Source organism: Sedimentisphaera salicampi (genome assembly GCF_002117005.1).
GTDB classification, from domain to species: domain Bacteria; phylum Planctomycetota; class Phycisphaerae; order Sedimentisphaerales; family Sedimentisphaeraceae; genus Sedimentisphaera; species Sedimentisphaera salicampi.
This window is the reverse complement of the sequence record NZ_CP021023.1, coordinates 3,114,256-3,171,926: the sequence shown is the minus strand read 5'-3', so window position 1 is coordinate 3,171,926 and position 57,671 is coordinate 3,114,256. Positions and strand designations below refer to the sequence as shown.

The following is a 57,671-nucleotide window of genomic DNA, read 5'->3' as shown; positions in this document are numbered from 1 at the left end:
CACCGGCTCCTCGACAATGCGTCTGTCAATCATTACCCAATCCGGATGTTTGCGTATAAGCTCGGAATTCTTGCTGATACATTCCATAGACACCCATACGCCGAATTTCATACCCATATCTCTTACGGCCTCAGCCACAGGCTCGAGACCGTTGGGGAGCTTATCTTTATTGACGAACCAGTCCCCAATGGAATTTCTCCAAGGGTGATTGCTGCCGTACCAGCCTGCATCAATCACAAACAGCTCGCAACCAAGACTTGCCGCTATCTCGGCCTTTTCGAGCAGATTCTGCTCATTGAAATTGCCTTTGTTGTCGAAATATTCATTATACTGAACGACAGGCCAATTATCGCCTAAATCTCTGAGAAGATTCTTTCTGATAAATCTTCTTATTGGGAGCGTGCCGTAATCCCAATGCCCTTTGAACTCGCTTATCAGAGCTCCGGGGATGGGTAGGCCGGAAACGCTGGCCAGTTCAGGAAGACAACCCGGCGAGGATTCGACAGTAAGCTTAACAGGGCTGTCTGTAGGCTGCTTTATTTCCATAGACCAGTTTCCGCTGTAAGCAAGGAATACAGCGAAGCCTTCTTTAGTCTTCGTGTTAAGAAGCATAACAAAAGGTTTCATCGTACCGCAGCTCTGGCCGCTCTTTTCCAGATGGCTGAAACCCTGCTCAGAAAGCCTTTCTGTTTGAATACGATATTCATCCCCCCAAGTGCTTGTGAAGGTAAGGATTACGTAATCGGTAATATCCCCTTCAAACGGTTTTACAAAGGGGAGCTTAACCGGCTTGGCAATTTTATAATCTGAACTTCCTTCCCAGCCGCTTATTCCATACAACCGGTCAGCACGGTAGGGTATCATCTCGGGCTTCTGGGTTTTATATTCAATCCATGCATCTGCCCAGTCGGCATGGTCGTTATAAAACTCATCTCCTCCATCAGTAACATGGAGAGTTAGAGTGTTGATTCCTTCAACATCAATATTTAGTTCTTCAGCTTTTTCTCCGCCTTTAATTACACCGCTTTTGTAGAGAGTTCTTCCATCACCTTTAACAACAAATGCGCTGCTTCCTTTATCACCGGAACTGTCATCAATCCCCACAAAAGCATGAAATCTGCGTGCATCTTTTTTCAGGTCTATGCTGATATAGCTTACTGCATGAGTTGCTATGCCCTTTTCAAATTCCCTGCCTTTTATTGAGAGCGGGGAATCATCTTGAAGAGACTGATCGACTCCAGGATTGCCCCAGCCCTGAACAACGAATTCAGTGTTTAAATCAGAGAGGTAGGTTTTATTCATTTCTTCTGCATAAGCAGACAAACCAACACACAGATAAGTAATCAGAAGTGCTGCTGAAAATTGATTGATAAATCTCATACAAAAAGCCTTTCTATAAACTAAGCAAAAAATATTCTTAAGCTGTTTCAATTATTAATAATATAACAAATATCCGGCATACCAATGCCTTATTACGCAATAATCTTGTCAATATGCGACAATCCAATTCAGTTTAAAGCAAAAACATATGGACTTGAAGATAAGTTTCTATATCCGCATAAGATTTGGTTATTATTCATTGTTCAGCGAAGAGCAGCTAACAGGCTCACCGTTAATCCCGAAATAACGGGCTCGCTTCTTATCATTTTCAACGTTCTTAATAAATCTCTGGATAATCCGATCAAGCAAATCCTGCGGCATTTGATGAGGGCCTTTATTGTTGCCTGCACCATTTGAGACCCCTTGAGGGAAGCCTAATTCCGCTGAATGCCGGTTGTAGTCCGGAGATGTAACCGGATACCAAAGGCAGCTCCAGAGGCAGTTTCTGTAGTTGATGAACATACTCGGCCCCCAGATGTATGGCCGCATTGCGCTGTCTTGAAATGTTCCATGAGTCGCAAGAGCGTTAAAATTTCTTCCATTATCAGAAACCAAAAACGCAAGATCAGGATTTTCTCTGTTATCCTGGACTATCTTGGTAAGCTCGGCTGTAAGAGTGATCATCTCACGGTCAGAATAAGTAGGCACATCCTGAGCGTAGGAGATAGTGTTGGGGAGAATATAGTAAGTTTCATCCCATACAAATGCATCTACCTCTTGGCCGTACTCTTTAATCAGGGCCTTGAGATAGCCCTTAAACCATTCCCTCACTTCAGGGACAGCAGGGTCCATCCGCAGAGGCTGCCCTTTAGAATCCGGTCCTTTCCAGCCTGGAACCGAAATGCCTTTCTTGTTTCTCCATAGATAATCCGGACTGAATTCCGGTGCGCCCGAATCGCTGTTTGTCCCGTCTGCGAAGTAAAGCAGAGTATGGAAGCCGAGGTCATTTGAAAATTTTATACGCTTGTGCATCTGCTCCAAAGACATACTAATCTTTCCAGTGCCCTGCATTGCAGTCCATTGATCAATAAGCTCACCTTTGGAATGGTCGTAAGCGTACTGCTGAAAATAATCGTACCATCCATGAATACACACTGCTGCTCTGTCTCTGTATTTTTCGGGAATTTTGTCTGCTAAATGACGGAGCCCCTTGTACCAGCCCTCGCCGCCGTCAGAAAGAAAGTCGTAGTAAACCAGATGTATCTGATCTGTCCATTCAGGGCCGGGCTGAATTTCAGGGATTGTTTTGTAAAAGCTATTCAGCATTGCATCAACGCATTCAGGCTCTGTTAATTCTTTCCCGTTTTCAGGGAGGAATTCAAGCAAAACAGTGCGGTCTTCTTTCTTCAAAGGAACTGTTTGGCCATGATAAGTGGTGGAAACTGTAATTGAGGTGCTTTGTTTTTTGGGAACAGACTGCAAATATGCCCCGCAGTACGGATCAACAGAAACTGCCAAGTGCTGTTTCTTATCTTCCTTTTCAAATTCGAGACCAAACACCGGAATTCCCAGCTCATTGCGAGTTAAACGGAATTGCTCATGGACTACAGGAATCTGCATCATCGGGCCAAGGACAGGAGTCCCCGAGAATTCTTTTGGGATATCCTCATCCCAGCCGTAAAGATGCTGCGTGGGATCGACGGTAGATTCCAGAGAAATCTCCCTGCTGCTCAGTCCTGATGCTGCTTTAGCTCCCATCTCGTAGCGAAGTGCTCCGTAAGTGCCGTACTTACCGGGATTGAGCTCATAAACTCTCAGTTGGCCATCCCGTTCAGGACATACCATTTTGCTTGCCGAGGAATCTTTAACCTCGAATTCATTCATGACTTCCAAATCAGCCCTTACAGGAAAATCGAGGTCAAGCTCGGCTTCATAATAAATTGCATCGGAGTCTGAAGCAGACGAAAGACTAACATGGTACTGACCTTCAATATTAACCGGCCAATCGCTGGAAACATCATAAGTTAAAAGGATGCTTTCAGCCTTAGCAGTATGCGATTTCAGTTTAACTTCAACAGGCAATAGGCTTTCGTCGGTTTCTTCTTCTATGATGAGCGGCAGGCCGTAGGTAGATTCTTCCGGTTTATCAATATTAAACTTAGATCGCTCGTTTTTGCAGGTTAAAACCGGCTTTTGAACTTCTACCTTCAATTCTGAAGAAGCAGACCATAGAACCCTGCCGTTTTTTTCTAAAGATAAATTGCTCCTTTCTGCGGCGAAAACTGCCGCAGAAAGAAGGCAAATTGACACAACACACATCGCTCTTATAAATTTGACCATAATTTTGGTTCCTGAGTTTTAACGATTACTTATCACACTTAAAATATCTGACAGGGTCTCTGTTTTCATTGAAATACCTCGGCCTTTTATTGTCATTTTCAACGTTGTGAATGAATCTTTCAATAACGTTATTCAAGATATCCTGCGGCATTTCATGAGGCCCCTCATCATCGCGCCATCCGTTTGAAAGACCCTGCGGAAAACCTAACTGAGCGGCATATTTATTATGCACAGCTTTTGAAACCGGAAGCCACAGATTGCTCCATAAGGTGTTGCGGTAATTGCTGAACATACTATTGTACCAGCGGTCGGGGTGCATTACCGTGTCTTCCCAAGTGCCTGAAGAAACCAAAGCATTTGTATTATTCCCCCAATCTGATACAAGGAAAGCCAAATCAGGATTCGGCTTATAAGACTGCACGATCTGAGTTAATTCAGAAACCAGACTCAGCATAGCTCTGTCTGAATATGCGGGTGTCTTCTGCGAGTAGGAAATAGTATGAACTGGGATATAGAAAGTTTCATCCCATACAAAACCATCCAGATCTTTTCCGAATTCATCAAGCAAAGTCTTCGTATAACCTTTAAACCATTCCCTGAGATCATCCACTGCAGGGTCCATCCTGACAGGACGCCCGATAGAGTCCGGTCCTTTCCAGCCACGCCTTGAATTGCCGTTTTTATCCCTCAATACGAAATCCGGGTTGAATTTTTTGAAGCCTGAATCACTGTTGGTCCCATCGGCAAAATATATTAGCGTCTTAAATCCAAGATCCTTGGCAAATTTGAATCTCTTATGCATTTTATCAAGGCTCATAGGGATTTTTCTTGTACCGGGGAAAGCTGTCCAATGCTCTTTCATCTCACCTTTGGCATGGTCGTATGCGTAGCTTTGGAAATGATCATACCAGCCGTGCTGACATAATGCGACGCAGTCTCTGTATTCTTCGGGTATTTTTTCAGCCAAATGCTTGAGACCTTCGTACCAGCCTTCGCCGCCGTCTGAGAGATAATCGTAATACACCAGCTCTACTTCATGCAGCCAATCCGGGCCGGGTTCAATCTCTGGTATAGTATTATAGAAGCTCATAAGAATGGGGTGCATATTTTCTGGTGCAGATAGTTTACCCTCAGGGTCTTCCATAAACTCTATAGCTATAGTTCGTGATTCTGAATTCATCGGCACAACAGTTCCGTTGTAAGTAGTAGAAACTGTAACTTCTGTGCTACCATTATCAGAGCCTGCTTTAATATATCCGCCGCAATAAGGATCTATCGAGACAGCCAAATCTGTCCGTCCTGAATCAACGCTATTAAGCTCAACGCCAACAACAGGAATCCCTATTTCACTGCAGTTTACACCTTGGGCAGCCTTTGCTCCCAATTCGTAGCGACCTGCACCGGCTTTCCCAGACCTGAGATTATAAGAACGCAAAATTCCATCTCTTTCAGGCAGCGCCATTGTTTTAACTGTATTGCCTTGAATTTGGAATATATTCTTTACTGTAACGTCTGTACGCACAGGCGAATCAAATTCCAGCTTACTCTTGCAAAGAATCAGATTATTATCTTCAGCAGGCTTAAGCTTGAGGTGGTATTCCCCAATTATGTCGTAATAACTGTCTGCAGAGTCTACGCTGTATTTCAGTACAACAAAATCTCTCTTCACCTGCTTGCCTTCAAGATTTACAGCAAGATGCATTTTGCTGTTTTTTCCCTGCACCCAGTCTTTAATAATCAGCTCAGGGGCGGGGATTATTACTTCTTTACCTCCAGCGGTTTTCCACACAGCTTTATCCTTCTCAAAATCCAATTTCCCTTTCTCAGCCCCTTGAACCGAAAAAGCCATAAAAAGCATTGAAAGCAATAAAACTAAATTTCTTCTAACCATTCTTGAAACCTTTCAAATAAAGTTAATTTTAATATTTCTGGTAAATCAAATTAAAGCAATTTCAGCTTACAATAAAAATACGAAAACTATTCACAGCAGCCTTCCTTAAAAAACATAATTTACTTTATGCCGACCAGCTCTTCTTCAATCTCTTCAAGCGATTTGCCTTTTGTTTCCGGGATGTAATAGAGCACAAAGAAGAATATGATTACGCAAATTACTGTGTAAGCTATGAACGGAGTTTGTATTCCGTATTTTTCTTCAAGTATGGGGAATGTAAGGGTAAGTAAAGTGTTGGCAGACCAAAGGCAAAGATTAGCAACAGCCATTGCTTCTGCTCTGATACGGTTTGGAAATATCTCGGATAAAACAATCCATGTTACGCTTGCAATAGAGCCGGCGTAAGCGGCCACATAGCAAAGAACTGCTATCAATATTCCAAAACTGTTAGTCTTATCCATCACGAAAAAGGTACTTATCACTGCCAGCGATCCTGCCATGCATGCCATACCTATAAGCAGTATTTTTTTGCGGCCTGCTTTATCAACCAGCAGAAGAGGAATAAATGAGAAAATTATAAATACCAAACCGATGAATGTTGACTGAAGCAAAGAAGCGCTGAATTCAATGCCTGTGGCTTCGAAAATTTGAGGTGCATAAAACAATACAGCATTCACGCCTGAAATCTGCGAAAAAACGCCTAAAAGAGCTCCGATAATAACTATCCTGAGCAAACGTGGCTCTAAGAGGTCTTTCAAGCTTCCCTTTCTTACGTGAGCGAGGGTCTTCTTGATATTTTCAATTTCCTTAGAGGCGTATTGCTCGTTTTCAATTTTGCATAAAACACTGCCTGCCTTTGCAGTTTTGCCGATTTTAACGAGAAAACGAGGCGTTTCAGGTATGAAGAAAAGCGTTGCCAGAAAGAGGCCGCCTGGCACTGCTTCTGCTGTAAACATCCAACGCCATGAATCCTCTGCTGTATTCAATTCTATAAAATAGTTTGATACATACGCCGCTGAAAGGCCCACCACAATTGCAAGCTGATAAAAGGCCACAAGCCCGCCTCGAATCTTTGTAGGCGCTACTTCGGCAATATAAATCGGGGCTACGCCGGAGGCAGCTCCGACACCTACACCGCCTATAAACCGGTAGAAAACAAACCAGCTGATGCTGTTCGACCAGCCGGAACCGATTGCAGAGATTATAAGAAGCAGACACGCCAAAAAGAGAGACTTTTTACGTCCGATTGTATCGGATATTTTTCCTATCCCACCTGCTCCAAATACACATCCAAATATAGCACTCGCAACTACTAAGCCCTTAGAAGTGCCTGAAAGATCAAACATGCCCTCCAGATAAGACAAAGTGCCTGAAATTACAGAAATGTCAAAACCGAAAAGAAATCCGCCCAAGGAAGCCACTATGCAGATAAGCATAACATATTTGAAATTATAGTTTCTTTCTTCCATTCTCTAATATACGCTTCCCTAATTCATTAACATAAAACTTTAGGCCATGTAAAAGTTACGATTACCCGCTGCTTAATCCCATTGGTTTGTGATGGCAAAAATTATGCAATATATGAATTATTTTATGCCGACCAGCTCTTCTTCAATCTCTTCAAGCGATTTGCCTTTTGTTTCCGGGATGTAATAGAGCACAAAGAAGAATATGATTACGCAAATTACTGTGTAAGCTATGAACGGAGTTTGTATTCCGTATTTTTCTTCAAGTATGGGGAATGTAAGGGTAAGTAAAGTGTTGGCAGACCAAAGGCAAAGATTAGCAACAGCCATTGCCTCTGCTCTGATACGGTTTGGAAATATCTCGGATAAAACAATCCATGTTACGCTTGCAATAGAGCCGGCGTAAGCGGCCACATAGCAAAGAACTGCTATCAATATTCCAAAACTGTTAGTCTTATCCATCACGAAAAAGGTACTTATCACTGCCAGCGATCCTGCCATGCATGCCATACCTATAAGCAGTATTTTTTTGCGGCCTGCTTTATCAACCAGCAGAAGAGGAATAAATGAGAAAACTATAAATACCAAACCGATGAATGTTGACTGAAGCAAAGAAGCGCTGAATTCAACGCCTGTGGCTTCGAAAATTTGAGGTGCGTAAAACAATACTGCATTCACGCCTGAAATCTGCTGAAAAATGCCTAAGAGAGCTCCAATAATAACTATCCTGAGCAAACGTGGCTCTAAGAGATCTTTCAAGCTTCCCTTTCTTACGTGGGCAAGGGTCTTCTTGATATTTTCAATTTCCTTAGAGGCATATTGCTCATTTTCAATCTTGGACAAAACACTGCCTGCCTTTGCAGTTTTGCCGATTTTTACGAGAAAACGGGGCGTTTCAGGTATCAGAAAAATAGCTGCAAAAAAGAGTACACCCGGCGCTGCTTCAGCAGTAAACATCCAACGCCATGAATCCTCTGCTGTATTCAATTCTATAAAATAGTTTGATACATACGCCGCTGAAAGCCCCACCACAATTGCAAGCTGATAAAAGGCCACAAGTCCGCCTCGAATCTTTGTAGGCGCTACTTCGGCAATATAAATCGGGGCTACGCCGGAGGCAGCTCCGACACCTACACCGCCTATAAACCTATAGAAAACAAACAAACCGATGCTGTTCGACCATCCGGATCCAATTGCAGAGATTATAAGAAGCAGACATGCCAAAAAGAGAGACTTTTTACGTCCGATTGTATCGGATATTTTTCCTATCCCACCTGCTCCAAATACACATCCAAATATAGCACTCGCAACTACTAAGCCCTTAGAAGTGCCTGAAAGATCAAACATGCCCTCCAGATAAGACAAAGTGCCTGAAATTACAGAAATGTCAAAACCGAAAAGAAATCCGCCCAGTGAAGCCACTATGCAGATTGACATTACATACTTTAAATTATAACTTCGTTCGACCATAATTATTATGATTTCCGTAATTCACTTAATATCAATAAACACATAAACTGCATCTCGTGCCTTGCATAAAATCTTTAGAGCCGGCTGTCAGCCTACCTTAAGACTGCTGGAATTCAACCAAATTCAATAATCAGCAAACTGCAATGCAGTTTGTACATAAGCCTCAAGGTTCTCCATTGGTGTACCGTATTCGAGAAAATCAGCTGACTGAAGGATAAATTTACCGCCTGGTTTTCCTATCCTTATTGTTTCTTCAGTTATTCTTTTAACATCCTCAACGCTGCCTTTCTGCAGGACATTTACCTGATCAACTCCTGCCAGCATTACATAATCCCCGTTAACGATTTCTTTTGCTTTCTTCAAATCAGCATCACCTAAAGGAGGCGGGGAGAACGGTTCAATTATTTTTGCTCCGAGGTGCTTGTAAGACTCGACCAGATTCATAATCTCACCGCAGTTGTGATACATTGCGGGGGTGCCGTTTGCCTGAACGAAGTCTATATATTTTTTCTCGAAAGGCAGGACATACTCATCATAACATTTCTTGCCAAGGAAGCCGCCTGGTACATTCCCGCCCACGCAGTGAACATCAACCCCTGCATTGTCGATAGCACGCGTGTAATCGACAATTCTGTTCATAGCGAAATTCATCAGCTTCTCATAAAATTCGTAATCAACAATAAACAAGCTGTAGAGCTGCTCATGGTTTGTAAGAAGGGAAGAATTGTTAAACGGCCCGTGAGGAGTCCAGCTTCCTAAAATGCCATCTTCGCCCAAAGCCTGCTTTATTCTGCTCACCCTTTTCTTAATCATCCGAGCCTTTTGCTCATTCATAAGCGGCGGCTCATATTTAGAGGCAATCTCTAAATCCAGCTTATTCTGAATAGGGAATTTGGTGCAGCCGTACATATAGGTCGACGCGCGAAGCCTGTTTATAGAAAAGTCCTGAGTAAGATCGCCTTCCGGAGTTTCAATTTTAGAGCGTATTACAGTTGTATCGCCCTGCTGAATCTTTTCCTTTGTAACCTTCCAGTTCTCCGTCTGCTCGGATACATTCAGCCCTCCGCAGTGAACACCTATTGGATCGTTAATCCCGAACAGCATTCTTACAAAAACATCTACCCCAAGCTGTTTTTGTATTTCAATCACTTTCAGCTGCAGCTGCTCATAATCAAAAGGGTCAACCTCGGGATAAACCTGCTCGAGGAAGTGCCCTTGGTCTAACATAAATAAAGTAACCGGAACTCTGTCTGTCTGCTCCCCTTTAAGGGCTTTCAGCAATCTTTCCCGTGAGGTCATCATCAATTATACTCCATTTATTATTGTTATTTCAACACAGCTTCAGCGTTTTTCTATTTCAACATCTCTGCGAATTTTTGTGAGCTTATTCCATTGCAAAGACCATAAATCTTCAAGCTCTACGCTTTCAACAGACAAATCAGAAAAAGCAAGGTTAATATTCATATTATGCCTGTCAATGCTGAACCGCCTCATCTGCTGATCAAAATCGCCGGAAATCTGTATCCTTCTGGTTTCGGGTTCTGTAGGGACATAATTCTCACCGTCCGGGAAAGCACCTACCCAGATACTGTCTCCTACTAACGGCACTCTTCCCTCAAGCTCACTCCATTTTCGATAGAAGCGTTCCTTCCCGAACTGCTTCTCCCACTCCTGATAATCAGAGGTGAGCCAGTTATTCAAACCGTAAGAGCCTTGATTGCCTCTCCAGTTCCAGTTTTCATCGGCTTTTATTGTACCTCCCGGCATCTCAGGATAAAAGTAATTCCTCAGCTTGCTGGGTGGAACATCTGTAGGTGCATAATGTTCTTCAGCGCTCGGACAAAGCATAACTTTAACTCTGTCCCCTTTGAATTCGCTGTCATCATCGTCGCCTATATATGAGGAAATCTTCTGGAACCAGTAATCGCCTGACTGCCAAGACATAGAAGCAAATTTATCCTCATTGTCCATTGAATACAGGTTCATTGCTGTACCAACCTGCTTTATGTTTGATTTGCATACAACTCTCTGCGCCTGTTCTCTTGCCTTACCCAAAGCGGGCATCAAGATTGCCATCAGCAGAGCTATAATTGATATCACAACCAAAAGTTCTATTAGCGTAAAACCTGATTTATGGCCTGCTTTTGTTATTAAGCCTCTTCTCATTATATAAAAACCTTTCCTAAAAAGCTTATTTCGCATCTAACCCAAAAAATCTAATTTTTTACCACGATAATTATTCTATAACCAGAGAGCTTAAAAAAAATGACAAATTGCGTAAATTAGTTGCCTATATACGACACACTTTGCTTTGCTGTTATATCTGAATCATTAGCTGAGGATACGGAGATTCTAAAACATAAAGGGGCTTGCTATATGCTTTTAGAGGTACTATAATAAAGTTTTTAAGGCTTATCTGTTGATGGAAATTAGTTCTATGGAAATTCCCAAGGTAATATTATTAGTAGAAAATTCGCGAGCTTTTGGAAGAAATATTCTGAGAGGGATAGCGAGATACTCGGCCACAAACGGCCCGTGGTCATTCTTTCGCCCCGAAGCGTTTTATCTGCATCCCGGTAAGGCAGCAATCCCTGAATTAGAGTTTATCAAGAAAGTCGGTGCGGACGGGATAATAATGAGAGAAACCCCAAACACTGAAAAAATATTATCGCTTGGAATCCCTACAATACTTTCATCCTACCTGCAAAAGGAATACACCGGAGCTGTTCAGGTGTTGAACGATAACGAAAAAATCGGGTCAATGGGAGCTGAGCATTTAATAAACAAAGGTTTCAAAAATTTTGCATTTTGCGGAAACAGAAAATTTTTCTGGTCTAACGAAAGGCGAGAAGGATTTATAAATAGGGCAGAAAAAGCAAAACTTCAAAGTGTATTCGTAAAAGAAAAATATAAAAACACAAAACGCAGCAATCAGCACGAGATTATAAGAGAGCTCAATGAATGGATAACAACCTTACCGCTTCCAATAGGGATTATGACTTGCACAGATGAGTATGCTCAATATATCGCTGAGGCAGCAAAGATCTCTGAGCTTCGAATTCCTGAAGATGTTGCTGTTTTGGGAGTTGATAATGATGATTTTATCTGCGATCTTACCTATCCAACATTATCCAGCATTGAACTAAGCGCCGAACAGGCCGGCTTTGAATGTGCTGCAAATCTGGATATTTTAATGAAAAATCCTGAATACAGCAAAGGCGAGATAATTGTAAATCCTCTTTACATAAAAGAACGCCACTCAACAAACATCTTAGCGGCCAATATCCCGGAAATAGTTGCTTCCCTGAAATTTATTGAAAATAATATTGAGGAAAGGATTTCTGTTCAGGATGTTGCCGATTATGTGTGCATTTCGAGAAGGTCTTTAGAAAGATTATTTGCCAATCAGCTTCAGAGGTCTGTTTTTGAAATGATAAAAGAAATGAGGCTTGCACGAATTATTAAGTATTTATCCAATACAGAATTGAGCGCAGGTGAAATCAGCAGAATTATAGGTTTTTCCGAAGAGGCATCTCTTTCAAAATTTTTCCGAAAAGAAAAAGGAATATCTTTGAGGAAATTCCGCAAACTTATCAATTCAAACAAATTCTAATCCCCAAACCATACTCGATCTTAGCTATTCTTTTTTGCCATATTATCACCTTTCCGATAGATCATTTATATATCTTCGCAATAAGTGCATCAGTATTTGCGGAGTAATAATACAGATTGAATTGCTGCAAGGGCTGGTTTTACTGAAAATATCTGGCTGTTAGATTGACATTATCTTGCTGAATATCTAAAATCTACCAACTATTCGTTTCGATTTTGAAGCCTTGGGAGAGAAAATAATGAATTCTGAGAAGATGTTTGAACATATATCCAGAGAAGAGCTTGAGAAGGTTAGCAAAATATTCTCTAAACATTTCGGCGAAGATATTTGGGCTTCAAATACATTTGGGGACACGGTTTTCACCCCTGAAAAGGCTTCAGCGGTAGAATTCTGCGAGATTGTCAACTGTTCGGAGCAAGGCAGGGAGAGATGCCGGAAGCAGAGGGCAGACAGCATAAGGATGTCTATGGAGATAGGGCAGCCTTATATAACAATATGCCATTCGGGCATCCTTCTGGGATGCGTTCCGGTGGTAGATGAAGACACCCAGCTTGGAGGGCTTTTCTTCGGTAAGTGCCTCTGCGAGAACGTATGCCAGAGCCTTTTGAAAGACATAACAAAACGGCTCAAGGGAATCAGTGATGATCAGGGAGAGATTTTGCACGCCCTGCTGGAGCTTCCCAACACCCCGCCTCGCAAGATACATTCAGCCAGCGAAAAGCTCTACGATATCCTTTACGGCGAAACCAGACTGAACCCCAAAATGCTTCACTGGCAGAGAGAACTTTCGCGTCAGCAGGCAGAGATAGGTGAATATATAGCAGAGCAGAAACGCCTGAAAAACGTTTCAAGCACTCCATACGAATACGAAAAGAAGCTAATGAACAAGGTTCGGATAGGTGATAAAACCCAAACCCGCGAAATCCTGAACTGTATGCTTGCCTCCATTATGCTCAAATCGCCTGGGGAGCTGAACGTCCTGAAGGCACGCCTGCTTGAGCTGATAAGCGTTTTGAGCAGAGCCGCTGCTGAAGGCGGAGTGGATATAGATATAATGCTTGAGAGAAACCTTAAAAATATCACCCAGCTTATAGATGTTTCAGACCAGAAGGAACTGTGCGCTTGGGTTGGCCGTGCAACAGACGACTTCATCGAACTCGTTCACGATACCGCTAATTCAAGAAAAATCTCGCAGATCCGCCCTGCCACTGAATACATAGACCAGCACTACAAACAGCAAATAACGCTATCAGACGTTGCAAAGGCTTCGCATTTGAGCCCATCAAGGCTCGCTCACATCTTCAAGGAGGAAACAGGGATGACAATCGTTGACTATATAACGCAAGCGAGAATCGAACAGGCGAAAAATCTGCTGCTTTCAACAAATATGAACTGCACAGAAATATGCTTTGATGTTGGCTACAACAACCAGAGCTACTTCACCAGAACATTCAAAGAGCTGGTAGGGCTTACCCCAAGACAGTTCCGCTCTGTGAACAGATCGAACAGTTAAAAAAACCAATCTGACCTATGAAAGGTTAACTCTGAGCAAAGAGCCACCGCTTATGAAAAACAGTGAGTCTGCAGTGAAATTCCTGAGCAGCCTTAGAGCTGTCAGGGTTATTCTGATTTTTTCGAACCGGACATCGCAGCAAAAATCAGGAACAATGCGGCCAGAGCCACTACGACATAAACCGCTCTGGAAATTGGCGACATATCTCCGAAAAGTGTGGCTACAAGATCGAATTTGAACAGACCTACAAGTCCCCAGTTCAGTCCACCGATAACTGTAAGAATAAGGGCTGCCCAGTTTAATGGATCCAACTTCATAATATTACTCCTTATAAAGATTTAATTTCCGAATCATTGATATATCACTTTGCAAGATACCATAATTTATTCACTGATTCAAGAAATTTCAGAAAAAAAACGGCAGTCAGCGGGCTTTTTGTCCTTTTTGAACGTTTTTTATTTGTTCAGCGGGGGTATTCGAAGGCCTTCGCAGCAACAGTGAAGGAGCGGTGCCTGCCTACATTGTTCAGGAGGCCGAGGGCTATCATATTAACAACCAAGCTTGACCCCCCATAGCTAACAAAGGGCAGAGTAAGCCCGGTAATCGGCATAAGCCCAACTGTCATAGAAACGTTAACTATAACCTGCATCATCAGCATCACCACAATCCCAACTGAGATAAGCTTGCCGAAGGGGTCTGGATTGAAACGTGATATCTCAAGCCCGCAGGCTGCAACGGTTATATAAAGTACGAACACGAAAATGCACCCTAAAAGCCCCCATTGATGGGCAATGAGAGAGAATACGAAGTCGTTGTGAGCCTCGGGAAGTTTCAGTGTTCCGTCCATATACGGGCCTTCGCCGTAGCCGTAGCCGGTTATCCCGCCGCTGGCAATTGCATTTTTTGAGTGCATAAGGTGGTAGCCTTTATCTTTCTTCCAGCGGATTAGCTCCGCAGGCCCTCCAACGAGAATCTCAGCTGCTTTCTCGTGCCTTGATGCGTAGTTGTAAACTAAATCGTTCTGCAATATCACGCTCGCCACTCGGATTCTCTGATATGAATGCATATTCATCCAGAGCACAGGGCTGAGGAAAAGTCCTATAAGTATTACAGAAATCAGATGCCTCTTTTTAGCACCTGCCGCAAAAAGCATCCCAAATAAAACGGGCAGAAGGAGAATCACTGTTCCAAGGTCCGGCTCAAGAATAATGAGCCCCATCGCAAGAAATGTTATTGCAAATGGCGGAAAAAGCCCTTTGATGGTCCTGTAGTTTTCCCGAAATCGAAGATACCAAGCGAGCGAGAGGATGAAAGCGATTTTGCAAAACTCCGACGGCTGCACCTGTACAGGGCCGATACGAATCCATCTTCTAGCCCCGTTAACCACAGGCACAATGCTGCGCCAGAAGCCGGGCATCGGGATAAATCTCTCAACAAGCAGAACAGCAAGAAGAAATAGCACGCCGCCGTACAGCCAGAAGCTGAATACACCGAGGTCTTTATAATGAACCCTGTTTACCGCTGCGAAGGCAGCAAGCCCTATTGCAAAATATACCAACTGCTTCAGCCAGCCTATTGAATCTGGTTCAGCGGCATATATGGTTGAAACGCCTGTTAAGAATAAAATAAGGACTGCAGCGAACATCGTAAGCCTCACGCCGAGCAGTCTTCCTTTTATTATGTATTCAAGCAAGGTTACTTTTTACCCTTAATCATATCAGCAAGAGTAAGGTTTTCGCGGGCATTGTTTAGCTGATTTTTTGCAGAATCATATTCACTGCTTGAGTATTGCCGGGGCATATCATTAACAACAGATGCAGTTTCGCTTAAACTCATCTTGTCTGTTGATTTTGACGGTATATACCCCACCGCCTGCTCTCCCACTTCATACAGAATTCCCTTCTTCACAAATTCGCTTAGGAGGTCTGTTATGAAATGATAGGGCACTCCAAATTCTTTGTAGATTTGATCTTCGGTAACAGGGCCTCCGCCTTGGTCAAACTTTTCGCCTACAAACGAAGCAATCTGTACAGCACAGTCTTCAGATGGGTAATAGAATTTTCCTGCTTCTTCTGAAATCTTCTCAGCAGCATCAAGCTCCCTGAAATTCTGCACGATGAAAGTAAGATGCACCCCGAAGAGAACTACGAGCCAAGAAATATTGATCCAGAGGATTGTAATGGGGATAAGGGCAAGCACGCCGTAGATCTGTTTGAAGGGCTCAAATTCGAAGACGTAATAGCCGTAGATTTTTTTTACAAAAGTCCAGATAAGCGTTGTTACAAGTGCACCCCAAAATGCTGCGTGCGGCTTTACCTTCGTGTTGGGCATAGACCAGAAAAGCAGATAGAAAGACAGAATAGTAAGAAGCCAATTCCAGCCTCCCAAGACAGTTACAAGGCTTACTATTCCGTCGAGATGTTCAGTAATCAAACCCATAGTTTTGAAATATATTCCTGCGCCTATAAGCAGCGGCCCAAGAGTTAGGATTGTCCAGTAGTAGAATACCCTGTAAATAAAAGGCCTGTTTCGGTTTACGCCCCATATATAATTGAATGCACCTTCCACAGTGCTTAGCAGCTTTATCGCTGCCCAGAAAACAATTAGCAGGCTGAAGATTGTAGCTGCGCCTCTGTGGGATTTTTTGAAAAAGCCGGAAACAATTTCCGAAAAGCGTTCTCCAAGCTTCACTTTTTCGCCGGGCTGATCGGGGTCTGAGTAGGAGAATTCATCTATCTGTACAGCCTCGAAGATCGAATCTCTTATAGTATTGCCTATATCTTCGTATCCAGGGAGGCTTTGAAACAATACAAGAACAACAATCAGAAGCGGGATAAAGCCGAAGATCGTGTTGTAGGCCAGAGCGGCAGCCTGAAGGTCTGAACGGTTTGTTTTCAGCTGTTTGAAGCACAGAGGCCAAATTCGGAACTGAAACATCAGAAAACTGCTGAAAGCTCCGATCCCTTTGGCAGGGTTTTTAATATTCTTTGAAATTGTTTCTGTAATTTTATTCATTCTAATCCAGCAGTCTCTTGAGCCCTTCCTGAAGGCCACTCTTGATTATAGACTCGGTGTTCTTCTGGAGCAGGTTTTTAGTATCAATCTCGGGATTTTTTGCGTTTCCAGTTAAGGGCAGCGTAATTCCAAATTCCCCGCTCTGAGTTTCTACAAGATCAAGCCCCTCGAAACGATAAGGGATAGCAATTTCCATATTCATTGTGCCGTCTGTTTTGATGTTTCCGTTGAACTTGAATTCCTTGCCGTCAACTTCAAGAATCATATTGTCGTAGGTAAATATACCGTCTTTGAGCTGCAAATCCACCGGATGAAGGCGGTAGTCAACCAAGGAATTGGAAGATTCGCCCATAATCTGCATAAGCTGCCTGAGGATGCCGGCAGGCTGGGCTCTGATTTGTGAAGATTCGGCAGCTGCCTTGAGCTCTGCGGTTTCTGCTGCATTCTTGCTTAGCGGAACTTCGAGCTTATCGCAGTATAAATCCACGCTCCCGCTGCAATCCATGGAATCGGAGAAGACTGGATTCCCGTAAGCAGCGAGCTGCCCGGCGAGCACCTCATTTATTTCAACTTTATCCAGCACTTTCATCCCTTCGGAAAGCTTTAGCACGACAGGGCTTTCAGTGAGATCTGCCTCAAACGCAATATTAAGGCTGCCTTTATTAACTCCGATTGAGGTTTTTGGGACAGTTAAAAAACCGTCTTCAACTTGGAACTTCACATTTGATTCTTCAAAGCTCAAGCCTTTATAGTATAAACTGTCGAAGCCAAGCTGGAATTGAGAGTTCAGATTATCCACTGCTTCTTGAGGGTTTTCTAAAGAGAAACTCGTGCTCAAAGAGGCAGGAAGAGACCTCTTGCCCGAAGCCTTAAAATCCTGCCCTGTTTTTTCAGTAAGGTAGAGCTCCATAAAATCAAGGTCATAAACGGTCTGAAGCACTGAATCAAAAACAATGTTCGATTCATCAGAATAATCAAGGAGAAGGTCGCTAAAATCTAATGTGAGCCATTCATTCTTAACTTCGAAATCCTCTGAAGCCAATTTTCTGCTTTCCGGCTGCCATAGCATATTCGAGGAAATACTGAAATCTGTGATTTCATTTTTATTGTCTTCACCGCCAAAAGCAACTTCTTGAAAAGACATATCGTCTGTGATAATACGAATCTCGTCTTCATATTTTATTATCTTGGTGGTGGTAGAGTATCGTCCTGAAAGATTGGCAGGCTTGTCCAGAGCTTCAAAAAGCGTGAGGAGGTATTCAGCCCTCTCAAAAAGATTTTTATAATTGAAAAGCATCACAAACTGTTCACTGGACTTGGGATCGTAATCAAAATAGCCCTGCAGAAGTTCATATTCACCAAGGTAATCAGATTTCAGGTAAAGACTTGTTAGCCAGAGTTTCTTCTCGATCGGCTCATTTTTAAATCCAAACGTTAGATCGATGAAAGGGTCTATCCATTTCATACCGTAGCTGTTGTCTAAGACGAAATCTTTTACCTGAACAGCTCCGTTCAGGATTTTGTTTTCCGGGAGCACATCGCCAATGATATTGGCCTCGCCGGATAAGTCATACTCCCCAAACTCTACAAACCCTGAGAGCTCATTCTGCAGATCCTTCAGATTTATTGTACCGTTGAAGGTCATATCATTATAAGGACCGGAGCACCTTATCTTCCCAAAGCCGGAAACGATCTCTATGGGGTCTATCCAAAGCCGCTGGTTTCTGGAGATGATTTCGCAATTGAGCTTAACAGGGCTCAGCGTTAGGTTTTTTCCGCCTGCGATCCCTTCAAAATCGACCATATTCAGATTCGCAAGGAGAATCTTTCCCTCGCCTAAGGATTCCGTTGAAATCCGCCCTGCTATCTTGCCGCTTTCCAAATCGAAGTTTTGATTTTTGCTCTCTTCAGGCAGCCTGCCAAAGGCCTTCGGCATATCAAGATTGAAAAAGCCCTCAAGATCGGCCTCAGACTTGCCGTTCATCATCTCGACAAGGCTGGTGAATGTTTTTGGAATCTGACCTGTAAGATTGAAATCGAAAAAGCCGGACTGGCAGCTCAAATCCATAATGTCAACAAAGCTCTCGTCCGTTTTGAAAACAAGCTTCAGGGAAGTATCGCCGAATCTCACCTCTTCAAACGACCTTCTCGGAAAAGCAGCAGTAAGCCCTTCAGATTTAAGTTTAACCTGAGACTCCTTAAACATCCCCTCTTCAGCGGATAAGGCAATCTCGGCATCAGTAACACCTTGAAGATTGAAATCCTGCCCCCCAAGCTCCATCAACGGCTTGAGGCCTTCAAGCTGAAGCCTTTGAACTGCAGCATCAATTTTTGCAGAGATGCCCTTAAGCGAGAGCAGGGAAGGCTTTCTTTTAACCAAGGCGAAGAATTTGAGCGGGGCATATGATTCACCCTGCTCCAGCCTGCCCACCAAATCAGCTCCGGAAGTTTGTCCGGGGGGATTGAGCTTGATTCTGCCCTGAAGGCTGCTGAGCTGAAGCAATTCAGACTCCTCAGCATCAATCAAACTAACGGCGCAATCATTTAAGTTAATCCTGAACCTCTTAACTGAATTTAAAGCCGTGAAGAAATCAGTCCCCAACGAAGCCGAGGCATAATCACGAGCATAAGAAATATCAGAAGAGCCAGCTCTCGCTGTTTCGCCGGCTTTCTTGAGCTCGGCCTTGTCAATTTTCAAGGTTGTCTCGCTGCCTTCAAGAAGGCATTTTTTAACATCAAGCTCTTTTCGAACAAGAGCCGTTAGAGAGGGGTGTATGAAAAATTTATCCGCCTTGAAGTCGATTTTCCCTTCAGGATCCTTGAGATGCACATCGTACATCATAATGCCTTTTGTCCAGCTAACCCTGAGCTGAGAGAGTTCAATCTCAAAGCCGGTTTTGCTCTCGGCAAAACCAACTGCCAAACTGCTTACAGGTCCGAACGAAATAATCAGAGGCGAAAGAACGATCAAAAGCAAAACAACGCCTGCTGCTATGCCCGCAATCTTGAAGAATGCGCCTTTTTTCTTATTGCCCTTGTTTTTTTTATGAGTTTTCGCCATCTAAATTAAAAGCCCTTTATAAAAATTTAATGCAGAAAAATCGAGCCTGCGGTTATACAGTCATCACTTCTTCAATCTTAGCCTTTGTATGCTCTTCAATCTCTTCGGTATATTTCTTGGTCATCTGATCCACTTCTTTCTTTGCGTGGTCTCTGTCATCTTCACTGATAACTTTGTTTTTCTCATCATCATCAAGTTTTTTGTTGGCATCCCTTCTAACATTTCTTACAGCAATCTTCTGGGCTTCTCCCATCTGCTTAACCTGCTCGGCAATCTTTTCCCTTCTCTCCTGAGAAAGCGGAGGCACAGAAATTCTTATGGCCCCGTTTTCAGCCATCGGATTAAGCCCGACATCACTGGCCTTTATGGCCTTTTCGATATTTTTCAGTGAAGACGGGTCAAAGGGTTTAATCATGATGTTGGTTGCATCAGGGGCATTAACGTTGGCCATCTGGTTTATCGGCGTCATACTGCCGTAGTATTCCACCTTTATATTATCAACCAGACCGGTAGAAGCCCTTCCGGTTCTTACACCTTTGAATTCATTATGAAGGTACTCAACGCACTTTTTCATACTTGTTTCATGTTCTTTCAGAATCTTTTTAACTGGCATACTAAGCTCCTTAGTTAATTCAAATTAAAATGCATTCTCAGGCAGAGATTTCCGTTCCTACACTCTCACCCTGAACAGCCTTTGTTATATTGCCGTCTTTAAACATATTCAGAACCCTAAGAGGGATGTTGTTTTCCCTGCAGAGTGTCATGGCTGTATGATCTATAACCTTCAGGTCATTGGCTATTATTTCTGAGAAAGATATTTTTTCAATCAGCTTTGCTTCTGAATTTTTAATCGGGTCTTCAGTGTAAACCCCGTCCACCTTAGTCGCCTTAACAATAAGACCTGCTCTAATCTGGCAGGCACGAAGAGCTGCACAGGTGTCTGTGGAGAAGAAGGGGTTGCCCGTTCCGCCTGCAAGGATCACAGCCTCGCCTGCCTCAAAATGCTTCTCTGCTGCTGCCGCGGTAAACTCTTCGTTCAATGCCTTCACAGGAAGAGCGCTCAAAACCGCAGAAGGAGCATTCACAGATTTCAACGCCTCGCACAGGGCTGATGCGTTGATTACTGTGGCAAGCATACCCATATAATCGGCAACATTTCTGGGTATCATATCGGAGCTTGAGGAAAGAGCGGCACCTCGCAAAAGATTACCCCCTCCAATTACTACTGCAATATCACTGCCTGCCTGCATCGCTTCTTTAATTTTTTCCGCTGTGAGCTTTGCCGCTGCAGGATCTATACCAGAACCGCCCTTCTCGCAGAGACTCTCGCCGGAAAGTTTTATCAGAACCCTTTTATATTTCAATACGCTCATAATACGCAAAATTTCCAAATTAATTATTTTCCAGTTTTGATTCTATCTCCGAGATATATTCCAGAGTTCTCTCGAGTTTATCTGTGAGATCTCTTATCCTGAGCATAGTTCGCACTCTTGTAATAAGCTCGAGCTTGTTTACGGGCTTGCTGAGAAAATCATCTGTCCCGGAATTGATAGCCCTTTCGATATCGCCCAGTTCGGTAAGGGCAGTAACCATAATTATCGGGATGTTTTTTGTCTCAGGCGAGGATTTAAGCCTGCTGCAGACCTCAAAACCGCTAAGACGAGGCATCATAACATCCAGTATTATAAGATCCACCGACCCGTCCTTTACTTTTTCAAGCGCATCGTAGCCGTCTGTAGAGAGCTCAGTCTGGCAGTCTATATCTTCAAGATAAGCCTGAAGAAGCTCGAGATTGGGCACGTTATCATCGACTATCAATATTTTAGGTTTATTTTCGGCTTTTGCCGTCATTTTCTTTTCTCCATCTTTTCAATTCAAAAAAACAATTAAGAATTATACTAAAAACTTGACTTTTCTTCCATAAGTTACTTATATTTTAAGGCGAAACTTTTAAGAGTTAAGCTTTTCAGGCATAAAAATTGGAAACTATTATACAACAGACTCCTCAAATTATATCTTTGATTCTTTTACTTGCAATCTCCGGCTTCTTCTCGGGCAGTGAAACGGCTTTTTTCAACTTGAGCTTCACTGACCGGAAAAAACTTAGGAAAAGCAAGACTGGGGAAACCGTTCTCCACTTGATATCAAGGCCTAAGAGCCTTCTAAACACGCTTTTATTCGGTAATATGATCATAAACGTTCTTTACTTTTCAGCAGCCGGGCAGACTGCAGTTGCCCTTGCAGGTAAGGGAAATACTATTCTTGTTACGCTTTACGGGATAGTTTCTCTTTTCCTTTTGATAATTTTCGGCGAAATAATGCCTAAATCAATAGCTTTTTCTCACTCTCAGGATTTTTGTACGCTCACAGCTTACCCTGTTTATGTATGCCAGAAGCTGCTGTCTCCAATCGCCGCAGTGTTAAATAACCTGTTTATCAAGCCGGCAGTGAGGCTTATTACCCCTGCAATCCCAAAAGCCGAAAAAATCGGTCTGGAACACTTGCGTTATCTTGTAAAAAACAGCGGCAAAAAAGGGCTTATCAATCAGGAGGAATCAGAGCTTATCAGCAGAGTGATGGAGCTGGGAAAATCGAGTGTGAAGGAGATAATGCGGCCGAGAGTGGATATAGTTATGTGCGAGAAGGCCTCATCTATAGATGATGTCTTTGAATTGATGCGCAGCAGCAGAGTTAAGAAGATTCCTGTTTACGAAGACAGCGTTGACAATATATGCGGCTATGTTCACCAGCGTGATATACTTACAAAAAATCCCGAATGCGTATCTGAAGTGCTAAGAAATACTGTATTTCTGCCCGAACAGAAAAGTGTTGAGTCGTTGCTTGAATTTTTTCTCGAAACAAAAAACGAGATGGCGATGATTGTAGATGAATACGGTGGCCTCAGCGGGCTTGCCACAATTAAGGATGTTGTAGGAAGCATAACATCGGGCTTTAAGGGCAAAAACAACTCCATCGAACAGATAAGCGAGAACAAATACCGCCTCAGCGGTTCTGCAAGCCTTTTGGAATGGCTTGAACTTATTGAACTGCCCAACATTGATACGGACTCCAGCACAGTAAGCGGGTTTATCATATCCAACACCAGAAAAATCCCTCATAAGGGAGACAGCGTTAGATATCAGAATCTTAAGTTTACTGTTGAAGATGTAGAAGACAACCGAATCAAGACCGTTTTAGTGGAGCTGGAATGATACTCACAGTGTTAATCCTATTTTGTTTGTTTATTTTTATGAGCGCCTTCTTCTCGGGCAGCGAAACAGGGCTCTACAGCGCAAGCAAGGTGCGCATCAATGTGGGGGCAGAGTCTGGTGAGAAGAAATACAAGCATTTGCTTGAGCTGATCAATGAACCCGCAGAGCTGATTTTCACAATACTCACAGGCAATAACATCGCCACCCTCGCTGTATCTTGGTGCGGCACCTTTATATTCGCCTCATACTGGCCTGAAAACGCAGAGCTGATAAATACATGTGCAGCAGCGCCTCTGCTTTTTATTTTCGGCGAGGTAGTTCCCAAAACCCTGTTTCTCTCACGTCCGGAACCGCTTATGCTCAGAAGCTCATATCCGCTTTTGCTGATACACAGATTATTCGGCAAAATCGGGGTGCGCTGTTTTTTCAAAAGGATCTCCGGCTTTTTCGAAAAACTTTTCGATATCAGCAGCGACAACGAATACTATCGAATAACCAGCAGAATGACAAAGGTTTTCGACGCAACAATTGAGGAAGGATATTTAAGCAGCATACAGCGTTCAATAATCGCACGAACTTCCGCTATAACAAGGCTTAAGGTATCACAGGTTATGATTCGCAAGGAGGATATTGTTTCGGTTCGCATAGATGCAGGCAGAGACGAACTGCTTGAGATCATGAGAAAACATCCCTTCACACGTCTGCCTGTGTATCGAATAAACCGCAATGATATGGAGGGATATGTGAACATATATGAGCTTCTCAGCAAGCCGAAAACGGATTTCAGCATAGCAGGCAGTATGCTCAAGATTCACACCTATAAAAGCAATGAGGCTGTGATATCAGTAATGAAGGATATGAACGAAAACGGAAGGCAGATAGCCCTTGTGGAAAAAGCAGGATCAAAATCGAAAAGGATTGTTGGGCTTATAACGCTGAAAGACCTCGCCGAAGAGCTCACAGGCGAACTTGAGGCATTTTAATCTCTAATTGAAGTAAAACTCGCTTCCCCTTGTGGTGCTCCCGTCAAGCAGGAGTATATTAACACCCTCAAAAGCCATAGACTGAGCGGAGTTGTTTTTATAGGCATGGGGGAATTTTATTCTGTTCATAGGCAGAAACTTCGGATACGGCTGCCCTCTTACGCCCACTTCACCCGGGAAAAGCTGCCAGTTGTCCCAAGTAAGAGCAATTTCCCGCATTTCCTCTGAAGTAAAATCCGGATACTTCTTTTCATAAAACACCTGCGAAACACTGAAGGCATAGGTTACCCCGTAGTCGCGCATCCATTTATTGTTGCCGTCGGGGCAAATCCAAACATCACTGCCTCCTTCGATTATCTGGTTTTCATCAAAAAGACAAGCAAGGCCGAAACACTCACGCCTGCCGTCTTCGGTAACGTACTGCGGGCCGACACGATAGCTCGAAACATCCAGAACATCAGCATCCGGAAATTTGTCATCATTTGAAAAAACGTATGTATAGTAGCCAACACCGATTGATTTTAGGTTTGAAGAGCATTGAAACCTCATTGCTTCATTGCGCACCCTGCCTAACACAGGCAGCATTATCACAAGGAGCAGAGAAATAATCGATATTACTACGATTACTTCAATCAAAGTGAAAGCTTTTGACGTATTTATGCTTCGCATTTAAGCTGGTATCCCTCTTTAAGCACTTAGGGAGCGATTATATGAAATCTTTTAAGAGTTCAAAACAAAAATTGAAATTTACTCACCCTTTTGGTGATTAGCAGGCGGCTAAACAATATTAAATGTTGTTGATATTAAAATTTTTTCTAAAAATACAGACAAACGTGAATATAATTTGAAACTGTCATATTTATGAGACATGGGCAAGGATATGAAACACAAATTATTGCTTATTTTTTTCATTTCAAGCTTTGCTTTCAGCGCAGTAAAAGAAACTGAGATTAGGGCAATCGCAACCCATCCAAGCTGGTACTGGAAGGGAAGCGTTAAGGAGAAACGCTCTGAGATGAGGCATTATTTCAAGCTCCTGAACGAAGCAAACATAAATATGGTTTATTTCTGGATGGAAACAGCAAATATGGCAGCCCTGCTTGGCGAGCCGAAATATGCTAAAAACGGGGATTATAACTTCTATTCCACAGAAAAATGGGACTGCATAGGTGAAATGCTCAAAGAAGCGAAAAAACATAACGTCGAGCTGCACCTGTGGTTTTCATTCACGAGATACAAAAGAAACCGCAATTATGTGCCCGAATACGACAGCAATCCTGAAATAATGCCGGAAGGCAGCCCTGCATGGGCTTCAATTACGAAGAGCGAGTATGAGGCAGGTTATACAGACCCCGCCAGCAAGAATGTTTCCGGAACGGCTCTCTGCAATAATGCCGAAGGGGCTGGAGGCTGGACTATTGAAGTGATAGACCGCATACTTCAGAAATATCCGGAGATAGCCGGAATTCACTTAGAAGAACCCGGCTATCTGTCCCTGCAAAGATGCGTTTGCAAAAGATGCCAGAAGGTTTATTCATTATTGTATGATGAGCCGGGCGAAAATCTGCTCAACCATATCTACAGCGGGAAAAACGCAAGAGAAGCTTACAGAAAAGATCCCAAGGCAATTGCCGTAAAAGTGTACGGGACTAACAGATTTGTAAGCAAATTCAGAGACTTCCTTGAAGAAAAACATCCGTATAAAATCCTTATGACAGGCGGAGGTCCTTACCCAGCTCTTGAACGGGCCCGAGGAAGAAACTGGCCTGAATGGATTCAATGGGGCTGGATACCTTATTTTGGATGCCAGGCTTACCGCCCTAACGTGAAATCATTCGTAACAGACTGCAAAAGTGCAATGGACGCTATGCAGGGAAGCGGTGCCGAATTCGCCCCAATCATAGGGATGCTGTACGGCAGCGGGAAAACACATTCAAACTCCCCCGAGATGGTAATAAAGCAGATAAAGGCGGCTCGTAAGCTTGACGGGTATAAGGGAGTGGAATATGCCGGCGTTCAGCTTTTCTCAGGAAAAGCCCTGAACAAGGAAATGGCCGAGGCACTTGGAAAAGGCCCTTTCAGCGAAACAAAGCCTCTGCCATGGGAAAACGCCAAGGGAAAGGAGGATGAAAAGAACCTCTCTAAACGCAAAGACAAGCCTGAGAGGTAATAATTTTCTAAAGGCCTTTTCCCTATCATAAAGCGTCTGATTTTATTTATCTTAAATGCAGCAAGGAAAATCTATGTTCGAAAATAGAATGTACTTGAATAATTGCTTGTGTAGTGTAAATTTCTGAGACAGGAAAATATTTATGGAAGAGAAAGAACGAAAAACATTAACAGTAATTTCACGTTGGGTTTTGGTTTTGATTGCACTAAAACTCATTCTTTACTGGCTCAGCCTTCCAGGTTTTGCAGCCGGCATCCTGGTTTTTGTGCCGGCGTATATATTTGCAAGGAAGATAACTTCGGTTAAGTTCGCAATGATTTATTCAGCAGCCTGTTTTTTTAACATCCTCTCTTTCATTTCTCTTGCCCATCTGCACGCAAGAATCACCTGCAAACTGAATGACAAGAAACCAAAGAGAGCCAAGTTTTTGGAATAGCAGCTGAACAAATGTAATAAAACCAGTTATAAAAAAAGAGCAAAATCTTTTTATTTCTTGTTATCAAGAAAAAATACGTTAGAATCCATGCTGATGGTTTGGTAATTGTATATTCAAGCTGAATAGACGAGTATATTTTGTTTGCATTTGAAAAAACTGCTTATTTCTTTAATAATTGGCTGAAGATTTCAAGTTCCAGTCTTGGCTCAGCCGCAATATCTCAGTCTTTATTTTTCTGGCTGATAATTATCCTGACAAGCGTCTTGATTGCTGCTTGCATCCTGCTGATAACTCTTCACCGGAGAAAGCTCTCTGCCCTTCGCAACAAGGTTAAATACGGCGAGCTGAGGTATCAAACTGTTCTGAGAAGCCTGAACGACGATATATTTGAGGTGGATGTTGAGAACGAACAATTTTTGCTTTATTCAGTGAGCAAAAATATGATACCGAACGAGGAAAACAAATATACCTACCGGCTCGACGATGTGGTTCAGTCTGCACATTCTTCGGACAAACAAAAGCTTGCAAACCTTTTCTCAGATATGCTCACGGGCATGATAGACGGCTGCTCAATGGAATACAGAGTGGTTAAAGAGGGCCGCGAAAAATGGGTACACATTCGAGCAAGGACAGTAAGCTACAATCACAGCGGAAAGCCCGAGCGGATACTGGGTGTATGTTCAGATATAGACAAACGCAAAAAAATTGAGGAAAAACTCAATAAGCAGCAGGAGCTCTACAAGCTCACAATGGAATCTTTGAACGATGCGGTTTTTGATTACGATTTGAGCAGAGATGAAATCACCTTCAGCAGTCAGTGGTACAAAATGCTGGGGTATAAGCCTTTCTCTTTAAAAGAAACGTTCGAGAAATGGATCGAGCTTGTCCATCCGGAAGACAAAGACTCCTTCCAGCAAACGTTCATTGAATCTGTTAATAAAGAAAAATTGTTTAACATTGAATACAGGATGCTCAAGGCAGACGGGGAATACCGCTGGCTGCTGACAAGGGGCAAGGTAGTAGAATTCGATCAGGACGATACCCCCTCAAGAGTTCTGGGAACTTGCAGAGACATCCACCAGCAGAAAATTGCCGAGCAGGAGCTCAGAGCAAGGGAGGAAAGCCTGAGAAAAAGCAAGTCTGAACTGCAGGATTTAAACGCAAGACTGATAAATTCAAACGAATCTCAAAGGCGGTATCTGGCAAGGGAAATGCACGATGAGTTCACCCAAAGGCTTGCTGTAGCGGCGATAGAAATTAATAAACTGGAAAAAATGTTAGCAGAAAATTCCAGTACTGCTATAATTGATAAGATAAGTGCTGTCAAGACGGATATACTTGAGCTTTCCGAAGATATCAGGAAGCTCTCAAGACATATCCATCCTTCTCTGCTGGACGATCTCGGTCTTGTTGCAGCAATAAGATCAGAGGTTTCGCTGGTTAAGGAAAAGAGAGAACTCGATATTGAGGTAATAGACAAAGGTTCTTTTGAAGATATAGACAGTGATAAAGCTCTTGCAGTTTTTCGTATTGTGCAGGAAGCTCTTCGAAATGTCGTACGGCATTCGAAGGCAGAATGCGTTGACGTGCTTTTAGAGAGAAAAGATGATTCTATTGAAGTTTCAGTAGAAGATGACGGAATAGGCTTTGAAATAGATTTGAGAAAAACGAAGGAATCTCTGGGATTGATTAGTATGAAAGAAAGAGCCAGACTCACTGGCGGAAAATTGGATATTAATTCTAAACCAGGCAGCGGAACAGTTATTAATTTGGAGATACCTGTAAATGACTGAGGAAAACACAAAAAGAAAAAGGATACTTTTAGCGGATGACCATTTCATTGTTGCCAGAGGGCTTGTAGAGATTCTTGAAGAGTCTTACGATTTGGTGGGCATTGCCAAAGACGGCGTAGAAATGGTGAAGATGGCTACTGAGCTCAAGCCCGAGCTTATTGTGGCAGATATCAGTATGCCAAATCTTAACGGTATCGATGCTCTGAAGGAACTTAAAAAGAAAAATTCTGAGATCAAAGTAGTGTTTCTTACGATGCACGACGAGCCGGCTTATGCAAGAAGAGCTATAGATGCAGGTGCATCAGGATTTGTGGTTAAAAGCTCAGCACCTGATGAACTTGCCCAGGCGATATCTCTTGCGTTTGCAGGAGGCATCTACATCAGCCCGTCAATACAGAAGAAGATTGATGAATCTCAGCCTTCTGCTGATGATTTTACCGCTGATGATCTGACAAAAAGGCAGAAAGAAATCCTACAGCTTCTCTCCCACGGCAAAAGCGCAAAAGAAATCGCTTCAGATTTGAACATTTCCTCGAGAACGGTAGAATTTCACAAGTATCGAATTATGAAAATGCTTGGGATAGATTCCAGCGCAGGGCTGGTAAGGTTTGCTATAAAACAAGGTATTGCTGAAGTTTAGATTGAACTTTCGAAAAGCTAATGCCTATTTGATATTTATGAAAAAACTTTTAGAAACAACAACACTTGGCGGAATAGAAGTTTCAAACAGGCTCGTGCGTTCTGCTACATGGGAGAATATGGCAGACGAGCACGGCTACCCTACCGAGAAGCTTGAAAATCTATATACAGATTTCGCCAGCGGCGGGATTGGTATGATTATAACCGGTTTTGCACGTGTTATGGAGGACGACCTTGCGGCACCTAGAATGATCGGGATGTACGACGACTGCTTTATCGACAGCTACCAGAAACTTACTGAAAAGGTTAGAGCTGAGGGGGCGAAAATTGCCGTTCAGCTTGCTGGAGGCAGCTCTCAATCTAAATTCCGTGCAAGGAAAAGAAGGGTTCTCGGGCCTTCCGCTGTGCAGGATAAGATGTATAGGGTTACGCCGGAAGAAATGACCTGCGAGGATATAAAAAAGGTTGAGAATGCTTTTGCTCAGGCATGTCTGAGGGCCAAAAAGAGCGGATTTGATGCCGTTCAGCTGCACTGCGCGCACGGGTATCTGTTCAGCAAATTCCTGAGCCCATACTACAACCGCAGAAGCGATTCATACGGGGGAGCTGTTAAAAACCGTGCAAGAATAATTTACGAAACCTACGAGCAGGCCAGAGAGCTTTGCGGAGATTTCCCAATATTCATAAAAATCAATTGCGACGACTTCAACGGCGAAGACCCCGGCCTCACTTTTGAAGAATCTCTTTCAGTATGCTCAAGACTCTCGGAAAAGGGGCTTGATGCTATTGAGGTTAGCGGAGCAATGGCGGGCTCGCCGGAAAGGCTCAGGCCCATAAGACCAATAAGAGGGAAAGAAGATGAGTCTTACTTCTTTACTGAAGCCGCAAAAACAGCGGGTGCTGTTGAAAGTGATGTAATCTCTGTAGGCGGGCACCGTGATTTTGAATGGATGCAGAAGGCTCTTAATGAAACTGAAGTGGGCTTCTTTGCTATGAGCAGGCCGTTTACCTGCGAGCACGATCTGGTGAAAAGATGGTCTAAATATCCCAACTACAGACCTATGTGCATAAGCTGCAATAAGTGCTGGTCTGCACACGGGACAAGATGCATACTTACTGAATCAGGCAGATAGCATCACTTGCAAACCGGACATTTGGAGTAAATGGTTTTTGATATTTTTCTGAAAAGTGTTAGTCTTATATTCAAAGATCATTTTTAACATAAACAGTTTTGAGATTATTCGGATTTTAAGAATTTACTATGGCCGGCGACATTTCAGCTCTGCAGAATGCAATAGGCTACCAGTTCAAAGATGAGAGCCTTCTTGATAAAGCCCTCACACACACTTCAAGTGTTTCAGAAAGATCTCTGAGCAATGAACGGCTCGAATTCTTCGGTGATGCCGTTTTAGATTTGATAATTTGCGAATTTATATACAATTCATACCCGGACTACAGCGAAGGCGAGCTTACAAAGATTAAAGGTCTGGTTGTTTCACGCAAGGTTTGCTCGAAAATAGCTGAGCCGCTTAAGCTGAACGAACATATCAAGGTGGGCAAAGGCGCTGAAAAGTTCGGGTCGCTGAGCGGTTCAATAGCTGCCGGAGTGCTGGAGGCTCTTATAGCTGCAGTTTATTTAGACAGCGGCCTCAAGCAGACAACAGAACTGGTTTTAGGGCTTTTCAAACCTTATATAATTGAAGCTGCGGAGAGCCAGCATCAGGGCAATTACAAATCGGTGCTCCAGCAGTATTTCCAGAAAAAACACGGCGAAGCGCCCGTTTATGAAATAGTTGATGAACAAGGCCCGGAGCACCACAAATGTTTTCAGGCAGAAGCCCTGTGGGATAAAAAGAGCCTCGGTAAAGGCTGGGGGATGAACAAAAAGGAAGCTGAACAAAAGGCAGCTTACAATGCTCTTGACAATTTAAACCTGATTGAAGAGGATTCTCATTCCGACGGGCAGGTAAAGAATGAAATGACAGAAAAATACACTTCAAGCAGCAAAAAACAGTGCAAAGCGGCTGAATGTGATTAGGAAATTTTTGCTATGAAAAAAATTTACGGCGGAGAAAAAGTTGAATCTGCTATTGAAAATATGGCCGAGCAGATCAAAAACCGGGGTTTTGATAAATCCAAAATCGGAATTCTCGGGATAAGAAACAAGGGCGTAATAGTTGCAAGACGTCTGGCCGATTCGCTCAACAAAAAACTGGGCGGTGATGTGGAATTTGGCTCAATCGACATAACTTTCTACAGAGATGACATCACAATCAGGGGGCCTAAGGCAGTGCCTGTGGTTGGGGTAACAGAGATAAACTTCGATATAAACCACAAGATAATAATACTTGCAGATGATGTGCTGCATACCGGACGTTCCTGCAGGGCTGCAATGGATGCAGTGGTAGAATTCGGCAGGCCTGCAAAGATTATGCTTGCCGTTCTGCTGGACAGAGGAGGAAGAGAGTTTCCGATTCAGGCGGATTTTGTCGGCGATTATTTCGACAATCTCGCAGAAGATGAACTTCTGACTGTAAAGTTCAGGGAAGTTGAAGGGAAAGACGGCATATTCATAGACAGCAAATAATTACCGAGAAAGAAAAAAATACCGGAGCGGTTTGATGGCAGAAGGAAAAATCGAGTGGACAAGGAAGCACCTTCTCGGTCTGCGGGAATTGAGCAGAGAAGAGATAGAGCTTATCCTGGATACTGCAAAATCCTTTGCAGAGGTAAATAAAAGGAGCATAAAAAAGACGCCTGTTCTGAGGGGTAAGGTAGTTGTTAATATGTTCTTTGAAGACAGCACGAGAACGAGGAACAGCTTCACCCTTGCATCCAGAAGGCTGAGCGCAGATGTTATAGAATTTACAAAAAAATCAAGCGCTCTGAGCAAGGGCGAAACCCTTCTTGATACAGCGAGAAATCTCGAGGCGATGGGTGTTGATTTAGTAGTAATAAGGCACAATGCCGGAGGCACGCCCAAGCTTTTGAGCAGAAGCATTGATGCCTGCGTAGTAAATGCAGGCGACGGCTTCCATGAACACCCCACTCAGGCCCTTCTTGATGTGTACACAATCAGGGAAAAATTCGGCAGCCTTGACGGACTGAAAATTGGGATTGTGGGCGATATTGCCAATTCGAGAGTTGCAAGGAGCAATGTCTATGCTATGACAAAGCTCGGGGCTGAGGTAACGCTGATAGGCCCTCCCACGCTGATGCCTCCGATAGGCGATCTGCCGGTGAAGGTTTCAAACAGTTTTGATGATGTTATCGAATCGCTTGATGTGGTTAATATGCTCCGGGTTCAGTTTGAAAGGCTCTCAAGCAACCCCTTCCCTTCTAAAAGGGAATACACAAGGCTCTTCGGTCTCACCGAACAGCGGATGAAAAGAGCGAAGGACAATATCGCTGTGATGCACCCCGGGCCGATGAACCGAGGGATGGAAATAGAAAGCTCTGTGGCAGACGGGGCGAACAGCCTCATCCTAAAACAGGTTACAAACGGGATTGCCGTGCGAATGGCGGTTTTGTTCCTTGTGAGCAGAGCACCGGAATAATCAAAAGCTAAACTTGCTTCAGCGGGAAAACTTATGGGCAATAAAATAAATACAAACGAGCTACTTATAAAAAACGGCAGGGTCATCGATCCGCTGAATGAGATCGATTCGGTTTGCGATGTTCTGATTGAGGCAGGCAAGATTTGCGAAGTTGGAAAACCGCATAAAGAGCTGCCTGAAGAAAAAGTGATAGACGCTTCGGGTAAAATTGTCTGCCCCGGGTTTATCGATATGCACGTACACTTCCGCGAACCGGGAGACGAAGAAGAGGAAACGATCAGAAGCGGCTCACATGCAGCTGTGGCGGGCGGTTATACGTCCGTGGTTTGTATGCCGAATACAGACCCGACCATTCAGGACGAAACGAGCATAGAGTTTGTGCACAGAATGGGACGTCAGACGAGGAAAACCCACGTTTACGCGATGGGCGCTCTCACAAAAGACCGCAAAGGAGTGGAGCTTTCAGAAATGGGGCTTATGGCAGGAGCAGGAGCAGTTGGCTTTACCGACGACGGCACTGGCTTGCAGGATGCCTCAGTAATGCGTAAAGCCCTGAAATATGCAAGTATGTTCGGACTTGTTGTGAGCCAGCACTGTCAGGACAATTCGCTTGCGGGGAATGGGGTGATAAATGCGGGCTTCAATTCAACACTGCTCGGTCTTCCCGGAATGAGCCCTCTGGCTGAAGAGCTTATGCTCTGGCGGGATATACAGCTCAATAAAAGCATTAAAACTAAATATCATGCCCAGCACATATCTACGAAAGGCTCTGTTGATATAATCAGAAGAGCCAAACAGGAAGGTATTCCGGTTACCTGCGAGGTTACCCCGCACCACCTGCTTCTGAATGAACAAACAGTGGCTGAGTACGATACTAATTACAAGATGAATCCTCCGCTCAGGACAGAAGAAGATATTGCAGCCTTAAAAGAAGCGGTTAAAGAAGGCGTAATTGATGCACTGATAACCGACCACGCCCCGCATCTGCAGAGCGAAAAGGAGCTCGAATTTTTATATGCTCCTTTCGGAATTATCGGGCTTGAGAGCGCTTTACCTTTGTTTGAGAAGGCTCTGATAGAAGATGGAATAATTGAGTGGTCTGAGCTTATTGCCATGCTCACGTGCAGGCCTGCTGAAATACTCGGGATTAACGACACCAAAGGCTCATTTACAAAAGGTAAATGGGGAGATGTAACAATATTCGACCCCGAAGAAAAATGGCAGATTGATGTAAATAAATTCATTTCGAAAGCCCGCAACTGCCCATTCCATGGATGGAATGTGAAAGGGAGGGTAAGCTGTACTATCGTTGGCGGAGAAGTTAGATACAGCTCAGAGAGGAATTGATATTGAGGTATTTGATAGACGGCCATAACCTTGTATTTGCGATGAAAAATTCCGGCGAGCAGCTGGCCGGCTTTGAGGTGCACCACGCCGCAGATTTGCTTTGCAAGGCTCTGGAGAGCTATCTTGTAAAACGAAATGAAAGGGCTGTGCTTTATTTTGACGGTACAGGCCCGATTGATAAAAGCTTCTATAACTGCCTGAGCAATGTTGAGGTTTTATTTTCGGGCGAAGATTACGAGGCAGACGATTTTCTTGTGGAGGATATAGAAGACGACTCGGGGCCATCAAGCCTTGTGGTGGTTTCTAATGACAGGCAGGTGCGAGATGCTGCAAGGCGAAGCAAGGCTTTGATAAAGCTGAGCAACGATTTCTGGCTTGATCTGGTTGAGGATATCAACCGCAAACCGCCCAAGAAAAAAGAGCCGGAAGCCAAACGCAAAGGCATAGACCCCTGCGAAGTGGATCAGTGGTTAGATTATTTTGGTATTGATGAGTAGGACTTTATGAAATATGAAAGAGCACGTTTCTGGGATCAAAAGCAAGAGAGCACTGTAAAATGTGAGCTGTGCAGCCGGGAATGCGTAATAAAACCGGGCGGAGTGGGCTTTTGCGGAGTTCGGCAGAATCAAGACGGTGAACTCAAAACCCTGAACTACCACTGCCTCTGCTCTGCAAACGCAGATAAGATTGAAAAGAAACCCCTGAACCACTTCCTCCCTTCAACCTCAAGCTTTTCCATTTGCGCTCCCGGGTGCAATTTCAGGTGCAAATTCTGCCAAAACTGGCAGATAAGCCAAATAAACCAGCAGCTTCTGGAGAGGACAAGCAAAGTTTGCCCTGAAGATATAGCCGAGTCCGCAATTAAGCACAATTGCAAAAGCATTTCATACACATACACCGAGCCAACAATTTTTTATGAGCTTGCTGAAGATACTGCTCTTGCCGCAAGAGAAAAGGGGCTGAAAAACGTTTTCGTTACTAACGGTTATATGAAGCCGCAGGTTTGGGAGAAGGCGTCAGGATGGCTGGATGCGGCAAACATTGACCTCAAAGCGAACACGGAAGATTTTTACCGTGATTTCTGCTCAGCAACGCTTGCACCAGTAAAAGAAAGCATCAAACTCGCACTCAATCTCGGCATTTGGATCGAGCTTACCACCCTGCTGATACCCGGGCTGAACGACAGCGACGAGGAAATACACTCTATAGCGGAATTCATAGCGGGCGAGGTATCTGAATTTGTTCCACTGCATCTATCGGCATTCTATCCGTGTGCAGAGATGAAGGACACGCCCGCCCAAACGCCTGAACGAATCCAAAAGGCCTGCGAGATTGCGAGAGATACGGGGCTGAAGTATGTATATCCCGGAAATGTAATGCTCGATTCTAACACCTACTGCCACAACTGCGGAAAGCTGATAATCTCCCGCTCGGGATTCTCAGCAGATCCGGATGGAGTTATTAAAGGCAAATGCGAACTCTGCGGTGCAGAAATCCCGGGAGTTTTCGAATAAACGAATTCTGTATCGCCTGCTTTACTGCTTTGGTTCAGGTTGCGTCTTGAGCTCTTCCCTGTGGGAAAGTATGCTTCGTACGGCGTAAGTTGGGCGGTTCTGCGATTCGTGATACGTTCGAACCATCAGCTCAGCGAGCAGCCCCATCATTATAAGCTGAAGGGCGGCGATAGTCAGGATCGTGCCGAGAATTAAAAGCGGGTTTCGGTTTATTGAATAGCCGCTAACAATCTTCTGGTATACCATAACGGCAAAAGAAAATCCTGCTGCAAGCCCGCTGTATATGCTGAATCTGCCGAAAACATAGAGCGGCTTGGTTGAATAGCTGTTCATGAACGAAACCGTAATCAAATCCAGCACAACTTTATATGTTCGTGAGAGGTTGTATTTCGTTTTGCCGGCTTTGCGAGGACGGTGGTTTACTACGATCTCGCCTACCTTCGCCCCGAGCCACTGAGCAACAGCGGGGATGAAGCGGTGCGTTTCGCCATAGAGCTTCGTTTGGCTTATCACCTCCCTGCGGTATGCCTTCATTGTGCAGCCGAAGTCGTGGATTCCAACGTTGGTAATCCTGCGGATAATGTAATTGGCGAGCATTGAAGGGAGCCGGCGGGTGAAAGCCCTGTCCTTGCGGGATTTTCGCCAGCCGCTCACGATATCGTAGCCTTCATCCAGCTTTTCCATAAGGGCGGGGATGTCTGCGGGGTCGTTCTGGAGATCGCCGTCCATCGGGATTATAACCTCCCCGCGGGCCCGCTCAAATCCAGCCTGCATCGCAGCTGTCTGGCCGAAATTACGGCGGAAATTCACCACCGTAACGTTTGGATCGTTTTGAAATATCCCCGCAAGAACTTCCGCTGTGCCGTCCCAGCTTCCATCGTTTACGAAGATTATCTCATAGCTGTATTCAACACTGCCGGTTTTCATGGCAGCAGCTATCTGATCATGAAGGGGCTGTATGTTATCCCGTTCATTAAATACAGGCACTATCACTGATATATCAAGACTCTCCGACATCAATATTCTCCCAAGGAATTAACCTAAATCAGCAAATAAAATAATAACTAATTCTAACAAAACTAAAGATTTTATCCATAAACCGCTTATCATATAAAAAAAAATCACAAAAATTTAAAAAAGTTATTGAAATTAGATCTAAAAGGATGTATAAAGATCATACGTATTAAGTGAAATATTTAAATTTTGGAGAATAAGATGAACGATTCAACTAATTTGCTGAGACTAGCTTCTAAACTAACAATTGACGACAACAGAAACGAGATTTATTTTCCTGCGGTCCATGACTATGACTTCGCTATCAACCCTGACGAGGCTGAGGAGGCCAAGGGGAGGGTTAAAAGCTTGATGACCATTATGATGGGAGGAAAAATCAATAAATATGAGCTTGCTGAAGTACTTCAATACATAGGCGATATGCTTGAAGAATAAAACCTACTGCTGATAAATATTTTTGGTACTTTGCTTAAGTCTGCTTATATTTTCATCAGCTCTGGGCTTCCTGAAAACGAAGAGATGCTCGTGCATTATGAGGTAAAACTTATCTCTTTTGGCTTTCCATCCCCAACGGTTAGTCATTTTGCAATTGTGCTGCACTTTAACAATATCCTCTTTCAAGATAAAGTCTTCCTTGAGGAATGCCAGCATTACATTAAAAGCTAAAGGTACATAATGCCTGCCTTTTCTTGTATCGCCAATTAACACGGCACAAAATTTATCTCCTTTTAAAACTCTGTAAAGTTCTTTAGCAACCAACCTAATCTGGGCAGTAAATTTAGGCAATGAACCAATATTTGACAAGTCCTCCGGAATATTTCCATCAGAATATTTTATTATGTTTAAGTATGGTGGATGAGTTATAACTAAATCTATGCTTTGGTTGGGAATATGAGACAAACAACGTGCGTCAGCCACCTTTAAGTCAGAATATACCTTAGCTCCTTCAAAACCCATAACATTATTAACTTTATTTATAAAATTAGGATTGATATCTGAAGCCAAAATATTTCTCGCAAGCATTTTGGCTTCAATTGCCGTAGTACCTCCGCCAACCATAGGATCTAAAATATAATCTCCCGGCTGGGAAAACATTTCCATAATATTTCTCGGAATTTGAGGGGCAAAATTTCCACGGAAATTAGAACTGTGAGTAGCCCAACTGCCTCTCTCAGGAAAAGACCATACAGTAGTAACTTCAAGATTTTTATCACTATTATAGGTCATCTTTAATAATGTAACGCCTACTTTTAATTAAATATATACTATTATAATCATTCTTATCGGCAAAACCAAATTGCCAAAGTTTATATTCATCATTTTCTTTTTCAAAAAATAAAGTTGTTACTGTCTTAGAAGTTTCTTCTGTCCACTTTTTAAACGGATAATACAACTGCCTTATGATTGTATTTGTAATACGACTATTCTTCGCCTCTATCAATACAATCTGATCCTGTCCTTCATATCCTGCATCTACTTCTGTTTGAACTCCTTTAACTTCTATAGGCTTATTATTAACTCTAAAAGTAAACCGAGGAGTATACTTTCGACCACGGATAGTTAGAACCAATGTATCGTCTTCAGCAAAAGTTCTAATAAGACTACAGGCATATGCATAATCTAAATGTTGCATTTCAGAGTTGCCAATAAGTGAGCTTTCAAGCTTAAAATCTAGTTTAGAGATATATTCATTTTTTTCTTCTGAAATTTCAGGTATATCAATATACCCTTCCCCCTTCATTATAGCATATTCCCCATTTTTTATAGGAAGCAAAAAAAGTCCTAAATCCTTAAAACATTGCGGCCTCAATTCTCTGGAGTCTTGCTTACATAAAATTCGAACTTCTTTATCAGTCGTTCGAGTAAAATCTTGACAGGCTGTCTTTATTTCTGTTGCGTTAATTATAAACGGAGATTTATCGAAATCATGGGAGAATATATTATACTTTTCAAAAATTTTATTCCAAGCAGCACTGCTAGCCATTTTCATTCCTCAATATTTGTAATTATCAGCTCATTAATAGCTCCTCTTTTAGAGCCCTTACAATTGATAGCTCTATTTGCCTTAACCCTTTCAATCTTAAAAAGATCAAAATATTTTTCAAAGAAATTATCGTTTGGCTCTTCATTTTTGGGATCAGAATTGCTTAAAATGAATTTGACACCTTTTTGGTCTAATTCTCTGCAGAAATCAGCAAGTCTAACCTGATCTTTTTCTGCAAATGAACCTTTAGAATAAGAGGTAAAAGAAGCGGTATTGCTAATAGGCCTGTAGGGAGGATCCAAATAAACCAAAGTCTCCTCGTCAAGATAGCTGATACAATCTTGAAAATCTCCTAAAATCAACTCAGCATTCTGCAACAAATTGGAAACTAACATATAATTCTCTTTATCATAAATGCTTGGGGATTTATATTTACCGTGCGGGACATTAAATTCACCTTTTTTATTAAGCCTGTAGAGACCGTTAAAGCATGTCCTGTTCAAAAAAAGCATTTGAGCTGCGGTTAGAGTAGAATGACTATTTAATTTAGCTTTGTTATACTCAGACCTAATTTTCAAAAAATAATGTCGCCTACCCTCTTCATCTGATGAAAGATACTCATTTTTCATTGATTCTAAATATTCAATCAACTTGTTAAAATCTGTTTTTATCGCTTCAAAACAATTTATAAGGTCAGGATTCGAATCAACCAAGATTGATTTTTCTATGAAATCATATTCTTGAACTAGATGAAAAAAAAATGCTCCTCCACCCAAAAATGGTTCAGCATACTTTGAAAAATTCAGAGAATTAAAATTACTTGGGAGTCTGGCTTCAATTTCAGGAACAAGTTTCCTTTTTCCTCCAGCCCACTTCAAAAAAGGCTTAGCTTTTTTTTTAATAATTTCTAAATTAGAATTTTCAACGGCTAAATGTCCCATATATTCTCCTAAGCTTAGTTATTCTAAGGTATGCAAAAAAAACAAGCATACAACCCCCTTCTCCTACAAACTATAGTAAGAACTATAAATAAGGCTGCAAGCGTCAGTTTATGAATGTTTCTATTTCAGGGCTTTCATTGCGATGTCGTTTCGGAAGTATGCCCCTTCAAAATTGATCTGTTCAGCAGCGGCGTAGGCCTTTTCTCTTGCGGCTTCGATATTCTCGCCGAGAGCTGTAACACCGAGCACTCTTCCGCCAGCGGTAACGAGGTCTCCGTCCTGAATCTTAGTGCCCGCATGGAAAACTTTTACATCCTCCATCGCCTCTGCCCTGCTGATACCAGTAATCTTTTTGCCCTTCTCGTATTCGCCCGGGTAGCCGCCGGAAGAGATCACCACGCACACGCTCGGCCTCTTATCCCATTGTAGATTCACGTTTTCGAGCCTTCCCTCGCATACAGCGAGCATAACCTCCAGCAGGTCTGTTTTGAGCCTCATCAGGATCGGCTGAGTTTCGGGGTCTCCCATTCTCACGTTATATTCAAGCACCTTCGGGCCGACCTTCGTGAGCATCAGCCCTGCATACAAAACGCCCCTGAACGGGGCGCCGGCCATATTCAAACCGTTCACCGTAGGCACGAGTATTTCGCCTATGATTCTATCCATAAGCTTTTCATCCACGATATTCGCCGGGCTGTATGCCCCCATACCTCCGGTGTTTGGGCCGGTATCGCCTTCACCTATCGGTTTATGGTCTTGGCTGGTTTCCAAAACGTAAATATTCCTTCCGTCAACAATCGCAAGGATAGAAACCTCCGGACCGGAGAGCCTTTCCTCTACGATAATCTTTTCGCCCGCCTCGCCGAAAATCTTATTCTCCATAATTTCTTCGGCGGCGTTTATCGCCTCGGAAGGCTCATCACAGACGTAAACTCCTTTGCCTTTGGCAAGGCCGCACGCCTTGACCACAAGGCCGGTATCCCTTGTGGCGATATAATCTTTGGCATCTTCAAAGTTTTCAAATGAATGGAATTCTGCAGTGGGGATGGAATTCGCACGCATCATTTTTTTTGAAAAATCTTTATCCGCCTCAAGCCTTGCTGCATCTTTCGAAGGCCCGAAAGCCTTGATTCCCGCAGCTTCCAAGGCATCCACGAGGCCTGCAGCGAGCGGGTCTTCCGGTCCAACAACCACAAGCCCGATGTTTTTATCCACGGCAAATTTTACCACAGCTTCATTGTCGCTTATATCAATCGCGGCTGTAGGGCCGAGCTTTGCCATTCCCGGGTTGCCCGGGGCTGAATAAAGCTTTGTAAGCTTTTTGCTCTGTGATAATTTCCAAGCGATTGCGTGTTCGCGTCCGCCGCTGCCGATAATAAGTACGTTCATCTCAAGTTCCTTTACTTCACCACTACTTTCGCAAACTTGCGCTTGCCCACTTTAATCACCATCCCGCTTTCGGGAGCAATTTGGGCAGTCGGGTCGCTCATTTTCTCCCCGTTCACGCTCACGCCGCCCTGCTTCACGAGCCGCTTTGCCTCTCCGCCCGAGCCTGCGAGCCCTGCTGAAACAATCATTCTGCTAAGGGGCGTTGGCTCTGCAGCCATCACAGTCTCAGGCATATCATCCGGCAGCTCTCTTCGGGCAAACACCTGCTCAAAAGCCGCCTCAGCCTGCTGCGCTGCTTCGCTGTCGTAAAACTGGGCAATGATATCCTTGGCGAGCAAAGCCTTCGCCTTTTTGGGGTGCGTTTTTTCGGAATCGATAAGCTCAGCGATTTTGTCCTCGGGCACATCTGTAAGCAGAGTGAAATAATTCTCCATCATCTCATCGCTTATGCTCATAATCTTGCCGAACATATCAGCTGGCTCATCGGTAACGCCGATATAGTTGTTCTTGCTCTTGCTCATCTTCTCAATGCCGTCAAGGCCTGCGAGAATCGGCATCGTCATCACAATCTGCGGCTGCTGGGCGTTAATCCTCTGGAGGTCTCTGCCGGCAAGGTTATTGAAGGTCTGGTCTGTTCCGCCCAGCTCCACATCGCTCTCAATCATCACAGAATCATACCCCTGCATCAAAGGATACAGGAATTCGTGTATGCTTATGGGATCGCCCTTCTTGTATCTCTGCTCGAAGGTGTCCCGCTCAAGCATACGCGCAACAGTCATTGAGCTGCACAGCTTAATTATAGCTGCCAAGTCTAAATCCCTGAGCCATTCGCCGTTGGGGCGAATCTCAAGCTTTTCCTTGGAAGTATCAAGGATCTTCTCTGCCTGCTTGAAATAAGTCTGGGCGTTTTTATCTATATCCTCGCCGCTGAGCACCGGACGGGTGGTGTTTTGCCCTGTAGGGTCTCCTATTCTTGCGGTGTAGTCGCCGATAATCAAAACAGCCTTGTGCCCGAGATCCTGAAACTGCCTGAGCTTGCGCATAACCACAGTATGCCCCAGATGAAGATCGGGGGCAGTAGGATCCATGCCAAGCTTTATTCTAAGCTGCCTGCCCTTTTTTTGGGCATCAATTAACTTTTCCTTGAGCTCCTTTTCGGAGTATATCTCAACCGTACCTCTTTTGAGAGTCTCAAAAGCCTGCTCAATATCCTGCGTCATTTATTAAGTTGTCCTGTAAAGAGATTCTTTCAAGTAACGTTTACGATGTATGTTATAAAACCAGCAGCAGCAATTACTGAAATCACCAAAATTGCAATCCAGAGCATTGAAATATACTTGCCCTGCTTGGCAATCTGCACATTCAGCTTTGCAAACTCAGCACACATAGACTCTTCAAACCCGCAGCTCTTATCCACAGAGCTCTTCACCTCAGCAATCTTTTCCTGCTGAAGCCTTGCCTGCTCGGGAATCTCCTTGGCAACCTCAGAGAACTGCTCTGTTACCTCGGACTGCTCTTCGAGATGCTTGTGAGTTTTTTCCATGAGCTCAGTCTGCTTTTCGGTGAGCTCCGGAATCACCTCAAAACGCCTTAAAAGCTCGCTCTGCTGAGAAACGTGCTTCTCCAGATGGCCGTTTATATTCTCGAGCTTGTCAACCATACCATCGAATGAGGAATTCAGCTTATCGATATTCTCCTGCTGAGTTTTCCTAAGCTGGAGCTCTTTCTCTTCCATAAGCTCGGCTTTTTTGGTAAACTTCTCGAAGAAATCGGTTTTGCTCTGCTGCTCGCCAGCATCTGCTGATTGAGCCTTCTTTTTTTTGGGCTTGAAAAGTTCTTTGATTTTCTTCATTTAATTAAGCTCTCCTATTTAGCTCACTTTCTTATTTTTCTCGCTGACAGGCGCCTTCTTCTTCCTGCTTCCGAACAAATCTTTTGTCCCGTCAACTACGTTTTTATCAATCTTGAGCACGCCGCCTTCTTTCTTCTCGTCCGGCAGGCGATACATTATATCAATCATAAGCTCTTCCACTACCCCGCGAAGCGCCCTTGCGCCGGTATCACGTTTGAGAGCCCTTTCGGCAAGCTCCTCAAGCGCGCCGTCGGTGAATTCGAGCTTTGTATCCTCCATCTCAAAAAGCTTGACATACTGACGCACAATAGCGTTCTTGGGCTTTGTCATAATATTCACGAGCGTTTTCTTATCGAGATTTTCGAGGGAGGCGATAAGCGGGAGCCTTCCCACAAGCTCAGGAATGATCCCGTAATGGATGATATCCTCCGAGGCCACCTGCTTCATTATCTCTGCCCGTTCGAGGTTTCTGTCGCTGCTCTGATTGGAATCTTCCGCACCGAAGCCAATCGCCTTCTTGCCGAGCCTTCTTCTAACGATATCTTCAAGGCCAACGAACGTTCCCCCGCAGATAAACAGGATCTGGCTTGTATCTACCTGTATGTAAGACTGCTCTGGGTGTTTGCGGCCTCCCTGCGGCGGGACATTCACCACAGTTCCCTCAAGCATCTTCAAGAGGGATTGCTGCACGCCCTCGCCCGAAACATCCCTTGTAATAGAAACGTTTGCGGAAGTTTTGCCAACTTTGTCTATCTCATCTATATATACTATGCCCCTCTGGGCTTTCTCAACATCAAAATCAGCGCTCTGGAGCAGCTTAAGGACGAAATTCTCAACATCCTCCCCTACATACCCCGCCTCGGTTACCGTTGTGGCATCGCATATCGCAAACGGAACTTCAAGCTCTCTTGCAAGCGTTTTGGCGAGAAGGGTTTTCCCTGAGCCGGTAGGCCCTATCAGAAGCACGTTAGACTTATCCAGCTCCACATCCGGCGAGTCGTTCTGGAAGTGAATCAGGCGTTTGTAGTGGTTGTGAACTGCAACGGCCAGGAAGCGCTTTGCATCATCCTGCCCGATTACATACTGATCCAGATATTCCTTTATCTCACGCGGAGTGGGGAGTTTCTCCGGTTCGAAAGTGCTTTTTGGCGCTGCCGTCTGCTCGGAAACAATTTTGCTGCATATTTCGATACATTCCCCGCAGATGCAAACATCCTCAGGCCCCTGAACGATTGGCCTTTCATCGCTTGCATAACGCCCGCAGAAACTGCACATTTGGGCTGGCTTATTCTTTCCTGTTTTAGCCATATATTCCTCTAATAATTATCTTTTCGTAAATTTCGGCAGGGCTATTCTATAACATCTACCCCCTGCCTGCAAGTAAACTTTACATTCAAAATACCTTATATGTGCGGGAAATTCAAAATTCAATTATCGGAAAACCAAATCAACGCCCCTGCCTTCGGCAAAATTCTCTTTGAGGTTGTCAAATTTGCCCTTCTGCTGTCAAATTGGCACATAACGCAAGCCTTTTAACCTGCAGAAATCGCCCTGCCGGGCTTTCTGCGGGGGGCTAAGTTTGGCACGGCGATTGCATATATAAAAACGAAAATGAAGCCGGCCGGCTTTAAGGGTGTTAAGAAAATTGAAAATGTTAACGAGTTAAATCGAAAGGAGAATTACCATGAGGAACGTACTTTCTAAAAGAAACAATAATCAGACTCCAAATGCACCTATGAGTATGGCCGATAAGATCGACAGGATGTTCGATGATATGTTCAGCGGATTTCCTGCTTTCGGAGCAGGCGAAGGATTTATGAGCAGATTTGTACCGAGCGTGGATGTTTCCGAGGATGAGAAGAAATACGAGATTACTGCTGAGCTGGCAGGAATGGACAAGGACGACATTAACGTTACGATGAACGACAATACCCTTATCTTAGAGGGAGAAAAGAAAAACACTAACGAAGAGAAGGATTCAAACTACTACCACGTAGAGAGGACTTTCGGCTCATTCAGAAGAGCTGTGCCGTTTGCTCACAACGTGGATGAGGAAAACATCGACGCAAGCTTCAAGGACGGACTGCTCAAGATTACTGTTCCAAAGACTGAAGAAGGAGCTGGAAGAAAGAAAATTGAGATCAACTGATTGATTGAAACTACGCCCCGGCAGCCGCCGGGGTTTTTTATTGCGCCGGGGGAATATCAGAGATGATAGTTTAATCTAATTTTTTCAACAAAACCATTTCTGAATGTGAACGCCAAATTATTTCTCGAAAAATCAGCTTCAACATTATGCAGTATTCTGTGATGATTAGGACATAAGATTATTTGATTTTCAGGGTTATTATTCAGTGATTTTACAAACGGAATTATATGATGCGACTCTACGATTTTAGCTCCGTATCTTTCCCCAAAATTTGAACCGCAAATTTGGCATTTGAAACCATATAGTTCTTTAAGACGAATTGCAATTCTCCTGTCAACTCTCCTTATTTTGGTTTTAACTTGCTTCTCTATTAAATCTGCGTTCTTGTCTAATGAAGGGAAGAGTTCGCTTTCATATTCCAGTTCATTTGCTGAATTTAAACAGCCAATCTCAGTTTCAGAGTCTTTGTTGCTGACAAAATCAAACAAAAAAGTGTCCGGCTTTACTGTGTCATAAACAACAAGATATTCATTTCTGGTCAACAATTGACTGCTTCCTTCTGGTTTTGGCTTAGTCTCTCTGGAATGTTTCAATAACCTGTAAGAATAATCAAAGATTTCTCTTAGCAAGCGTACCAATTCGGAAGAAAACCTTACTTGAATAATATCCGAATGGTTAGGATATTTCTTTTGGTCAAAATACTGATTTACTATTTTGGCTGAAAAAATCTGGCCATCAATTATCACTTTTATATCGGTCTTCTGACCTCTTTTCAAATTGAATCCGACTGAGCCTAAGAAGCCTTTCTTAACGCTGAGAGGAATAGAAAAGCCATAATTCAATAAAGACCAATCTACATTTTTCTTGTATATGTAATTAACTTTTTTCAAATCATTAAACCAAAGCAATTAATGCACATATCTCACTGACAAGCTTAATTATAAGCAATTATATTCAACCAAATTTTGGTCTAACTCATTCCCCTATAATTTTCACGAGTACTCTTTTTTTTCTGTTTCCATCGAATTCGCCGTAGAAGATCTGTTCCCATGGGTAACTGGCCGATTGCAACTTACCGCATAAGACATATATAACAGGAAGGACGTTATGATGCACAATCATCATTAAAACCCCTTCGTGAGTTTCACGGCGAAAGAACACATTAAATCTGAGCAGTAGGCGTAATCTGCGGATTAACTTCTCGCCTCGACAATCGCCTTTTTTTTATTGCGCAGAAACGATCTTGGTACAGCCCCCTTTTCTTGGGACATATTGCTTATAATGACTAACTAAAAATCAATAGCTTATATAATCATAAAATTAGGTAACTGTCCCTATTTATCGAAATTAGTTTTAGAAACATCAGTAGATTTTTTTCAAAAGAGCATGATGATATTTTACAATAGATTCGCAAGCAGGATTGGAGGCAATATTCACATTTTCGTGCGGGTCAGCAATATGATCATATAGCATTTTGCTACCATTTTTCCATTCTGTATATAAATATCGGTCGGTTTTAACTGCCCTGCCTGTGCCCCATTCACTGTAAGCGGCCTGCTTCCATTTCAATTCAGGGTTTTTAATAAGAGGGGCAAAACTTAAGCCCTCAAGCTGATGGGTTTTAGGATAGGGCAAACCGGCCAGCTCACATAAGGAAGGATATATATCAACAAATTCCACGAGTGCGTCGGTAGAATGTTTTTCCAGCTTATCCGGCGTGCGGATAATTAAAGGAGAATGCAGGGCGTTATTGAGAGTATTATGCTTGCCCCAGAAATTGTGTTCGCCTAAATGCCATCCATGGTCGCCAAGAACCATAACAATGGTGTTCTTATCCTGCCCTTGCGCTTTGAGTTCATCAAGAATTCGGCCAATCAGAGCGTCAACATAGCTAACGCAAGCATAGTAGCCATGCAAAGCCTTACGATGGAATTCTTCCTTCTCAGCCCAACCTTGAGTTTGGCTGTAACTTAAGACTTCCCCTGAATTTCTGCATTCATTAGGTTTATTTTTTATAGAAAAGCGGTTTTCCGCTAATTTAATTTTCTGCGGGTCATACAAATCATAATATTTTTTAGGTGCATTAAATGGCAAGTGCGGCCTTGAAAAACCGCATGCAAGGAAAAATGGCTTGTCAGACTTGGAAAGCCGTTTCAAATCTTTTATGGTTTTATCTGCAACTTTCCCATCCTCATAGGCCTCATCCGGCACATCAGCCGCTTCATAAAATGGGCCTCTTCCCTTTTTGGAAATATGCTTTCGAGATTTTGGATCGAGCCAAATCTTATCAAAATTATATGCTGCCCAGTCCTCACCTTCAGGATTTTGATAATCATAAACCCTCCAAGGGGGTTTGCTCCAACTCTCAGCACTGTCTTGCTGGTGATGAAAAATCTTGCCGTTAGAGATAGTTTCATAGCCGTTTGAAAGAAAATGCTTAGCTACAGAATCTGCTTTGGGTACATCTTTTTCAGCCCATGTATGGTAACTTCTAAACTGACCGTGTGCATTGTCGGGACGAATGCCGGTAAGCAAACTTGCACGGGATGCCCCACAAACCGGCACCTGACAATAAGCCCGGTTGAACATAAATCCTTGAGCAGCAAGGCGGTCTATATTGGGGGAAATAATTTGGGAGCGGTCGTAACAGTTCAACTGAGTTCGTAAATCATCAACGATAATAAACAGCACGTTCTTACGTGTATGATTGGAGTTTTCGGCAAAAGTCATGGTGCTTTCGGCAAGCAGCGTGGAAGCAGCAATAGAAGCCTGCTTTAGAAATGTTCTACGTGAAAAGCTGGAATGACTCATCATAATTCTCTATTAAAAAACTAAAATTATTTATTGCTTCTTGAATTTTAATCTGAAGCGCAACATTTTTTTCTCATTCCCCGATAATTTTCACGAGTACTCTTTTTTTTCTGTTTCCGTCGAATTCCCCATAGAAGATCTGTTCCCATGGTCCGAAGTCGAGGCGGCCTTGGGTAATTGCAACTACGACTTCCCTGCCCATGACAGTTCTCTTTAGGTGTGCGTCAGCGTTGTCTTCCATGCCGTTATGCTTGTATTGAGAGTGTGGCTTTTCGGGGGCGAGCTTTTCGAGCCATTTTTCATAGTCTTGATGGAGGCCGGATTCGTCGTCGTTTATAAACACGCTTGCAGTGATGTGCATAGCGTTGCATAGCAGGAGCCCTTCCTGCACGCCGCTCTCGGCGAGGCACTGGTCCACCTGCGGGGTGATGTTGATAAGTTCTCTTCTCTTTTTAATATCGAACCAGAGCTGTTTTCTGTAAGACTTCATAATTATCCCTTCTCGTTTTTAGATTCAAATTTTCTTCAAATTTCCCTTCCTGCGGCTAAAAGGATAACACTTATTCGGCGGTGTTTAAAGCTAATTCAGCAGGATGTATATAAACGAAACTGCTGAAATGAATATGCAGTATATGCTGAAGTATTTTAGCTGTCGATTTCTGCTTGCTTTTATCAGGAGCCTGAGTGCGATAATGCCGGTAAGGAAGGATGCGAGCATACCTGATATAATCACGCCGGGAGTTAGTATGCCGGCGCCGAAAAGCTCCTTGTGCTTAAGAGCGGTGAGAAGTGCGCCGCCGAGTATGGCGGGCATTGCAATCAGAAAGCTGTATTCTACCGCCCATTTGCGGTGGAGGCCGTAGAGGATTGCTGCGCAGATCGTGGCGCCGCTGCGTGAGATTCCCGGGATAATGGCTCCGGACTGGGCTAAGCCAATCACCACCGCGCCTATAATCCCGAATTCGCGGAGCTTAAGCGAGGAGCGTGTTTTTTTGTCTGTGATGTATAGCAGGGCTGCGGTTATGAGCCACATAACACACACCACCCAGAGCTTTCGCGATGCCTCAAAGGGCTCTTCGAAGAGCTTGTAAATGAGCATTGTAGTGGCGGTTGTGATTATTGCGCAGAAAGCGAAGTGCCAAGCGAAATTCTTTTTGTAGAGCTGTATTGGGTTGTGTCCAGAATGGTCAAATTTGAAGAAATGGCGGGCGAACAATACGATTTGTTTGCGGAATACAACGAGAATCGAAAACACTGTTCCCACGTGTACGGCGAGATCGAAAAGGAGCATATCTTTGCTCTCAGGGTCGAGGCTGGGGATGAATGTTTCGAACATCACCAGATGGCCTGAAGAGGAAACAGGGAGGAATTCTGTTAGTCCCTGCACGACGCCCAGGCCAATAGACCCGCACAGGCCGGAGAGGTAGCTGCAGATGGGCAGAAGGTATGGGTTTAGAAGCTCGCCCACAGGCTGCACCCAGCCGAAAAGCGAGGCCGCAGCGAAAACGATGCCGGCGTAGAGCCCTGCCATAATGTCATCAAGGAGGATGCCCTGCCCGCCCGGAAGCCTCTCGAGGCGGTTTGCAGGCGAGATTTTCGTTATATCGAAAAAGCGAAACAGTACGAACAGAATGCCTATGCTCACCAATGGGTATGCTGAGAATGCAGGGAGAAAAGAGCCAATCAGCAGAGCGAGCCCCTGCCCTGCGACTTCATCCGATACCACCTCGGACGGGTCTTCCCTGCCGGCGAACTCGATTGCATATTTGGAGAATGCTATAGTCCCCCATGCAAAAAAGACAGTAAGGCCGGCGACTGCAAGCTGGCTCTGCCAAAGCTGGCGCGTGAAAGCTGCTATTATGATAAATAAGGCGCAGGGGAAAAGGGAGCCGACTGTGCCCGGGACGAAAGGTGAAAAGCCCAGCCCGAAGCATGAGGTGAGAAGCCTTTTTGTATTCATAGATAGATTGCTCTTGTGTTTAATTTTTTATTTAAGACTCAAAACGACGGGGCAGATTATAACAAAAACTGAAAAAAATTAAGCGAAAAATTGCAAGTATTACCCTGCAAAGCAAAAAATAAGTGTAATAAAAAGGTAGAAAGGTTTTAGAGTGTCTTAGTTTTTGAGCTGGGATTTCCAGTCTGAGTTTTCGAAATAATGCACCACATCAAAGAAGGCGTTTTTAAGCTCTTCGTGATAGTCTGAAAGCTCACCGCATGGGGATTGCTCGGAGGCATTTTCCAGCTTGCTGGCGGCTTCAGAAAGCTTTTCAGCAGCGATATATCTTGCCGAACCTTTGATGCGGTGCGCATAGAGACGCACTTGAGGGCAGTCTTTGCGTCTTAGGCCTTCTGCAATCTTCTGGAGGCAGTACTTGCCGTCTTCAACAAAAACCTCCACCAACTCTTCTACTATGTCCGGAGATGAGCAGTATTCAGAGAGAGAGTCGAGGGAAAGAAGTGAATTTTCAGTATAACCCATTTTCGAATCTCCTGTCAGCATTTTTCCCGTAAAATTATACGGGGATAAAATTATATAAAACAAAATTGCACCGATTGCAAGTGATAATACTTTACGCCATAAAGGTTTGTTTTGTTTTAATTTAGAAAAATTTCTTGTTTGATTTTAGAATTAAAATAGGGGCTTGTCAAGAATGAAAGCCAATTAAATAAGAAATTTCTGGCGAAAAAGATAAAAACCGCAAAAATATTCGTTCAGAATAATAAGAAATTGTTTTTCTTGAGCAGAACCCTTTATGAAAGAAGAAATCAGAAAATACGCCATGGAGCAGGGATTTTTGAAAGCCGGCTTCACCAGTGCAGAAGATTTGCCTGAGCAAAGCCGGCACCGTTTTGTGAAGTGGCTTGAAGCGGATATGCACGAGAAAACAGGCTATCTTGAAAGAAACATAGACAAGCGTTTCTCGCCCAGAATACTCTTCAAAGATGCAAAAAGCGTGATCGTGTTTGCGGCAGGCTATAACAAAGCGGAAGGTGAAAAACCGTGTTTCGATTTGGAGGGGAAAATCTGCGATTATGCCTGCTTTGAAGACTACCACAGGAAAATAAAGAGCAAAATATTAAATATCGCAGGATTTATTCGTGATAACTGGAAATCGGATCTCAAAATCAAGGCGTGCGTGGATTCAGTGCCGATAAACGAAAGATCAGAGGCTGTTCGAGCGGGGCTTGGTTTTATCGGGAAAAATGGAATGCTGATAGTGCCCCGTGCGGGGTGCCGAATTCTGCTGGGGGTTCTTATAAGCAATCTGGAAATAGAGGCGGATGAAGGAATCATTGAGCACAGCTGCGGAAGCTGCAGGCGGTGCATAGAGGCCTGCCCTTCCGGAGCACTCGGAGAGGATGGGCTGCTTGACTGCAGGAAATGTATCTCGTTCCAAACGATAGAAAAGCAAGCTCAAATGAATCCTGAAGCCGAGGCGGCTGTAAGCGATGAGCTTTTCGGCTGCGATAAGTGCATTGATGTATGCCCTTTCAACGTAAAAGGGCAAAACAGCTTTCTGAACCAAAGGCTTAACAAATGGCTTCGGATTGATGATGTTCTGGGAATGAGCAGCGAAACATTCTCTGCTTCTTTCGGCGGTACTGCCATCGAAAGAACCGGCCTTGAAAAACTAAAGAGGAATGCTGAGGTAATCGCAGGTAAGAAACGTCAAAACTGAGCGTTATCTTACATTGAAACCTTCGGACAGTCCTTTTTTGAGGTTTTCGAGGCTCTTCTTCTGTTTGGGGGTCATGGAGGCCTCTTTCTTGCCGATCACGCAAACCCTTACGGTGCTTTTCTCGCCGGCCCAGCTGTGGTCCGGAAGGCAAGGCTTCTGGTTTTTCCATCTGTGGGTAGGCTGGATGAGCCCGTCGGGCGTATCGCCGAGATTATTGCAGATTACGAAATGATAATTCAGCTGCTCATCTGAAGCGCAGCCGTTCATTTCGGCAACCAGCGACAAATCACCAGAACGCGTTGCTGTGAATTCGACATCAACCTCCGACCATCTTGCCGGCTTTACTCCTCTGGCCAAACTCAAAACATCCCCGCTTTTAATAGCAGATACACCGGAAGTGTGGGCTTTGAGGCTGTAGCCTGAGAATTCGATAGGCTTATCGCTGCTGGTATCCATAAAAAGCAGCGCCAGCGTACCGATTGTGAGTGATACAACAAGAAGGAAACTGACCCTCATCATCCTGACTCGGTCGTTCATTTAAATAAACCCTCCGTGATTAAGTTACATCTAATTCGGACGGTTATATATTAGCAAATAAAAAACTGTATTCAAGAATATTTACCGGAAAATCAAATATTTTTTAAAAATTTTCTTGAAAAGGGCCGCAAAATTTCTCAATTTGAGTATGATTTCGAAGAGTAAAATGCGACAGGCGTTTGAATTTCGGCAAAAGGGGCGGGTCTTTGCAAGACAAAAGAGAGCCGCTCAATGGGTGCTTCCCTAATCAAGCGGCTCCAAATCTTCAAATGGTATGGCTCTTTAAGCTAAGCCATGGCTTAGAACAGCCCTTCCACTTTCCCTGTCTGCGTATCAACATCGATTCTTCTGAAGGCTGGGTCTGAGCCTGTGCCGGGCATAAGCTTTATAGTGCCAGCAAGGGGTACAATCAGCCCAGCTCCTTTATAGATCATTATATCCCTTACCGGCAAGATAAAATCTTTCGGTCTGCCTTTAATTGCAGGGTCGTGCGAGAGGCTCAGGTGCGTTTTTACCATACACGTTGCCATCTTGGAGCTGTCCGGATCTTTCTCAATCTGCTGAATCCTCTCTTCTGCCTCCGGTGCGAATTCCACACCTTCAGCCCCGTACACCTCTTTGGCAATGAGCTCAATTCTTTTCTTCACCGGCATATTGAAATCGTAAAGGAATTTAAAGTTGGAGGGTTCATCAGCCGCTCTAATCACAGCCTCCGCCAGCTCTTTCGCTCCCTCTCCGCCTTTGAGCCAGTGCTCAGACACTGCACAGTAAGCACCTGCGTTTTCGGCGGCGCTGCGAATTGCTTCAATCTCTGCAGGAGAATCTGTATAGAAGCTGTTTATGCAAACCACTGGGGTTACGCCGCTCTTAATTACCGTTTCGATATGGGCTTCAAGATTTGAACAGCCCTTCTGAACGAGCTCTACGTTTTCTTCTGTGTATTCCTTCGGGAGGGGCTTGCCGGGTTTAACTTCCGGACCTCCGCCGTGCATTTTAAGGGCTCGCACCGTTGCTACCAGCACTACCGCATCGGGCTTGAGGCCGGAATATCTGCACTTTATGTTCCAGAACTTCTCGAAGCCGATATCTGCCCCGAAGCCGCTTTCTGTAACGTGAAAATCTACGAGATTTGAGCCGAGGCGATCTGCAATTACAGAGCTCTGGCCAATAGCGATATTGGCAAACGGACCTGCGTGCACGAAAACTGGATTGTTTTCCATTGTCTGCATAAGTGTTGGGTTTATCGCCTCAACGAGCCAAGCTGTCATCGCTCCTGCCACTTCGAGATCCTCTGCTGTGATCTCTTCGCCTGCTTTGCTGTATGCAACAACTATTCTGCCGATTCTTTCGCGGAGGTCTTTAAGGTCTCTGGCTACAGCGAGAATCGCCATAATCTCGCTTGATACGCTAATCGCAAAGCCCGAATCTATCTCAAAGCCGTCCATCTTTCCGCCCATACCCATACGGATATTTCTCAGTCCCTGAGCGCAGAAATCGATCACCCATTTTAGCTGGACTTTCTGCGGGTCTATATCAAGCCTTTTGAGATTTCTCTGAGCGAGCTTTTCATCATCGTAATTGTTTTCATGCTGCATTCTCGCATTCAGAGCAACCATACAGAGATTGTGGGCGTTTGTAATTTTATCAATATCGCCAGTGAGGCCAAGCGAGAAGGGAGTTAGCGGAATGCACTGGGCAAGCCCGCCGCCAGCTGCTGAGCCCTTTATATTAAACGTTGGGCCGCCTGAAGGCTGCCTAATAGCCCCTGCTACGCTTTTACCGAGCTTTCCGAGCCCATCCACAAGGCCGATAGTGGTTGTGGTTTTCCCTTCGCCGAGGGGCGTAGGGGTTATTGCTGTTACGTCAATATATCGGGCTTTTTTCCGCCCTTCTGTTCTGTCCAGCACTTTTCGATAGTCCACTTTGGCAAGATTTTTGCCGTAGTAGATGAGCTCATCTTCATTCAGGCCGAGATTTTCGGCAAGCTGAGCTACACTTAACATTTTCTCTTCGGCAGCTTTCGCTATCTGCCAATCTTTCATTACCGTGGGATCTAATTTCATGCAAACCTCTCGATCCAACTCAAAAGAACATTAATAATTCATTCCGATACTCTTCTCAAGATAGAAAACTCAGGAAGAGGAGAGGTTAGTCTAATGATTTGTTCGTTATTTGCAAACTCGTGGGACTCGCCTTTTTGGTCAGTGAGCGGATTGGGGAGTGTTGTTTCTGAAAGTCGGCCGCTTGGGAGCAATACTTCAAGCCTTTCGCCAGCGAAAATTTTATTCCGCACCCGTATCCAGCAATCATCCGGCCGGGAATACTCCGTTACGTTTGCGGCAAATACAGTATTGCCGGCGGAGTGGTTGTCTTCAAGCTGATAATCCTGAACTTCTGCGGGGCCATCAATAAAGCCTCGTGAGTAGCCTCTGTTTTTAACCCTGCTTAGGAGCTTGAATGCCTCTTCACTGCTGATATGTTCGCCGTCAAGAATTCTTCGATACATAGAGACAACCGAACCTATGTAGTGTACGGACTTCATTCTGCCTTCAATTTTCAGCGAATCAACGCCAATCTCAGCCAGAGCAGGTATATATTCAAATAGAGCGAGGTCTTTTGAATTGAAGAAATACAGGCCCCGGTCGTCCTCAAAAACTGGGTGATACTCTCCCGGACGTTCTTCCTCCATCAGATGATATTTCCAGCGGCAGGGATGAGTGCATTCGCCTCTGTTGGCTCGGCGTCCCGTTAGATAATCGCTGATTGCGCATCTGCCTGAATACGAAAAGCAAACCGCCCCGTGGATAAATACTTCTGTTTGTATTCGGCCTGACACCGCTTGCTGAATTGCCATTATCTGTTCGAGAGAAAGCTCTCTTGCCAAATTTACCCTTGATGCCCCCAACTCGGCGTATTCAATCGCTGTCTGAGAGCTGAGCGTGTTGGCTTGGGTACTGATATGGAGCGCTGCTTTTATACCCGCCCGGCGGAGTATCATAAAAACACCGAGATCTGCAACAATAAGGGCATCGGCATTCATATCATCAAAACTGCTTGCCAGGGCTAAGATTTTTTCATATTCATCAGAAAAGGGGTAAATATTGAGAGTGATGTAGGCCTTTTTGCCGTGCTGGTGCAAATAATTGATGCCCTGTTCTGCCTGGTGAAGGGAAAAATTGCCTGCAAAATTTCTCAAGCTGTATTCAGAGCCGAAATAAACTGCATCCGCTCCGTATTGAACTGCCCATTTGAGCTTCTCAAGATTTCCTGCCGGGGCGAGCAGCTCTGGGGGATTACTGCTTTGAGCCATCAGGAGAATCCTCGGGTTCTGCTTCAGCCCTTTCAGCAAGATTGTTTGCTCTTTCTACCAAGGCTTCTCTGGAAGGTTCCCGGGCCTTTTCAAGATCGAAATGCCAGCGGTAGGTGTATGTTTTGCCGCTGTTGAAGATTCCAGCAAATATATCAAACGGGAAATAATCGTGAAGGGGTCTTTTAATCTCTGCTGTCTGCTGGAGAGTCTTGAAACCCTTTTTGGCTATCTTAACGTCGTATGTACCGTACCAGTTAAAGTTTGTGGATACAGGGCTACTGCCGATCTGCTCACCGTTTAAGTAAACATCTGCATTCTCGGGCTTAGTGATAACCTTGAGCTCCCTGTTCACGCAGCCAGCCATAACCATCAAGGTCAGCGATGCGGCGAACAGCTTAACTGCGATCCTGCTTATTTTTTTTGTTCTCATCTGCATAGTGAAAAATCAAGTATAAACCAACTGAAATGCACATCAAGGAATCTGCTACATTAAACGTCGGCCAGTGATAATTATTAACATAAAGATTCACATCTATAAAATCTCGGACATATCCATCGTTAAATATTCTATCGTACAGGTTGCCTGCTGCGCCTGAAGTAAAAACAGACAGCAGCAAGGCATTTCTGCCTTTTACCAGCCCAAGCTCGAAAATAGCCACAGCAGCCAATACCGCTACTGCGGAAACAGCAACCAGAAGCCATGTGTTTCCGCTTGCGATGCTGAAAGCCGCCCCTGGGTTTACCCTTGCAGTAAGGGCGATAAAATCGCCTAACACCGGCCAAGAGTAGCCTTCTTTATCTGCAAGGAATTCAAATGCAGCGGATTTCGAAACCAAATCGGCAACAAGCAGAAAAGCAAAAATCAGAAAAAATATAAGCTGCTGTTTTGCTCCCGGGATCTTATTCTTTAAGCCGGCCGACAATTTTCTACTGCACCTTGACCTTGGAATACTTCCTTATAAGTCTTCTCAGTCCTGGCTGGTCTGGCTGAAGCCTCAGCGCAACACGCCACTGCTGTATTCCTTTATCTTTAATGACCGGGTCTTTATCCCTGAATCCCTTCAATATATATGCCACGCCTGAGCCTTTCAAAGAGAGCTGATCGCCCGGCCTGAGCGAACTTGCCACCCTGTAATTCTCGATTGAGGCTTCGAAATCTTTTGCGCGGAGGTCAAGATATCCGAGGTACTGATAAATACGATGGTCGTCTGGCGCCACCCTTATCGTTTCGTTCAGCAGTTCCCTTGCGACATCAAAGCTTCCGCTTCTAATGTATGCAAGTCCGAGAGGAATCATAATCTCCGGCTTATTGCCTTCACGCTCGAGAGCCCTTCTGTATTCTGCGATAGCTGTTTCGTAATTGCTGGTTGCGGTGTAAATATCGCCGAATAGAATTTCAAGCTCGGTGTTATCAGGGCTGATAAGCCTTGCTTCTGTAGCATAGTTCAATGCCTTTTCGTAGTCTTCAAGCTTGTAGTATGTTTTGGCAGTGAAGTAGTTGGCATCGTAACTTTCAGGATGCAGCTCTAAAGCCCGAACGAAAGCACCTATAGCTTTTTCGTATCTCTCCAAGGAATAATTAACCTTTCCCAGATTGTATAAATCCTTGAAGGAAACTGGATTATACTTCACAGCCTGCTCATATGCCTGCGAGCTTTGCTCAAGCTTTCCCTGACGCTGAAAGATATCACCCTTAAGAGAATATGCATCTGAAAATTCGGAGTCTGCCTTTATAGCTTCATCCAAGGTTTGGATTGCCTGATCGGACTGGCCTTGCTCATCCAGTTCAACGGCTTCCACATAAATTTTCTGCGGGTCTTGGCAGCCGGCTATGAAAAATGCGGCGACCAACAGGGGCAAAAGTAATTTAGTAAATCTGCGTATCATATTAATTTCCATTTATCCAACTAAACTCTCTTTCAAGAAGCCTTAGTTTCAGGCATCGATTCTATATAATCCTTGTAAGTTTTGAGATACTGGTTGAAGTAGCCGCCTTTGAGGGCTTTGGCAGAAACAAGCGAACAGCCTATCACATTAGCATTGACCACATCAAGCTCACGCACCGTTCTTTGCGCAACGCCCCGCTTAGTCATCTGAGCGTTGAAGACAACGAGAGTTGAATCTGCCATAGCACTTAAACTCTTAGCTTCACTCATAATTACAGGCGGAGCATCAATAACCACAAAATCATACTTACCTTTTACATCGGTGAGGAATTTGTGCATTGAACGTCCTGAAAGCATCTCAGAAGGCATTTCCGGAAGCTCGCCGCAAGCCATTATGTCTAAGTTTGCAACTTGACCTGAAACAATAACATCCTCGGTGGATTTATCGCCCGCAAGAACTTCACTGAGACCAGAAATCATCTGATTCTCTTCCGATTCACCCGACTGAGAGGTATATATGCTGAAGGCAGGCCTGCGGAAGTTTGCATCAATCAGCAGAACCTTATTCTGCTCAGCAGCAAGACTGACAGAGAGATTGGATGCCACTGTGGACTTGCCCTCTTGCGGATTTGCGCTGGTTATCATCAGCACCTGACCATAACCCAAAGCTCCTGAGAGTTTTACATTAGACTTAAGCTGGCGATATGCCTCACCGGTAACGGAATTCGGTGCCTCATTCACTACTCGTTCAGGCTGGATATCCTCAACATCATCA

General features: G+C 43.9%; 53 protein-coding genes and 1 pseudogene (2 of these 54 only partly in view). 18 read left to right on the top strand and 36 right to left on the bottom strand.

The window, feature by feature from the left end:
- The 7 genes from STSP1_RS12225 to STSP1_RS12195 form a co-directional block, all read right to left on the bottom strand.
- Positions 1-1,380, bottom strand: the 5' portion of a protein-coding gene (locus STSP1_RS12225) for an alpha-galactosidase (RefSeq protein ID WP_085756610.1). It extends 933 nt beyond the left edge of the window; 1,380 of the gene's 2,313 nt are visible here — the first part of the coding sequence; the start codon lies at positions 1,378-1,380; its stop codon lies beyond the left edge, outside the window.
- Between the two features lie 192 nt (positions 1,381-1,572).
- Positions 1,573-3,660 carry an alpha-amylase family protein gene (locus tag STSP1_RS12220; RefSeq protein WP_085756609.1) on the bottom strand — a complete coding sequence of 696 codons (2,088 nt, stop codon included), beginning with the start codon at positions 3,658-3,660 and terminating at the stop codon, positions 1,573-1,575.
- A 25-nt stretch (positions 3,661-3,685) separates the two neighbouring features.
- Entirely contained in the window at positions 3,686-5,551 is a 1,866-nt protein-coding gene (locus STSP1_RS12215) for a hypothetical protein (protein ID WP_085756608.1), read from the bottom strand.
- Positions 5,552-5,670: 119 nt separating this feature from the next.
- On the bottom strand, positions 5,671-7,020 hold the full coding sequence (locus tag STSP1_RS12210; RefSeq protein WP_085756607.1) for a sugar porter family MFS transporter: 1,350 nt from the start codon (positions 7,018-7,020) through the stop codon (positions 5,671-5,673).
- A 117-nt stretch (positions 7,021-7,137) separates the two neighbouring features.
- Entirely contained in the window at positions 7,138-8,454 is a 1,317-nt protein-coding gene (locus tag STSP1_RS12205; RefSeq protein WP_161944696.1) for a sugar porter family MFS transporter, read from the bottom strand.
- 156 nt (positions 8,455-8,610) lie between these two features.
- Entirely contained in the window at positions 8,611-9,789 is a 1,179-nt protein-coding gene (locus tag STSP1_RS12200; RefSeq protein ID WP_085756605.1) for a uroporphyrinogen decarboxylase family protein, read from the bottom strand.
- 39 nt (positions 9,790-9,828) lie between these two features.
- Positions 9,829-10,653, bottom strand: coding sequence for a type II secretion system protein (locus STSP1_RS12195; protein WP_085756604.1), 825 nt, complete (start codon positions 10,651-10,653; stop codon positions 9,829-9,831).
- A 256-nt stretch (positions 10,654-10,909) separates the two neighbouring features.
- Here STSP1_RS12195 and STSP1_RS12190 point away from each other — a divergent pair, with 256 nt between their 5' ends.
- Together STSP1_RS12190 and STSP1_RS12185 are read left to right on the top strand one after the other, a co-directional pair.
- The gene (locus tag STSP1_RS12190; RefSeq protein WP_085756603.1) at positions 10,910-12,100 is read left to right on the top strand and encodes a DNA-binding transcriptional regulator; all 1,191 of its coding nucleotides are present in this window, start codon (positions 10,910-10,912) and stop codon (positions 12,098-12,100) included.
- 238 nt (positions 12,101-12,338) lie between these two features.
- Positions 12,339-13,613 carry a helix-turn-helix domain-containing protein gene (locus tag STSP1_RS12185; protein WP_085756602.1) on the top strand — a complete coding sequence of 425 codons (1,275 nt, stop codon included), beginning with the start codon at positions 12,339-12,341 and terminating at the stop codon, positions 13,611-13,613.
- A gap of 107 nt (positions 13,614-13,720) precedes the next feature.
- On the opposite strand, the gene STSP1_RS12180 is transcribed toward STSP1_RS12185, so the two are convergent.
- The 7 genes from STSP1_RS12180 to STSP1_RS12150 all read right to left on the bottom strand — a co-directional run bounded on the left by STSP1_RS12180 (position 13,721) and on the right by STSP1_RS12150 (position 21,540).
- Positions 13,721-13,930, bottom strand: coding sequence for a DUF378 domain-containing protein (locus STSP1_RS12180; protein ID WP_085756601.1), 210 nt, complete (start codon positions 13,928-13,930; stop codon positions 13,721-13,723).
- Positions 13,931-14,076: 146 nt separating this feature from the next.
- On the bottom strand, positions 14,077-15,306 hold the full coding sequence (locus STSP1_RS12175; protein WP_085756600.1) for an FtsW/RodA/SpoVE family cell cycle protein: 1,230 nt from the start codon (positions 15,304-15,306) through the stop codon (positions 14,077-14,079).
- A 2-nt stretch (positions 15,307-15,308) separates the two neighbouring features.
- Positions 15,309-16,628, bottom strand: coding sequence for a YhjD/YihY/BrkB family envelope integrity protein (locus STSP1_RS12170; RefSeq protein ID WP_085756599.1), 1,320 nt, complete (start codon positions 16,626-16,628; stop codon positions 15,309-15,311).
- A 1-nt stretch (position 16,629) separates the two neighbouring features.
- Positions 16,630-19,689, bottom strand: coding sequence for an AsmA family protein (locus STSP1_RS12165; RefSeq protein WP_085756598.1), 3,060 nt, complete (start codon positions 19,687-19,689; stop codon positions 16,630-16,632).
- 52 nt (positions 19,690-19,741) lie between these two features.
- Positions 19,742-20,302, bottom strand: coding sequence for a ribosome recycling factor (frr, locus tag STSP1_RS12160; RefSeq protein ID WP_085756597.1), 561 nt, complete (start codon positions 20,300-20,302; stop codon positions 19,742-19,744).
- Between the two features lie 37 nt (positions 20,303-20,339).
- Positions 20,340-21,062, bottom strand: a complete 723-nt coding sequence (gene pyrH, locus STSP1_RS12155; RefSeq protein WP_085756720.1) for a UMP kinase — start codon at positions 21,060-21,062, stop codon at positions 20,340-20,342.
- Positions 21,063-21,081: 19 nt separating this feature from the next.
- Positions 21,082-21,540: a response regulator gene (locus STSP1_RS12150; RefSeq protein ID WP_085756596.1), complete on the bottom strand. Its 459-nt coding sequence runs from the start codon at positions 21,538-21,540 to the stop codon at positions 21,082-21,084.
- A 128-nt stretch (positions 21,541-21,668) separates the two neighbouring features.
- Between STSP1_RS12150 and STSP1_RS12145 the strand changes: the two genes are divergently transcribed.
- Positions 21,669-22,901 carry a hemolysin family protein gene (locus STSP1_RS12145; RefSeq protein WP_085756595.1) on the top strand — a complete coding sequence of 411 codons (1,233 nt, stop codon included), beginning with the start codon at positions 21,669-21,671 and terminating at the stop codon, positions 22,899-22,901.
- Positions 22,898-23,884, top strand: coding sequence for a CNNM domain-containing protein (locus STSP1_RS12140; protein ID WP_085756594.1), 987 nt, complete (start codon positions 22,898-22,900; stop codon positions 23,882-23,884). The genes STSP1_RS12145 and STSP1_RS12140 overlap by 4 nt, the downstream gene beginning before the upstream one ends.
- A 3-nt stretch (positions 23,885-23,887) precedes the next feature.
- Here STSP1_RS12140 and STSP1_RS12135 read toward each other — a convergent pair whose 3' ends face one another.
- A complete protein-coding gene (locus tag STSP1_RS12135; protein ID WP_085756593.1) occupies positions 23,888-24,553 on the bottom strand; it encodes a prepilin-type N-terminal cleavage/methylation domain-containing protein in 666 nt (221 codons plus the stop codon).
- Between the two features lie 211 nt (positions 24,554-24,764).
- Here STSP1_RS12135 and STSP1_RS12130 point away from each other — a divergent pair, with 211 nt between their 5' ends.
- The 11 genes from STSP1_RS12130 (at position 24,765) to amrS (ending at position 35,340) form a co-directional block, all read left to right on the top strand.
- Positions 24,765-26,054 carry a family 10 glycosylhydrolase gene (locus STSP1_RS12130; RefSeq protein ID WP_161491735.1) on the top strand — a complete coding sequence of 430 codons (1,290 nt, stop codon included), beginning with the start codon at positions 24,765-24,767 and terminating at the stop codon, positions 26,052-26,054.
- Between the two features lie 142 nt (positions 26,055-26,196).
- A complete protein-coding gene (locus STSP1_RS12125; RefSeq protein WP_085756591.1) occupies positions 26,197-26,490 on the top strand; it encodes a hypothetical protein in 294 nt (97 codons plus the stop codon).
- Between the two features lie 137 nt (positions 26,491-26,627).
- The gene (locus STSP1_RS12120; RefSeq protein WP_085756590.1) at positions 26,628-28,283 is read left to right on the top strand and encodes a sensor histidine kinase; all 1,656 of its coding nucleotides are present in this window, start codon (positions 26,628-26,630) and stop codon (positions 28,281-28,283) included.
- Complete coding sequence (locus STSP1_RS12115) at positions 28,276-28,923, top strand: response regulator (RefSeq protein ID WP_085756589.1); 648 nt, start codon at positions 28,276-28,278, stop codon at positions 28,921-28,923. The genes STSP1_RS12120 and STSP1_RS12115 overlap by 8 nt, the downstream gene beginning before the upstream one ends.
- A gap of 37 nt (positions 28,924-28,960) precedes the next feature.
- Positions 28,961-30,055, top strand: coding sequence for an NADH:flavin oxidoreductase (locus STSP1_RS12110; RefSeq protein WP_123807048.1), 1,095 nt, complete (start codon positions 28,961-28,963; stop codon positions 30,053-30,055).
- A gap of 128 nt (positions 30,056-30,183) precedes the next feature.
- Positions 30,184-30,960, top strand: coding sequence for a ribonuclease III (rnc, locus tag STSP1_RS12105; RefSeq protein ID WP_085756587.1), 777 nt, complete (start codon positions 30,184-30,186; stop codon positions 30,958-30,960).
- Between the two features lie 12 nt (positions 30,961-30,972).
- Complete coding sequence (gene pyrR, locus STSP1_RS12100; protein WP_085756586.1) at positions 30,973-31,509, top strand: bifunctional pyr operon transcriptional regulator/uracil phosphoribosyltransferase PyrR; 537 nt, start codon at positions 30,973-30,975, stop codon at positions 31,507-31,509.
- A 34-nt stretch (positions 31,510-31,543) separates the two neighbouring features.
- Positions 31,544-32,479: an aspartate carbamoyltransferase catalytic subunit gene (locus STSP1_RS12095; protein ID WP_085756585.1), complete on the top strand. Its 936-nt coding sequence runs from the start codon at positions 31,544-31,546 to the stop codon at positions 32,477-32,479.
- Positions 32,480-32,512: 33 nt separating this feature from the next.
- Positions 32,513-33,826, top strand: a complete 1,314-nt coding sequence (locus STSP1_RS12090) for a dihydroorotase (protein ID WP_085756584.1) — start codon at positions 32,513-32,515, stop codon at positions 33,824-33,826.
- Between the two features lie 2 nt (positions 33,827-33,828).
- Positions 33,829-34,323 carry an NYN domain-containing protein gene (locus tag STSP1_RS12085; protein ID WP_085756583.1) on the top strand — a complete coding sequence of 165 codons (495 nt, stop codon included), beginning with the start codon at positions 33,829-33,831 and terminating at the stop codon, positions 34,321-34,323.
- A gap of 6 nt (positions 34,324-34,329) precedes the next feature.
- Positions 34,330-35,340: an AmmeMemoRadiSam system radical SAM enzyme gene (amrS, locus tag STSP1_RS12080; RefSeq protein ID WP_085756582.1), complete on the top strand. Its 1,011-nt coding sequence runs from the start codon at positions 34,330-34,332 to the stop codon at positions 35,338-35,340.
- Positions 35,341-35,361: 21 nt separating this feature from the next.
- Here amrS and STSP1_RS12075 read toward each other — a convergent pair whose 3' ends face one another.
- The gene (locus tag STSP1_RS12075) at positions 35,362-36,357 is read right to left on the bottom strand and encodes a glycosyltransferase family 2 protein (protein WP_085756581.1); all 996 of its coding nucleotides are present in this window, start codon (positions 36,355-36,357) and stop codon (positions 35,362-35,364) included.
- Between the two features lie 198 nt (positions 36,358-36,555).
- Here STSP1_RS12075 and STSP1_RS12070 point away from each other — a divergent pair, with 198 nt between their 5' ends.
- Positions 36,556-36,789 (top strand): hypothetical protein, encoded by a 234-nt coding sequence (locus STSP1_RS12070; RefSeq protein ID WP_085756580.1) that lies wholly within the window; start codon positions 36,556-36,558, stop codon positions 36,787-36,789.
- Between the two features lie 3 nt (positions 36,790-36,792).
- Here STSP1_RS12070 and STSP1_RS12065 read toward each other — a convergent pair whose 3' ends face one another.
- From STSP1_RS12065 to clpX, 7 genes are all read right to left on the bottom strand, one after another.
- Positions 36,793-37,581, bottom strand: coding sequence for a TRM11 family SAM-dependent methyltransferase (locus STSP1_RS12065; protein WP_085756579.1), 789 nt, complete (start codon positions 37,579-37,581; stop codon positions 36,793-36,795).
- A complete protein-coding gene (locus STSP1_RS12060) occupies positions 37,571-38,338 on the bottom strand; it encodes a type II restriction enzyme (RefSeq protein WP_085756578.1) in 768 nt (255 codons plus the stop codon). Before STSP1_RS12060 ends, STSP1_RS12065 begins: the two co-directional genes overlap by 11 nt.
- A gap of 2 nt (positions 38,339-38,340) precedes the next feature.
- Positions 38,341-39,279, bottom strand: coding sequence for a DNA adenine methylase (locus STSP1_RS12055; RefSeq protein ID WP_085756577.1), 939 nt, complete (start codon positions 39,277-39,279; stop codon positions 38,341-38,343).
- Between the two features lie 120 nt (positions 39,280-39,399).
- Positions 39,400-40,668: a phosphoribosylamine--glycine ligase gene (gene purD / locus STSP1_RS12050; protein ID WP_085756576.1), complete on the bottom strand. Its 1,269-nt coding sequence runs from the start codon at positions 40,666-40,668 to the stop codon at positions 39,400-39,402.
- Positions 40,669-40,679: 11 nt separating this feature from the next.
- Positions 40,680-41,888 carry a tyrosine--tRNA ligase gene (gene tyrS, locus STSP1_RS12045; RefSeq protein ID WP_085756575.1) on the bottom strand — a complete coding sequence of 403 codons (1,209 nt, stop codon included), beginning with the start codon at positions 41,886-41,888 and terminating at the stop codon, positions 40,680-40,682.
- A 29-nt stretch (positions 41,889-41,917) separates the two neighbouring features.
- Entirely contained in the window at positions 41,918-42,520 is a 603-nt protein-coding gene (locus STSP1_RS12040) for a hypothetical protein (RefSeq protein WP_085756574.1), read from the bottom strand.
- A gap of 18 nt (positions 42,521-42,538) precedes the next feature.
- On the bottom strand, positions 42,539-43,828 hold the full coding sequence (clpX, locus tag STSP1_RS12035) for an ATP-dependent Clp protease ATP-binding subunit ClpX (protein WP_085756573.1): 1,290 nt from the start codon (positions 43,826-43,828) through the stop codon (positions 42,539-42,541).
- Between the two features lie 376 nt (positions 43,829-44,204).
- Between clpX and STSP1_RS12030 the strand changes: the two genes are divergently transcribed.
- Positions 44,205-44,669, top strand: a complete 465-nt coding sequence (locus STSP1_RS12030; protein ID WP_085756572.1) for an Hsp20/alpha crystallin family protein — start codon at positions 44,205-44,207, stop codon at positions 44,667-44,669.
- 56 nt (positions 44,670-44,725) lie between these two features.
- On the opposite strand, the gene STSP1_RS12025 is transcribed toward STSP1_RS12030, so the two are convergent.
- From STSP1_RS12025 to STSP1_RS12000, 6 genes and pseudogenes are all read right to left on the bottom strand, one after another.
- Positions 44,726-45,559, bottom strand: coding sequence for an HNH endonuclease (locus STSP1_RS12025; protein ID WP_161491734.1), 834 nt, complete (start codon positions 45,557-45,559; stop codon positions 44,726-44,728).
- An 85-nt stretch (positions 45,560-45,644) separates the two neighbouring features.
- Positions 45,645-45,722, bottom strand: a pseudogene (locus STSP1_RS12870) (secondary thiamine-phosphate synthase enzyme YjbQ); the annotation flags it as partial.
- A 309-nt stretch (positions 45,723-46,031) separates the two neighbouring features.
- Positions 46,032-47,483, bottom strand: a complete 1,452-nt coding sequence (locus tag STSP1_RS12015; protein WP_085756570.1) for a sulfatase — start codon at positions 47,481-47,483, stop codon at positions 46,032-46,034.
- Between the two features lie 70 nt (positions 47,484-47,553).
- Positions 47,554-47,970: a secondary thiamine-phosphate synthase enzyme YjbQ gene (locus STSP1_RS12010; RefSeq protein WP_085756569.1), complete on the bottom strand. Its 417-nt coding sequence runs from the start codon at positions 47,968-47,970 to the stop codon at positions 47,554-47,556.
- A gap of 90 nt (positions 47,971-48,060) precedes the next feature.
- A complete protein-coding gene (locus STSP1_RS12005; protein ID WP_085756568.1) occupies positions 48,061-49,440 on the bottom strand; it encodes a phosphatidylglycerophosphatase A in 1,380 nt (459 codons plus the stop codon).
- 156 nt (positions 49,441-49,596) lie between these two features.
- Positions 49,597-49,962 carry an Hpt domain-containing protein gene (locus STSP1_RS12000; protein WP_161491733.1) on the bottom strand — a complete coding sequence of 122 codons (366 nt, stop codon included), beginning with the start codon at positions 49,960-49,962 and terminating at the stop codon, positions 49,597-49,599.
- Between the two features lie 274 nt (positions 49,963-50,236).
- Here STSP1_RS12000 and queG point away from each other — a divergent pair, with 274 nt between their 5' ends.
- A complete protein-coding gene (gene queG / locus STSP1_RS11995; RefSeq protein ID WP_085756566.1) occupies positions 50,237-51,163 on the top strand; it encodes a tRNA epoxyqueuosine(34) reductase QueG in 927 nt (308 codons plus the stop codon).
- A 3-nt stretch (positions 51,164-51,166) separates the two neighbouring features.
- Here the strand turns inward: queG and STSP1_RS11990 are convergent, their stop codons facing one another.
- The 7 genes from STSP1_RS11990 to STSP1_RS11960 all read right to left on the bottom strand — a co-directional run.
- Positions 51,167-51,700 (bottom strand): hypothetical protein, encoded by a 534-nt coding sequence (locus tag STSP1_RS11990; protein WP_123807046.1) that lies wholly within the window; start codon positions 51,698-51,700, stop codon positions 51,167-51,169.
- Between the two features lie 299 nt (positions 51,701-51,999).
- Positions 52,000-53,763, bottom strand: a complete 1,764-nt coding sequence (locus STSP1_RS11985) for a formate--tetrahydrofolate ligase (protein WP_085756564.1) — start codon at positions 53,761-53,763, stop codon at positions 52,000-52,002.
- A gap of 38 nt (positions 53,764-53,801) precedes the next feature.
- Positions 53,802-55,010 carry a peptidase U32 family protein gene (locus tag STSP1_RS11980; RefSeq protein ID WP_085756563.1) on the bottom strand — a complete coding sequence of 403 codons (1,209 nt, stop codon included), beginning with the start codon at positions 55,008-55,010 and terminating at the stop codon, positions 53,802-53,804.
- Positions 54,994-55,440, bottom strand: a complete 447-nt coding sequence (locus STSP1_RS11975) for a PEGA domain-containing protein (RefSeq protein WP_161491732.1) — start codon at positions 55,438-55,440, stop codon at positions 54,994-54,996. The genes STSP1_RS11980 and STSP1_RS11975 overlap by 17 nt, the downstream gene beginning before the upstream one ends.
- Positions 55,406-55,933 (bottom strand): signal peptidase II, encoded by a 528-nt coding sequence (gene lspA / locus STSP1_RS11970; protein WP_161491731.1) that lies wholly within the window; start codon positions 55,931-55,933, stop codon positions 55,406-55,408. Before lspA ends, STSP1_RS11975 begins: the two co-directional genes overlap by 35 nt.
- 4 nt (positions 55,934-55,937) lie before the next feature.
- The gene (locus STSP1_RS11965; RefSeq protein ID WP_161491730.1) at positions 55,938-56,897 is read right to left on the bottom strand and encodes a tetratricopeptide repeat protein; all 960 of its coding nucleotides are present in this window, start codon (positions 56,895-56,897) and stop codon (positions 55,938-55,940) included.
- A 32-nt stretch (positions 56,898-56,929) separates the two neighbouring features.
- Positions 56,930-57,671, bottom strand: partial view of a GumC family protein gene (locus STSP1_RS11960; RefSeq protein ID WP_085756559.1) — the final stretch only. 1,490 nt of this gene lie beyond the right edge of the window; the window shows 742 of its 2,232 coding nt (coding positions 1,491-2,232); its start codon lies beyond the right edge, outside the window; its stop codon occupies positions 56,930-56,932.

Excerpts from the sequence above, each read along its gene's own strand:
- STSP1_RS12115 (WP_085756589.1), top strand. The coding sequence starts at position 28,276 with ATGACTGAGGAAAACACAAAAAGAAAAAGGATACTTTTAGCGGATGAC.
- STSP1_RS12215 (WP_085756608.1), bottom strand. The coding sequence starts at position 5,551 with ATGGTTAGAAGAAATTTAGTTTTATTGCTTTCAATGCTTTTTATGGCT.
- STSP1_RS12060 (WP_085756578.1), bottom strand. The coding sequence starts at position 38,338 with ATGGCTAGCAGTGCTGCTTGGAATAAAATTTTTGAAAAGTATAATATA.
- STSP1_RS12010 (WP_085756569.1), bottom strand. The coding sequence starts at position 47,970 with ATGAAGTCTTACAGAAAACAGCTCTGGTTCGATATTAAAAAGAGAAGA.
- clpX (WP_085756573.1), bottom strand. The coding sequence starts at position 43,828 with ATGGCTAAAACAGGAAAGAATAAGCCAGCCCAAATGTGCAGTTTCTGC.
- STSP1_RS12090 (WP_085756584.1), top strand. The coding sequence starts at position 32,513 with ATGGGCAATAAAATAAATACAAACGAGCTACTTATAAAAAACGGCAGG.
- STSP1_RS12220 (WP_085756609.1), bottom strand. The coding sequence starts at position 3,660 with ATGGTCAAATTTATAAGAGCGATGTGTGTTGTGTCAATTTGCCTTCTT.
- rnc (WP_085756587.1), top strand. The coding sequence starts at position 30,184 with ATGGCCGGCGACATTTCAGCTCTGCAGAATGCAATAGGCTACCAGTTC.
- STSP1_RS12075 (WP_085756581.1), bottom strand. The coding sequence starts at position 36,357 with ATGTCGGAGAGTCTTGATATATCAGTGATAGTGCCTGTATTTAATGAA.
- STSP1_RS12125 (WP_085756591.1), top strand. The coding sequence starts at position 26,197 with ATGGAAGAGAAAGAACGAAAAACATTAACAGTAATTTCACGTTGGGTT.
- STSP1_RS12190 (WP_085756603.1), top strand. The coding sequence starts at position 10,910 with ATGGAAATTAGTTCTATGGAAATTCCCAAGGTAATATTATTAGTAGAA.
- STSP1_RS12170 (WP_085756599.1), bottom strand. The coding sequence starts at position 16,628 with ATGAATAAAATTACAGAAACAATTTCAAAGAATATTAAAAACCCTGCC.
- tyrS (WP_085756575.1), bottom strand. The coding sequence starts at position 41,888 with ATGACGCAGGATATTGAGCAGGCTTTTGAGACTCTCAAAAGAGGTACG.
- STSP1_RS11985 (WP_085756564.1), bottom strand. The coding sequence starts at position 53,763 with ATGAAATTAGATCCCACGGTAATGAAAGATTGGCAGATAGCGAAAGCT.
- STSP1_RS12000 (WP_161491733.1), bottom strand. The coding sequence starts at position 49,962 with ATGGGTTATACTGAAAATTCACTTCTTTCCCTCGACTCTCTCTCTGAA.
- STSP1_RS12205 (WP_161944696.1), bottom strand. The coding sequence starts at position 8,454 with ATGTCAATCTGCATAGTGGCTTCACTGGGCGGATTTCTTTTCGGTTTT.
- STSP1_RS12200 (WP_085756605.1), bottom strand. The coding sequence starts at position 9,789 with ATGATGACCTCACGGGAAAGATTGCTGAAAGCCCTTAAAGGGGAGCAG.
- STSP1_RS12005 (WP_085756568.1), bottom strand. The coding sequence starts at position 49,440 with ATGAATACAAAAAGGCTTCTCACCTCATGCTTCGGGCTGGGCTTTTCA.
- STSP1_RS12180 (WP_085756601.1), bottom strand. The coding sequence starts at position 13,930 with ATGAAGTTGGATCCATTAAACTGGGCAGCCCTTATTCTTACAGTTATC.
- STSP1_RS11990 (WP_123807046.1), bottom strand. The coding sequence starts at position 51,700 with ATGAACGACCGAGTCAGGATGATGAGGGTCAGTTTCCTTCTTGTTGTA.
- STSP1_RS12140 (WP_085756594.1), top strand. The coding sequence starts at position 22,898 with ATGATACTCACAGTGTTAATCCTATTTTGTTTGTTTATTTTTATGAGC.
- STSP1_RS12095 (WP_085756585.1), top strand. The coding sequence starts at position 31,544 with ATGGCAGAAGGAAAAATCGAGTGGACAAGGAAGCACCTTCTCGGTCTG.
- STSP1_RS12055 (WP_085756577.1), bottom strand. The coding sequence starts at position 39,279 with ATGGGACATTTAGCCGTTGAAAATTCTAATTTAGAAATTATTAAAAAA.
- STSP1_RS12070 (WP_085756580.1), top strand. The coding sequence starts at position 36,556 with ATGAACGATTCAACTAATTTGCTGAGACTAGCTTCTAAACTAACAATT.
- pyrH (WP_085756720.1), bottom strand. The coding sequence starts at position 21,062 with ATGAGCGTATTGAAATATAAAAGGGTTCTGATAAAACTTTCCGGCGAG.
- STSP1_RS12030 (WP_085756572.1), top strand. The coding sequence starts at position 44,205 with ATGAGGAACGTACTTTCTAAAAGAAACAATAATCAGACTCCAAATGCA.
- pyrR (WP_085756586.1), top strand. The coding sequence starts at position 30,973 with ATGAAAAAAATTTACGGCGGAGAAAAAGTTGAATCTGCTATTGAAAAT.
- STSP1_RS12015 (WP_085756570.1), bottom strand. The coding sequence starts at position 47,483 with ATGATGAGTCATTCCAGCTTTTCACGTAGAACATTTCTAAAGCAGGCT.
- STSP1_RS11965 (WP_161491730.1), bottom strand. The coding sequence starts at position 56,897 with ATGATACGCAGATTTACTAAATTACTTTTGCCCCTGTTGGTCGCCGCA.
- STSP1_RS11980 (WP_085756563.1), bottom strand. The coding sequence starts at position 55,010 with ATGGCTCAAAGCAGTAATCCCCCAGAGCTGCTCGCCCCGGCAGGAAAT.
- queG (WP_085756566.1), top strand. The coding sequence starts at position 50,237 with ATGAAAGAAGAAATCAGAAAATACGCCATGGAGCAGGGATTTTTGAAA.
- STSP1_RS12065 (WP_085756579.1), bottom strand. The coding sequence starts at position 37,581 with ATGACCTATAATAGTGATAAAAATCTTGAAGTTACTACTGTATGGTCT.
- STSP1_RS12110 (WP_123807048.1), top strand. The coding sequence starts at position 28,961 with ATGAAAAAACTTTTAGAAACAACAACACTTGGCGGAATAGAAGTTTCA.
- STSP1_RS12165 (WP_085756598.1), bottom strand. The coding sequence starts at position 19,689 with ATGGCGAAAACTCATAAAAAAAACAAGGGCAATAAGAAAAAAGGCGCA.
- STSP1_RS12040 (WP_085756574.1), bottom strand. The coding sequence starts at position 42,520 with ATGAAGAAAATCAAAGAACTTTTCAAGCCCAAAAAAAAGAAGGCTCAA.
- STSP1_RS12210 (WP_085756607.1), bottom strand. The coding sequence starts at position 7,020 with ATGGAAGAAAGAAACTATAATTTCAAATATGTTATGCTTATCTGCATA.
- STSP1_RS12150 (WP_085756596.1), bottom strand. The coding sequence starts at position 21,540 with ATGACGGCAAAAGCCGAAAATAAACCTAAAATATTGATAGTCGATGAT.
- STSP1_RS12135 (WP_085756593.1), bottom strand. The coding sequence starts at position 24,553 with ATGCGAAGCATAAATACGTCAAAAGCTTTCACTTTGATTGAAGTAATC.
- STSP1_RS12195 (WP_085756604.1), bottom strand. The coding sequence starts at position 10,653 with ATGAGAAGAGGCTTAATAACAAAAGCAGGCCATAAATCAGGTTTTACG.
- purD (WP_085756576.1), bottom strand. The coding sequence starts at position 40,668 with ATGAACGTACTTATTATCGGCAGCGGCGGACGCGAACACGCAATCGCT.
- frr (WP_085756597.1), bottom strand. The coding sequence starts at position 20,302 with ATGCCAGTTAAAAAGATTCTGAAAGAACATGAAACAAGTATGAAAAAG.
- STSP1_RS12130 (WP_161491735.1), top strand. The coding sequence starts at position 24,765 with ATGAAACACAAATTATTGCTTATTTTTTTCATTTCAAGCTTTGCTTTC.
- STSP1_RS11975 (WP_161491732.1), bottom strand. The coding sequence starts at position 55,440 with ATGAGAACAAAAAAAATAAGCAGGATCGCAGTTAAGCTGTTCGCCGCA.
- amrS (WP_085756582.1), top strand. The coding sequence starts at position 34,330 with ATGAAATATGAAAGAGCACGTTTCTGGGATCAAAAGCAAGAGAGCACT.
- STSP1_RS12185 (WP_085756602.1), top strand. The coding sequence starts at position 12,339 with ATGAATTCTGAGAAGATGTTTGAACATATATCCAGAGAAGAGCTTGAG.